At 52.8% G+C, this 56195-nt stretch carries 60 protein-coding genes, 1 tRNA gene, 1 other RNA gene and 1 pseudogene (1 of these 63 running past the window's edge); 12 read left to right on the top strand and 51 right to left on the bottom strand.

What is annotated here, in order from left to right:
- From fabF to ACO4XG_RS05905, 8 genes are all read right to left on the bottom strand, one after another.
- Window positions 1-201, bottom strand: partial view of a beta-ketoacyl-ACP synthase II gene (gene fabF / locus ACO4XG_RS05940; RefSeq protein WP_308509196.1) — the 5' end (the start) only. 1041 nt of this gene lie to the left of the window's left edge; the window shows 201 of its 1242 coding nt (coding positions 1-201); its start codon is at window positions 199-201; its stop codon lies off the left edge, out of view.
- Window positions 202-257: 56 nt separating this feature from the next.
- A complete protein-coding gene (fabG, locus tag ACO4XG_RS05935) occupies window positions 258-1004 on the bottom strand; it encodes a 3-oxoacyl-[acyl-carrier-protein] reductase (RefSeq protein ID WP_009533603.1) in 747 nt (248 codons plus the stop codon).
- Window positions 1001-1906: an ACP S-malonyltransferase gene (fabD, locus tag ACO4XG_RS05930; RefSeq protein ID WP_308509195.1), complete on the bottom strand. Its 906-nt coding sequence runs from the start codon at window positions 1904-1906 to the stop codon at window positions 1001-1003. The genes fabG and fabD overlap by 4 nt, the downstream gene beginning before the upstream one ends.
- Entirely contained in the window at window positions 1899-2837 is a 939-nt protein-coding gene (gene fabK, locus ACO4XG_RS05925; protein WP_308509194.1) for an enoyl-[acyl-carrier-protein] reductase FabK, read from the bottom strand. The genes fabD and fabK overlap by 8 nt, the downstream gene beginning before the upstream one ends.
- Window positions 2834-3067, bottom strand: coding sequence for an acyl carrier protein (gene acpP, locus ACO4XG_RS05920; RefSeq protein WP_009533600.1), 234 nt, complete (start codon window positions 3065-3067; stop codon window positions 2834-2836). The genes fabK and acpP overlap by 4 nt, the downstream gene beginning before the upstream one ends.
- 107 nt (window positions 3068-3174) lie before the next feature.
- Window positions 3175-4122, bottom strand: coding sequence for a beta-ketoacyl-ACP synthase III (locus tag ACO4XG_RS05915; RefSeq protein ID WP_308509193.1), 948 nt, complete (start codon window positions 4120-4122; stop codon window positions 3175-3177).
- An 8-nt stretch (window positions 4123-4130) separates the two neighbouring features.
- Complete coding sequence (locus tag ACO4XG_RS05910; RefSeq protein ID WP_308509192.1) at window positions 4131-4298, bottom strand: hypothetical protein; 168 nt, start codon at window positions 4296-4298, stop codon at window positions 4131-4133.
- 66 nt (window positions 4299-4364) lie between these two features.
- A complete protein-coding gene (locus ACO4XG_RS05905; protein WP_308509191.1) occupies window positions 4365-5537 on the bottom strand; it encodes an NAD(P)-dependent malic enzyme in 1173 nt (390 codons plus the stop codon).
- 303 nt (window positions 5538-5840) lie between these two features.
- Here ACO4XG_RS05905 and ACO4XG_RS05900 point away from each other — a divergent pair, with 303 nt between their 5' ends.
- The 5 genes from ACO4XG_RS05900 to ACO4XG_RS05880 all read left to right on the top strand — a co-directional run bounded on the left by ACO4XG_RS05900 (window position 5841) and on the right by ACO4XG_RS05880 (window position 8350).
- A complete protein-coding gene (locus ACO4XG_RS05900; protein WP_308509190.1) occupies window positions 5841-6284 on the top strand; it encodes a DUF3290 family protein in 444 nt (147 codons plus the stop codon).
- 39 nt (window positions 6285-6323) lie between these two features.
- The gene (locus ACO4XG_RS05895; RefSeq protein ID WP_308509189.1) at window positions 6324-6968 is read left to right on the top strand and encodes a DUF421 domain-containing protein; all 645 of its coding nucleotides are present in this window, start codon (window positions 6324-6326) and stop codon (window positions 6966-6968) included.
- Between the two features lie 43 nt (window positions 6969-7011).
- Window positions 7012-7352: a transfer-messenger RNA gene (gene ssrA / locus ACO4XG_RS05890) on the top strand.
- Window positions 7319-7702 carry a hypothetical protein gene (locus ACO4XG_RS05885; RefSeq protein WP_308509188.1) on the top strand — a complete coding sequence of 128 codons (384 nt, stop codon included), beginning with the start codon at window positions 7319-7321 and terminating at the stop codon, window positions 7700-7702. The genes ssrA and ACO4XG_RS05885 overlap by 34 nt, the downstream gene beginning before the upstream one ends.
- A gap of 12 nt (window positions 7703-7714) precedes the next feature.
- Window positions 7715-8350: a Type 1 glutamine amidotransferase-like domain-containing protein gene (locus ACO4XG_RS05880; RefSeq protein ID WP_308509187.1), complete on the top strand. Its 636-nt coding sequence runs from the start codon at window positions 7715-7717 to the stop codon at window positions 8348-8350.
- A gap of 498 nt (window positions 8351-8848) precedes the next feature.
- Here the strand turns inward: ACO4XG_RS05880 and ACO4XG_RS05875 are convergent, their stop codons facing one another.
- The 4 genes from ACO4XG_RS05875 to ACO4XG_RS05860 form a co-directional block, all read right to left on the bottom strand.
- A complete protein-coding gene (locus tag ACO4XG_RS05875; protein ID WP_308509186.1) occupies window positions 8849-9127 on the bottom strand; it encodes a DUF1294 domain-containing protein in 279 nt (92 codons plus the stop codon).
- A 112-nt stretch (window positions 9128-9239) separates the two neighbouring features.
- Window positions 9240-10004, bottom strand: a complete 765-nt coding sequence (gene yaaA / locus ACO4XG_RS05870; RefSeq protein WP_308509185.1) for a peroxide stress protein YaaA — start codon at window positions 10002-10004, stop codon at window positions 9240-9242.
- The gene (gene bcp, locus ACO4XG_RS05865) at window positions 10001-10456 is read right to left on the bottom strand and encodes a thioredoxin-dependent thiol peroxidase (protein WP_308509184.1); all 456 of its coding nucleotides are present in this window, start codon (window positions 10454-10456) and stop codon (window positions 10001-10003) included. The genes yaaA and bcp overlap by 4 nt, the downstream gene beginning before the upstream one ends.
- A 1-nt stretch (window position 10457) precedes the next feature.
- Window positions 10458-10766, bottom strand: coding sequence for a helix-turn-helix domain-containing protein (locus ACO4XG_RS05860; RefSeq protein ID WP_308509183.1), 309 nt, complete (start codon window positions 10764-10766; stop codon window positions 10458-10460).
- A gap of 156 nt (window positions 10767-10922) precedes the next feature.
- Here ACO4XG_RS05860 and ACO4XG_RS05855 point away from each other — a divergent pair, with 156 nt between their 5' ends.
- Window positions 10923-12137: an AIPR family protein gene (locus ACO4XG_RS05855; protein ID WP_308509182.1), complete on the top strand. Its 1215-nt coding sequence runs from the start codon at window positions 10923-10925 to the stop codon at window positions 12135-12137.
- A 181-nt stretch (window positions 12138-12318) separates the two neighbouring features.
- Here the strand turns inward: ACO4XG_RS05855 and ACO4XG_RS05850 are convergent, their stop codons facing one another.
- The 4 genes from ACO4XG_RS05850 to ACO4XG_RS05835 form a co-directional block, all read right to left on the bottom strand.
- Entirely contained in the window at window positions 12319-12993 is a 675-nt protein-coding gene (locus ACO4XG_RS05850; protein WP_308509181.1) for a DNA alkylation repair protein, read from the bottom strand.
- A 36-nt stretch (window positions 12994-13029) separates the two neighbouring features.
- A complete protein-coding gene (locus tag ACO4XG_RS05845) occupies window positions 13030-14028 on the bottom strand; it encodes a helix-turn-helix domain-containing protein (protein WP_308509180.1) in 999 nt (332 codons plus the stop codon).
- A gap of 200 nt (window positions 14029-14228) precedes the next feature.
- Window positions 14229-14774: a DUF1697 domain-containing protein gene (locus ACO4XG_RS05840; protein ID WP_308509179.1), complete on the bottom strand. Its 546-nt coding sequence runs from the start codon at window positions 14772-14774 to the stop codon at window positions 14229-14231.
- Between the two features lie 182 nt (window positions 14775-14956).
- A complete protein-coding gene (locus ACO4XG_RS05835; protein WP_308509178.1) occupies window positions 14957-15226 on the bottom strand; it encodes a CsbD family protein in 270 nt (89 codons plus the stop codon).
- A gap of 185 nt (window positions 15227-15411) precedes the next feature.
- On the opposite strand from ACO4XG_RS05835, the gene ACO4XG_RS05830 reads away from it, so the two are divergent.
- Window positions 15412-15687, top strand: coding sequence for a TIGR03905 family TSCPD domain-containing protein (locus ACO4XG_RS05830; protein WP_308509177.1), 276 nt, complete (start codon window positions 15412-15414; stop codon window positions 15685-15687).
- A 219-nt stretch (window positions 15688-15906) separates the two neighbouring features.
- On the opposite strand, the gene ACO4XG_RS05825 is transcribed toward ACO4XG_RS05830, so the two are convergent.
- Window positions 15907-17169, bottom strand: a complete 1263-nt coding sequence (locus ACO4XG_RS05825) for a PDDEXK-like family protein (protein ID WP_308509176.1) — start codon at window positions 17167-17169, stop codon at window positions 15907-15909.
- A 369-nt stretch (window positions 17170-17538) separates the two neighbouring features.
- On the opposite strand from ACO4XG_RS05825, the gene ACO4XG_RS05820 reads away from it, so the two are divergent.
- Both ACO4XG_RS05820 and ACO4XG_RS05815 read left to right on the top strand, forming a co-directional pair.
- Window positions 17539-18477 carry an ABC transporter ATP-binding protein gene (locus tag ACO4XG_RS05820; protein WP_308509175.1) on the top strand — a complete coding sequence of 313 codons (939 nt, stop codon included), beginning with the start codon at window positions 17539-17541 and terminating at the stop codon, window positions 18475-18477.
- A complete protein-coding gene (locus ACO4XG_RS05815; protein ID WP_308509174.1) occupies window positions 18470-19225 on the top strand; it encodes an ABC transporter permease in 756 nt (251 codons plus the stop codon). Before ACO4XG_RS05820 ends, ACO4XG_RS05815 begins: the two co-directional genes overlap by 8 nt.
- A gap of 301 nt (window positions 19226-19526) precedes the next feature.
- On the opposite strand, the gene ACO4XG_RS05810 is transcribed toward ACO4XG_RS05815, so the two are convergent.
- The 24 genes and pseudogenes from ACO4XG_RS05810 to ACO4XG_RS05695 form a co-directional block, all read right to left on the bottom strand.
- The gene (locus ACO4XG_RS05810; protein ID WP_308509173.1) at window positions 19527-19958 is read right to left on the bottom strand and encodes a hypothetical protein; all 432 of its coding nucleotides are present in this window, start codon (window positions 19956-19958) and stop codon (window positions 19527-19529) included.
- Between the two features lie 441 nt (window positions 19959-20399).
- A complete protein-coding gene (locus ACO4XG_RS05805) occupies window positions 20400-20621 on the bottom strand; it encodes a DUF3791 domain-containing protein (protein WP_308509172.1) in 222 nt (73 codons plus the stop codon).
- A 3-nt stretch (window positions 20622-20624) separates the two neighbouring features.
- Window positions 20625-20864: a hypothetical protein gene (locus tag ACO4XG_RS05800; RefSeq protein ID WP_308509171.1), complete on the bottom strand. Its 240-nt coding sequence runs from the start codon at window positions 20862-20864 to the stop codon at window positions 20625-20627.
- Window positions 20865-20932: 68 nt separating this feature from the next.
- A complete protein-coding gene (locus tag ACO4XG_RS05795; RefSeq protein ID WP_308509170.1) occupies window positions 20933-21343 on the bottom strand; it encodes a DUF3990 domain-containing protein in 411 nt (136 codons plus the stop codon).
- A gap of 325 nt (window positions 21344-21668) precedes the next feature.
- Window positions 21669-22130 (bottom strand): methionine--tRNA ligase subunit beta, encoded by a 462-nt coding sequence (locus ACO4XG_RS05790; protein ID WP_330670164.1) that lies wholly within the window; start codon window positions 22128-22130, stop codon window positions 21669-21671.
- 391 nt (window positions 22131-22521) lie between these two features.
- Window positions 22522-23367 (bottom strand): nucleotidyl transferase AbiEii/AbiGii toxin family protein, encoded by an 846-nt coding sequence (locus ACO4XG_RS05785; protein ID WP_308509169.1) that lies wholly within the window; start codon window positions 23365-23367, stop codon window positions 22522-22524.
- The gene (locus ACO4XG_RS05780; RefSeq protein ID WP_308509168.1) at window positions 23364-24026 is read right to left on the bottom strand and encodes a type IV toxin-antitoxin system AbiEi family antitoxin domain-containing protein; all 663 of its coding nucleotides are present in this window, start codon (window positions 24024-24026) and stop codon (window positions 23364-23366) included. The genes ACO4XG_RS05785 and ACO4XG_RS05780 overlap by 4 nt, the downstream gene beginning before the upstream one ends.
- Before the next feature lie 52 nt (window positions 24027-24078).
- Window positions 24079-24552 (bottom strand): JAB domain-containing protein, encoded by a 474-nt coding sequence (locus ACO4XG_RS05775; RefSeq protein ID WP_308509167.1) that lies wholly within the window; start codon window positions 24550-24552, stop codon window positions 24079-24081.
- The gene (locus tag ACO4XG_RS05770; RefSeq protein WP_308509166.1) at window positions 24545-24739 is read right to left on the bottom strand and encodes a hypothetical protein; all 195 of its coding nucleotides are present in this window, start codon (window positions 24737-24739) and stop codon (window positions 24545-24547) included. Before ACO4XG_RS05770 ends, ACO4XG_RS05775 begins: the two co-directional genes overlap by 8 nt.
- Before the next feature lie 235 nt (window positions 24740-24974).
- On the bottom strand, window positions 24975-25160 hold the full coding sequence (locus tag ACO4XG_RS05765; RefSeq protein WP_308509165.1) for a hypothetical protein: 186 nt from the start codon (window positions 25158-25160) through the stop codon (window positions 24975-24977).
- A 47-nt stretch (window positions 25161-25207) separates the two neighbouring features.
- On the bottom strand, window positions 25208-25957 hold the full coding sequence (locus ACO4XG_RS05760) for a hypothetical protein (protein ID WP_308509164.1): 750 nt from the start codon (window positions 25955-25957) through the stop codon (window positions 25208-25210).
- A 261-nt stretch (window positions 25958-26218) separates the two neighbouring features.
- Window positions 26219-26551 (bottom strand): DUF6462 family protein, encoded by a 333-nt coding sequence (locus tag ACO4XG_RS05755; protein WP_308509163.1) that lies wholly within the window; start codon window positions 26549-26551, stop codon window positions 26219-26221.
- Between the two features lie 332 nt (window positions 26552-26883).
- Entirely contained in the window at window positions 26884-28827 is a 1944-nt protein-coding gene (gene lysS / locus ACO4XG_RS05750; RefSeq protein WP_485129666.1) for a lysine--tRNA ligase, read from the bottom strand.
- 1 nt (window position 28828) lies between these two features.
- A complete protein-coding gene (gene greA, locus ACO4XG_RS05745) occupies window positions 28829-29323 on the bottom strand; it encodes a transcription elongation factor GreA (protein ID WP_009533512.1) in 495 nt (164 codons plus the stop codon).
- A 37-nt stretch (window positions 29324-29360) separates the two neighbouring features.
- A complete protein-coding gene (dusB, locus tag ACO4XG_RS05740) occupies window positions 29361-30359 on the bottom strand; it encodes a tRNA dihydrouridine synthase DusB (protein WP_308509161.1) in 999 nt (332 codons plus the stop codon).
- On the bottom strand, window positions 30356-30694 hold the full coding sequence (locus tag ACO4XG_RS05735) for a DUF6145 family protein (protein ID WP_308509160.1): 339 nt from the start codon (window positions 30692-30694) through the stop codon (window positions 30356-30358). The genes dusB and ACO4XG_RS05735 overlap by 4 nt, the downstream gene beginning before the upstream one ends.
- A gap of 8 nt (window positions 30695-30702) precedes the next feature.
- Entirely contained in the window at window positions 30703-31677 is a 975-nt protein-coding gene (gene pfkA / locus ACO4XG_RS05730; protein WP_308509159.1) for a 6-phosphofructokinase, read from the bottom strand.
- Window positions 31678-31775: 98 nt separating this feature from the next.
- Window positions 31776-35243 carry a DNA polymerase III subunit alpha gene (locus ACO4XG_RS05725; protein ID WP_485129665.1) on the bottom strand — a complete coding sequence of 1156 codons (3468 nt, stop codon included), beginning with the start codon at window positions 35241-35243 and terminating at the stop codon, window positions 31776-31778.
- Between the two features lie 81 nt (window positions 35244-35324).
- Window positions 35325-35579 carry an HPr family phosphocarrier protein gene (locus ACO4XG_RS05720; protein ID WP_009533507.1) on the bottom strand — a complete coding sequence of 85 codons (255 nt, stop codon included), beginning with the start codon at window positions 35577-35579 and terminating at the stop codon, window positions 35325-35327.
- A gap of 3 nt (window positions 35580-35582) precedes the next feature.
- A complete protein-coding gene (whiA, locus tag ACO4XG_RS05715; RefSeq protein WP_308509157.1) occupies window positions 35583-36530 on the bottom strand; it encodes a DNA-binding protein WhiA in 948 nt (315 codons plus the stop codon).
- A gap of 2 nt (window positions 36531-36532) precedes the next feature.
- On the bottom strand, window positions 36533-37402 hold the full coding sequence (murB, locus tag ACO4XG_RS05710; RefSeq protein ID WP_308509156.1) for a UDP-N-acetylmuramate dehydrogenase: 870 nt from the start codon (window positions 37400-37402) through the stop codon (window positions 36533-36535).
- 232 nt (window positions 37403-37634) lie between these two features.
- Window positions 37635-38552 (bottom strand): annotated as a pseudogene (gene hprK / locus ACO4XG_RS05705) (HPr(Ser) kinase/phosphatase); the annotation flags it as partial.
- Window positions 38506-40392: an excinuclease ABC subunit UvrC gene (gene uvrC / locus ACO4XG_RS05700; RefSeq protein ID WP_308509155.1), complete on the bottom strand. Its 1887-nt coding sequence runs from the start codon at window positions 40390-40392 to the stop codon at window positions 38506-38508. The pseudogene hprK and the gene uvrC, both read right to left, overlap by 47 nt.
- Complete coding sequence (locus ACO4XG_RS05695) at window positions 40385-40984, bottom strand: hypothetical protein (protein WP_308509154.1); 600 nt, start codon at window positions 40982-40984, stop codon at window positions 40385-40387. Before ACO4XG_RS05695 ends, uvrC begins: the two co-directional genes overlap by 8 nt.
- Window positions 40985-41086: 102 nt before the next feature.
- Here ACO4XG_RS05695 and ACO4XG_RS05690 point away from each other — a divergent pair, with 102 nt between their 5' ends.
- Complete coding sequence (locus ACO4XG_RS05690; protein ID WP_308509153.1) at window positions 41087-42559, top strand: DUF1846 domain-containing protein; 1473 nt, start codon at window positions 41087-41089, stop codon at window positions 42557-42559.
- 216 nt (window positions 42560-42775) lie between these two features.
- Here ACO4XG_RS05690 and ftsH read toward each other — a convergent pair whose 3' ends face one another.
- Window positions 42776-45052: an ATP-dependent zinc metalloprotease FtsH gene (gene ftsH / locus ACO4XG_RS05685; protein WP_308509152.1), complete on the bottom strand. Its 2277-nt coding sequence runs from the start codon at window positions 45050-45052 to the stop codon at window positions 42776-42778.
- A gap of 189 nt (window positions 45053-45241) precedes the next feature.
- Between ftsH and ACO4XG_RS05680 the strand changes: the two genes are divergently transcribed.
- Window positions 45242-46612, top strand: coding sequence for an MATE family efflux transporter (locus ACO4XG_RS05680; RefSeq protein ID WP_308509151.1), 1371 nt, complete (start codon window positions 45242-45244; stop codon window positions 46610-46612).
- A gap of 76 nt (window positions 46613-46688) precedes the next feature.
- On the opposite strand, the gene ACO4XG_RS05675 is transcribed toward ACO4XG_RS05680, so the two are convergent.
- The 3 genes from ACO4XG_RS05675 to ACO4XG_RS05665 all read right to left on the bottom strand — a co-directional run bounded on the left by ACO4XG_RS05675 (window position 46689) and on the right by ACO4XG_RS05665 (window position 47826).
- Window positions 46689-47408 carry a hypothetical protein gene (locus tag ACO4XG_RS05675; protein WP_308509150.1) on the bottom strand — a complete coding sequence of 240 codons (720 nt, stop codon included), beginning with the start codon at window positions 47406-47408 and terminating at the stop codon, window positions 46689-46691.
- Window positions 47405-47629 carry a hypothetical protein gene (locus ACO4XG_RS05670; RefSeq protein WP_308509149.1) on the bottom strand — a complete coding sequence of 75 codons (225 nt, stop codon included), beginning with the start codon at window positions 47627-47629 and terminating at the stop codon, window positions 47405-47407. The genes ACO4XG_RS05675 and ACO4XG_RS05670 overlap by 4 nt, the downstream gene beginning before the upstream one ends.
- 117 nt (window positions 47630-47746) lie before the next feature.
- Window positions 47747-47826, bottom strand: a tRNA-Leu gene (locus ACO4XG_RS05665).
- A gap of 128 nt (window positions 47827-47954) precedes the next feature.
- Here ACO4XG_RS05665 and ACO4XG_RS05660 point away from each other — a divergent pair.
- Window positions 47955-48911 (top strand): LysR family transcriptional regulator, encoded by a 957-nt coding sequence (locus ACO4XG_RS05660; protein ID WP_308509148.1) that lies wholly within the window; start codon window positions 47955-47957, stop codon window positions 48909-48911.
- 257 nt (window positions 48912-49168) lie between these two features.
- On the opposite strand, the gene ACO4XG_RS05655 is transcribed toward ACO4XG_RS05660, so the two are convergent.
- The 6 genes from ACO4XG_RS05655 to ACO4XG_RS05630 all read right to left on the bottom strand — a co-directional run bounded on the left by ACO4XG_RS05655 (window position 49169) and on the right by ACO4XG_RS05630 (window position 55913).
- Complete coding sequence (locus tag ACO4XG_RS05655; protein ID WP_308509147.1) at window positions 49169-50041, bottom strand: B12-binding domain-containing radical SAM protein; 873 nt, start codon at window positions 50039-50041, stop codon at window positions 49169-49171.
- Window positions 50042-50079: 38 nt separating this feature from the next.
- The gene (locus tag ACO4XG_RS05650; RefSeq protein WP_308509146.1) at window positions 50080-51057 is read right to left on the bottom strand and encodes an ABC transporter ATP-binding protein; all 978 of its coding nucleotides are present in this window, start codon (window positions 51055-51057) and stop codon (window positions 50080-50082) included.
- On the bottom strand, window positions 51041-52129 hold the full coding sequence (locus ACO4XG_RS05645; protein ID WP_308509145.1) for an ABC transporter ATP-binding protein: 1089 nt from the start codon (window positions 52127-52129) through the stop codon (window positions 51041-51043). The genes ACO4XG_RS05650 and ACO4XG_RS05645 overlap by 17 nt, the downstream gene beginning before the upstream one ends.
- 15 nt (window positions 52130-52144) lie before the next feature.
- Window positions 52145-53203, bottom strand: coding sequence for an ABC transporter permease (locus ACO4XG_RS05640; RefSeq protein ID WP_308509144.1), 1059 nt, complete (start codon window positions 53201-53203; stop codon window positions 52145-52147).
- Between the two features lies 1 nt (window position 53204).
- The gene (locus ACO4XG_RS05635; protein ID WP_308509143.1) at window positions 53205-54140 is read right to left on the bottom strand and encodes an ABC transporter permease; all 936 of its coding nucleotides are present in this window, start codon (window positions 54138-54140) and stop codon (window positions 53205-53207) included.
- Window positions 54141-54215: 75 nt separating this feature from the next.
- On the bottom strand, window positions 54216-55913 hold the full coding sequence (locus ACO4XG_RS05630; RefSeq protein WP_308509142.1) for a peptide ABC transporter substrate-binding protein: 1698 nt from the start codon (window positions 55911-55913) through the stop codon (window positions 54216-54218).
- Window positions 55914-56195: the final 282 nt, after the last annotated feature.

Here is a 56195-nt window from a genome sequence, read left to right as displayed (position 1 = left end):
CGATTTCACGTCCATAAAATCTGCCGCCTTGAAGTCCTTGACTTCGGCGGCAAGTTTCACTTTGAACTTCTCCGTGTCGAACTGGGTGATGCGGTCAATTCCGACCTGCCCCGCTTTCAGCGAGTTCCAAAACGCCTCCGCGCCGATGCCGATTGCCGTCACAGCGCCGAGTCCGGTCACAACCACTCTTCTCTTTTCCATGTATTGCGTTCTCCTGCAAAGCCGCGTTGCCTGGTTTCAAAGAACGGCGGAAACTCTTAAATAGAGAGTCCGCCGTCAACGGACAGAACCTGTCCGGTAATATAGGAAGCCTCGTCTCCCGCAAGGAAAGCGACGGCTGCTGCCACATCGTCCGCGCTGCCCATGCGCCCCAGCGGAACGCCCGAGAGAATTGCCTCTTTTGATTTGTCACTGAGCACCGCCGTCATGTCGGTGTCAATAAAGCCCGGTGCCACCGCATTGACGGTGATGCCTCTGCTACCGAGCTCACGCGCCGCGGTCTTGGTCATGCCGACAAGGCCTGCCTTTGCCGCCGCGTAATTCATCTGTCCCGCGTTGCCGTGAAGCCCCGAGTAGGAGGAAATGTTGACAATGCGACCGCTCTTCTGACGGAGCATCTTCTTTGCCGCCTGCTGCATACAGAAATAAGCGCCGTAGAGATTGGTCTTTAAGACCTCGTCAAACTGCGCCTCCTTCATGCCAATCAGGAGACCGTCGCGGGTGATGCCGGCATTGTTCACGAGAATGTCAATCCGGTTCTCTTTCGATAGCACTTCCTCGAACATGCGGAGCACATCCGCCTCCTCGCTCACATTCGCCTGAATCAAAAATGCCTTGCCGCCCGCCGCTTCGATTTCCGCTCGCACTTCCTCGGCCTTTGCCTCGGAGCCGTTGTAGTTTAACGCCACCACAGCGCCGAGAGAGGCGAGGCGCACGGCAATGGCTCTGCCGATGCCGCGCGACGCGCCGGTGACCAGCGCTACCTTACCACTCAAATCGCTCATACCTTCGAAAGATCCTCCATGGTCTCAATGTTCACGACCGTTGCCGCTCTGTCAATCTTCTTCACAAAGCCTGCGAGCGTCTTGCCCGGACCCAGCTCATAGAAGGTATCCACGCCCGCCGATAGCATATTGCGGATGCTCTGCTCAAAGCGCACCGAACTGTAGACCTGTTCGGTCAAAAGCGCTCTGACCTTCGCCGCATCCTCGACCTTGTCGCCGGTCACATTCGCGTAATACGGAATGCGAAGCGGATGAATCTCTGTCTCCGCAAGCACCTTGCCGAGCTCCTCGCCGGCTTCTCTCAGAAGGCCGGAGTGGAAGGGACCGCTCACATTCAGCATGAGCACGCGCTTCACGCCTCTCGCCTTGAGGGCCTCCGCCGCTGCTTCGACCGCCTCTTTCTTCCCCGAAATGACAATCTGTCCCGGGCAGTTGTAATTGGCAATCCAGACTTCCGGAATGTCCGAAAGCGTCTCCTCAATCAGCGCCGCCTCCGCGCCGAGCACCGCCGCCATTGCGCCGATACCGGCCGGGACCGCCGCTTCCATGAGTTCGCCGCGCCGCGCAACCACGCGAATGGCATCCCGCTCCGAGAGCGCGCCCGCCGCATAGAGAGCCTCGTACTCGCCGAGACTTAAGCCTGCCGCCGTGTCCGGCGTAAGACCGTGCTTTTCAACCACTTTCAGAATCGCAATGCCGGTCGTGACCATCGCAGGCTGGGTGTACTGCGTCAAATTCAGCTTCTCGTTTTCTTCAAAACAGAGCGCCTTCATATCGTAGCCGAGAATCTCCGAGGCCTCCTCGAAGACCGCGCGCGCATCGGCATCGGCCTCGTAAAAGCTCTGCCCCATGCCGATTTTCTGTGCGCCCTGTCCCGGAAACAAAAATGCCTTCTTAGACAAAGTCCGCCGCCTTTCTCGCGAGCTCATGACACTCGCGCATCATGTCCTCAATAATCTCCCGACATGGCTTGATGTCCTGAATGAGACCCGCAATCTGTCCTGCCATGACCGTGCCGCGAATCACATCGCCCTCCTGCACAGCCTTCCGAAGCGAACCCAGAGTCAGGTACTCGAGCTCTTCAAAGCTCTTGCCCTCTGCCTCAAGGCGTGTGTACTCGCGCGTCATGTCATTCCGGAGACTGCGCACCGGGTGACCGTAGGTTCTGCCCGTCACCGTGCTGTCAATATCCTTCGCCTTCACAATGCGGTTCTTATAGGCCTCGCTCACGACTGCCTCGGTGCTCGCGACAAAGCGCGTGCCGATCTGCACACCCGATGCGCCGAGCATGAAAGCCGCCATCATGCCTCTGCCGTCGGCAATGCCGCCCGCGCCGATGACCGGAATCTTCACGGCGTCCACGACCTGCGGGAGCAGGGTCATCGTAGTCGCCTCGCCGATGTGACCGCCGGACTCCGTGCCCTCCGCGACCACGGCATCCGCGCCGAGGCGTTCCATGATGCGAGCCTGCGCGACCGAAGCGACCACCGGAATGACCTTGATGCCCGCCTTTTTCCAGTCGTCCATGTATTTGCTCGGCATACCGGCACCGGTCGTCACAACCTTGACGCCCTCTTCTATCACAACGCGCGCAACATCGTCCGCGTGAGGCGACATCAACATGACATTGACGCCGACCGGTGCGTCCGTGAGGCGCTTTGCGTCGCGGAGCATATCGCGAATCACTTCTCCGGGCGCGCTCGCACCGCCGATGAGGCCGAGGCCGCCTGCCTCACTCACCGCCGCCGCGAGATGCTGCTCGGCGACCCACGCCATCCCACCCTGAATGATGGGATAGCGTATGCCGAGGAGCTCTGTCACTCTTGTGTTCATTCCTCGACGCCCTTGTCCTTCAGGTACTTCATGACATCGCCGACCGTGTTGAGCTTCTCAAGATCCTCGCTCGGAATCTCAACCTTGAACTCATCCTCCATTGCCATGACGAGCTGGAACAAATCCAGGGAATCCGCGCCGAGATCGTCCTTGAAGGAAGTCTCCTCGGTGATGCTGTTCTCGTCTGCGCTGAGCTGCTCTGCGATCATCTGCTTTACCTTTTCAAACATGTCATTCTCCTTTGCTGGGACAAGCTAATTGACACTTGTCATTGCTTTGTCAATATTGTTCACTACTTTTTTAACCGATTCTCTGCCCTACGTCAATAGCGTATCCGTCAATACCGTATCACGGTCGCACCCCAGGTGAGACCGCCGCCAAAACCGGAGAGCACCAGAATATCGCCCCGTTTTAACTTGCCCTCGCGGTTCAGGCGGTCAAACAGGGTCGGGATGCTGCCCGCCGAGGTGTTGGCCGTATCCGAGAGGTTCATCGGGAATTTTTCGAGCGGCTCGCCGAGGTGCTTCGCGACCGCCTCAATGATGCGGGAGTTCGCCTGGTGCAACACATAGGCGCTCACATCCTTTTTGTCGACGCCCGCGTTTTGCAGTGCCTCCTCAATGCAGAGCGGCACGGTGCGAACCGCAAAGCGGAACACTTCCTGCCCGTTCATGTGCAGGAAATGGTTGTCCGGGTCCGTACGACCGGTGAGGTTGTGCCCCTTCACGCCGTCCGCGCCGAGCGCGGAGCCGAGGATATCGCCCTTCGTCTCATCCTCCGTCGCTTCGAGCACCACTGCACCGACCGCGTCGCCGAAAAGCACGCAGGTGGTTCTGTCCTGCCAGTCGATATAGCGGGTCACGAGGTCGCCGCCGATTACCAGCGCCTTCTTTGCCAGTCCGGTCTTCATGAGGCCTTCCGCCGTCCGGAGCGAGTAGAGAAAGCCCGAGCAGGCCGCGTTAATATCAAAGGCGACCGCATTCACCGCGCCGATTTCCGCCTGAATCCGGCAGGCTGCGCTCGGCGTCACATTGCCGTCCGTGCAGGTGCCGACGATGATGAGGCCGATTTCCTCGGCGGGGACGCCGGCCATTTCGAGAGCCCGCTCCGCAGCCTCCTTGCCGAGGCTCTCGACGCTCTCCGTCTCATCGGCGACATGCCGCTGCCGTATGCCGGTGCGGGAATAAATCCACTCGTCGCTCGTCTCAATGATCTTTGCGAGATCATCATTCGTCACTACTTTTTTCGGCAGGGCGGAACCCGTGCCGGAAATCCAGAGCTGCATGCGTCACCTTACGCTTTCTGAAGCGACGGGTGCGCGCTCCGGTATGCTTTTTCGCAGGCGGGGCAACGTCCGCAAATTTTCAAGTAGTCGAGCTTCTCCTGCTGTTCGTATTCATTCCCCTCAACCTCTGCCGTCGCAATGTGACCGCAACCGTACAGAATGGTATGTTTTGCCATGTTACATCCTTCTTTCTATCTTGCCCTGTTTGCCTGCCTTTGCCGCGAAAAATGTTGCCATCCGCCTCAGATTCTCGCGACGCCCGTGCGTCTTGCCGCATCCGCGACAGCCTTTGCAACCACTTCCTTGACGCGCGGATCGAAGGCCTTCGGGATGATATTGTTCTCATTGACTTCATCGTCCGAAATCAGATTTGCGATTGCGACCGCCGCCGCCATCTTCATCTCCTCGTTGATGTCCTTCGCGCGGACATCGAACGCACCGCGGAACAGACCCGGGAACACGAGCACGTTGTTGATCTGGTTCGGGAAGTCCGATCTGCCGGTCGAGATGACCTTTGCGCCGCCCTTCTTCGCCTCGTCCGGGAAAATTTCCGGCGTCGGGTTTGCGCAGGCAAAGATGATAGCATCCTTGTTCATGCTCCGCACCATCTCTTCGGTGACCATGTTCGGGCCGGAGAAGCCGAGGAAGATGTCTGCGCCGACCAGTGCGTCCTTCAGGGTGCCGGTCTTATGATCCAGGTTTGTGACCTCGAGCATTTCCTTCTGCGCCCAGTTGAGATCCTTCGAGTTCTCGGTCATGATGCCCTCGCGGTTGCAGAGTGTCAGGTTCTTAAAGCCGTAGGAGAGCAAGAGCTTCGAGACCGCAATGCCGGCGCTACCCGGGCCGTTCACGACGACCTTAACCTTCTCCTTGTCCTTGCCGACCACCTTCAATGCATTGATGAGACCCGAGAGCACCACGATTGCCGTGCCGTGCTGGTCGTCGTGGAAAATCGGAATATCGCACTTCTCCTTCAGCTTCCGCTCGATTTCAAAGCAGCGCGGCGCCGCAATATCCTCGAGGTTTACACCGCCGAAGGAACCGGAGAGCAGGTAAATCGTATTGACAATCTCGTCCACGTCCTTGGACTTGATGCAGAGCGGGAATGCATCCACATCGCCGAATGCCTTGAAGAGCACACACTTGCCCTCCATGACCGGCATGCCTGCCTCCGGGCCGATGTCGCCGAGGCCCAGAACCGCCGTGCCGTCTGTCACGACCGCGCACAGATTCCAGCGTCTCGTGAGTTCATAGGACTTGTTCACGTCCTTCTGAATCTCCAGACAAGGCTCAGCAACACCCGGCGTATAAGCGAGCGATAAATCTTCCGAGGTCTTGACCGGAATGTCCGTGATAACTTTGATCTTACCCCTCCACTCGTAATGCTTTTTCAGTGATTCCTCTGCGTAGTTCATGTTATCCTCCTGTCTCTGCAATGCCGGGCAACGACACAAACCCGTATGGGGAAATCATACACAAAATAACAAGTCTTTTCAAGAATAAGCGCCCTCCCCGCACTGCGATTCCGTCCGCTCCGCGCAGGGCTTCAATGTCTTTATTAAGCTTCCCTTAATTTTAGCCGGTGCTTCCATATCGTAATGAACATCTACCGGCTTCCGTCAAAAAAGACTTGCTAATTTAAGCCTGTCCTGTGGTAGAATCGGCCTGTCACTCACTGTAACTGTCTCGGGGCGCACAGCGCCCTTTCGGAGTGTTCTATGAAATTTTATTCCTATGAGTTCCTGCTCCGTCGCAATGTCGGCATGAACCGCGTTCAGCTGGTCATTGCAGCCGTTCTGTTTCTGGTGCTGCTCTTCAACGGCATACGCTACTTTAAGAACAAGCAGATTTCCCGTTACCGGGAACTCGCGCTGATTGCCCTGCTCCTCTTAATTACCATGGGACTCCTGCAGATTAACCGCTACCGGGAAATGCAGGCGAGTGGCCAGCGGGCGGAACTCGCAATCCACTCGGTGGAACGCATCGCAAAAGAACTGAATGTCCCCGCGGAAGAGGTTTTCCTCAACGCGACGGAATTTTCCGGAAATCCCATCATTTTTGCGGAAGGCAAGTACTACCGTGTGCTCTTCATTAATGACACAAGCTGCAATCTGGAACCCATAGAACTGCTCGGCACGGAACCGGAATTCATCCGGGAATAAAGTGCCCGCTCTCACGCATCGCCTGCGAGGATTTTGATTATGTTTTCTTTTTTCAGTAACTTTTATTTTCTCGTCGCAATCAAGCTCTTGATCGGTCTTCTCTCCCTCTCCTTTGTCATCAACATCAGCGGAAAGGGAAACCTTGCGCCCTCGAACGCCTCCGACCAGATTCAGAATTATGTACTCGGTGGTATCATCGGCGGCACCATCTACAACAGCGCCATCACCGTGCTGCAGTACATTCTGATTTTGCTCCTCTGGTGCATTGTGATCCTGAGTCTCAAGTGGGTCAAGACCAACAACCGCTTCATAGGCCGGCTACTGGACGGCCAGCCCCTGGTGCTTGTGAACCACGGCAAACTGAACATCGCGAATTGCCGCCGCGCCGGCCTCTCCGCGCACGACCTCTCCTTCAAGCTCCGCGCAGCGGGCTACTATTACTGGGAGGATTTGCAGCGCGTTGTCGTTGAGCAGGACGGCAAGCTCTTAATCATCCCTTACGGCGAAGAAAATCCGAAATATCCGCTGGTCACCGACGGGCAGATTCAGACGGATATTCTGGAAATCATCGGCAAGGACGATGCCTGGCTCACGGAGGCCCTTGCCAATATGGGCTACCGCGATCTGAGCCGCATCTTTCTCGTCGAATACCGCGACGGAAAACTCCTGGTTTCCGCATTCTAAGCTTGTGCTATGGGCCCGAATATGGTACAATTTATGCCTATTCGGGGATGTACCGGTTTCGACAGGGACCGTGCAGCCGGTGAAGCTATCCGCATGCGGTGCGTTAAACGGCAAACTTAAATACAAACGCTAACGAAAATTTAGCATACGCAGCCTAAGGGCTTGCCGTCCGACCTGAAGCACTCACACTCCGGGACCCGGGCGTCGACATTGTGAGAAACGACTTGCGTTAAGCTTTGCGCGCAAGGGCGTAACATGAAGCTACTGAAACCGCGAGGGCGTCCGCTCCCGCGCGGCAGAGGGAATGTCAAAGAGCTGACTATGATAGTAGAAGAACGGGGAATCGGTTTTTGGACACGGGTTCGACTCCCGTCATCTCCAGTCAAGTATTCACATCCGAACTCGGTGTTTTTCGTGAAGCACTGTTTCGGATTCGTGTTCACAACAAAGAGCGCGGATCTACGCCGGAAACGGTGCGGATGCGCGCTCTTTTTATAACAGACTCGAGAAAGGAGCGCTTTATGCCCGAGAAGCTAAATCTGTCTTTCGATTTTGACGCGGGTGCAAATAAGAACACCGAAAAAATCTGTGAAGATCTGTTCTACACCGAGCGCAATATGGCACACTTGCGCCGCGGCATCACTGCCCTAAATGCAGGGAAAGGTAAAGAGCACGAAGTGTTAGCGGCTGAGGACAACGGCGCTATTCCGAATGAAGACCGCCCCCGGCGATAAGGAGGATTTAAAATGGAACTGCTGCTTGTATCCTATCTTGCCGGAACAAAAACAATCACGGCGAACTATCTTTCCAAACTGTCTTCCAAGACAATTACGTTTATTCCCACAGCCGGAAATGTGGAGCCCTATACCGGTTTTATTGACGAGGGGATTGCGATGCTGGAGGACTTAGGCTATCAGCTGCAGATGCTCGATATCTCCAAATTCGAAGAACCTGTGCTGATACAGGAACTGGAGAGCGCAGCCTGTGTCTGCATATCCGGCGGCAATACCTTTTATCTCTTGCAGGAGTTAAAAAAGAAGCATCTCACAGAGCTTCTCGCGCGCCGCATCCGGGAGGGCATGTTCTATATCGGCGAATCCGCAGGCGCAATCATCGCCGCACCCAATATTGAATACAATCAAATTATGGACGACAAAACCCTTGCGCCCGACCTCACGGATTATTCGGCCCTGTCTGTATTTGACCACTCCGTTCTTCCGCATTTGGGAGAATTTCCCTTCGAGACAAGCTCCCGTGAAACCCTGGAACGCTACCGAAATTCATTGAAGCTGATTCCGCTCAACAATCACGAGGCAGTCTTGGTAAACGATCGGGGGTATACCATACTGCGCGAAACAAGCCCTGAAGGGAAAGCTCTATGACGCCGTTAGAACTCATGCAATCTATGCAGCCCTATCACAACAGCTACGAAGGCACACCTGCTCATCTGCAGGACAAGGCAAAACAGCTTTGCTGGGAATACAATCAGACTTCGCCCCGGGCGTGTGAAAAGTCCTCTTCTTACCAACGGCATCTGGTAAAAAGGGGACTTTTTAAGCACGATTCTTTACAGATTATGGCGAATCGTCTCATGGCTTCCGGAGAAAGTCTACACAAGGTCGAAAACACGCCAACTCTTCCGCAGTTAGCTCCCGACACGTTTCATCCGGCGTCAACGGCCGCTCTTCTAGTGCTTTCAACATATCCTTCTGCTTTTTGGTCAGAGGTTTCTTTATGTCAATCTCTCTTTGAATCATGGTAGGCTCTCCTTTCTTCATTTGTCGCTTTTCTCACCTATTATACTTCCCTGTAGTTTACCCTTAAATTCTAGCCGGCGCAAATTACAAAGAAGAGGACAGCCCCTGTGCTGTCCTCTTCTTTCACTGAAATACTCGATACGCAAGCCAAGCCCAGAGTAAGAGGGCAAGCGGCACAAGTATGCGAAACTTCCACTTTTGCGTCTTGTGACGAAAGAAATTCATGCCAAAGAACGCCCCCGGCGCGCCGCCGAGAAAGGCGCTGAGTAAGAGCGTGCGCTCCGAAATGCGCCAGGTATGACGGCGGGACTTTTCTTTGTCAAAACCGAAGAGCAAAAAGCTCATGAGACTCAGTGCAGCCACCCAGAGCAGAAAAATGCTCTGTTCCGTGTTCAAGTGCATGCCTCTCTCCTCCTGTCCTCTGCTTCTCTCCTGTTATACCGACTTCCTGCGTCTTCTATCTCCCGGCTCTATTCTTTCCCGTTCGTCAGAGCCCTGCGTATGCTGTCCGGAATCAAACTTCCTCGTAAGTCCCGGGTTCCCGGGCAAAGAAATAGTTTGTCTCGGTAGAAAGTTCGTCCCGGAAGGCATAGCCGCTACGCGAAAAGTGCTTCAACTGCTCCGGTCCCTCCGCGCCTATCTCCGCGAGATAGCGAACCATCTCCCCGCGCGCCATCTTGGCATAGACACCCTTCTGGACTACTTTGCCGCCCAGAAGTTCTCCGAACACGCAGGTAATAAAGCGATCCTCCGGCTGTAAATACGCCTCGATTGCCTTCGAATACTCCTTCGAGGCGAGGTTGATGATGACACCGCTCTCATCCCGCACGGCGCGGTACAGCTTATCGCCCCAGAAGGCGTAGAGGTTCTTGTGACCTGCGACGGCGGCCTTTGCCTGCATTTCCAGGCGATAGGGCAGCACGGCGTCCATCGGCCGCAACACGCCGTAAAAGCCGGACAGAATGCAGAGTCTCTCCTCCAGATAGGTGAGTGCCGCGTCTTCGAGCACTTCCGGCGCCATGTATTGGTACTGAATGCCCTCGTAGGCAAGAAGCGCGGGTGTGTCCGCCTCCCGAAGCATCATCTCCGCGAGGCGGGCAACATTTTCCGCGGTCAGCTTGTCATTGCAACCCCAGAGCGCCTTCAACTCCGGATACGAGCGCGCCCTGAGCCAGGTGAGCAATTCCTCGGTCTCCGAAAGATATTGCGGCAGATGTCGGGGCGCTATACTGTCTCGCTGCACGCGCATCTTTTTCGCCGGGGAGATGAGTATCTTCATGCGAGTTCTCCGAGCATATCCGCCGGATTTTCGGCGGGTTTCACCTTTTCAAAGCCTTTCACGATGATGCCCTGCTCGTCAATCAGATAGGTAGTCCGGACAACACCCATCGAGACCTTGCCGTACATCTTCTTTTCTTTCCAGACATCGTAGGCCTGAATTACCGTCTTTTCGGGATCCGAGAGCAACACAAACGGCAGTCCGTACTTTTCCTCAAACTTCTTGTGCGAGGCAACGCTGTCCTTGCTGATGCCGAGCACTGCTGCACCCTTCTCGCGAAACTGCGGGTAGAGCTGCGCAAACGCGCAGGCCTGCTTCGTGCAGCCGGCCGTCATATCCTTCGGGTAAAAATAGAGGATGACCTTCTGTCCCCTGTAGTCCGAGAGCTTGCGCAGCTCTCCGTTCTGATCCGGCAGTGTAAAATCGGGTGCTTTGGTTCCGTTTGCTAACATTTCATTCTCCTTTCCATGCCTCCACAATTTCAGCAAACAGTTCTTTAGGTTCTACTTCCAGTGCCGTTGCGAATTTAAATAGTAACTCAATACTTATCAAGTTTTTTCCATTTTCGATATTGATTAAATGGCGTTCTGAAATCCAATCTTCACCTCCAAAGTAATTGATCGAGATCCATTCAATGAACCGCTGACGATTTTTTCCAACATTATTACTTAAACCTTCTCTCTTCCTCCTTAACAGCTCTCCTACTCGGATTAGTCGCTCATCATATTTCTCTCTCCGTGTCTTATCTCTTCTAGTTGTCATACACACCCTAAAAATATGAACCATGGTTCATTGTTTTAACTCAGCTGCGATGCTATGGTATAACTACCAGCTGGTAACCACTTAAACGGCAACAAAACTGCCATGATTATGTTATCGATTTCCTAAGAAGAGATCAAGATCCAGAAAGGAGAAAAAATGGATCCAAAACAGAACAAATTTCAGTTTTCAGTTGAAGCAATTAGAACGCTGTCATCCCCCTACTCTACAGACAACGATAGCGAGACTATATACTACTTACTCGTCGATATGGCTAAGTTACCTGGAAATCTTCCGTGTGACGTTAATCCACGTGAGCCCAAAATGACTACCAATGTCGCGAAACGCTTGCTTAAAGCGGTTACAGAGCCGGAAACCGACTTCTATATCAACAATCGTGGTATTGTAATTGCCGCCAAGTCTCTTAAGTTTAACAGCAATGATTCCACAGTTACTATTGACCTCGGAAATCAAAGCGACGAAAACGATCGCTATAGCTATGGAATACTGGACGGCGGACATACCTATCGCGCAATAATAACTCAACGCGAACAGATTCCTTCCAACATCAAGAAGTTTGTACGTTTGGAAGTCATAACTAATGTACAGAATATTACACGGCTCTCAGATGCGCGTAACACCTCTGTACAAGTCTCCGATATTGCCCTCTTCAATCTTGATGACAACTTTGCGGATGTACAAGCTGCAATCGCAAAAGAACCTTATCATGATAAAATTGCATACAAGGACAATGCTCCGGAACCCATTCACATTTCTGAATTGATTCGGCTCATGTATGCCTTCGATATTGACAAATATCCTGATGACAAGGCCGCTCCCATTCAGAGTTATTCCGGAGTCGCACAGGTATTCAAGCATTATCAGTCTGCGTACGATAGTCCGTTTTATAAAGCCTTGACTAAGGAGCTTCCTACGTTAGTCCGCCTTTATGACACAATTGAGGCTACTCTCCCGGAGAAATATACGACTTACAAAAAGCAGTCGTCAGGCGTCCAAAACCCTCGTTTTGGTAGTGTCCGCGGCATTATCCCTAAGGACAATAGTTCCACCAAGTTCTTATCTACCAAAACCAACTATTTAATCTCCAACGGTTATATCTTCCCAATTTTCGGTGCATTTCGTAGTCTGCTTCGTTATTATGAGGAGACCAATGAGAAGACCGGTGAGAAGACCGGTAGAGTCAGCTGGATTTTTGATCCCATCAGTATTTGGAATACCGTCGGGGATTCTCTTGCACAAAACACCTTTGAGACTAATGCAAATCCGCAACTGGCCGGAAAGGACAGACAACTCTGGCTTACCAACTACCGTATTGTAGAAACTCAGAGTCTACGCCAGCAGCTCGGAAGATAATAATTTTGCTTTTTTGTTCCCTGCAAAAAGAAAGAGGCAGCCCTCGGGCTGCCTCTTCCTTGCTTTCCGGCTAAGCGGACAAAATTCCTTCCTTGCTCATCGGAATACCTCCGTTTTGCCTGGTAAACTTGTCAACCGCCTTTTCCCTATTCCGGTCAAATCCGGCAAGCGTTTTCCTCTGTCAGCACTTCAAGCTTTTCAGGTACTCCTTCTCCGCTGCCGTAATGCGGTAACTCTCCCGCGCCTTCTGTATCGCCTTATTGTGTGTCCACCGCGCAAGCCGCTTGTTTTCCAGATAGGGGATTGTTGCCTCCCACTGCTTGGCGAGCGCCGTCGCAAAGAACCAGGCGAGCATCATGTTTACATAATATTCCTCGGATTGCACCGCCGCCGGAATTTCCAAATATGCCGCATCAAAATCCGCATCCAGAAAATGCTGCATCAGCATCTCGATTCCGAAGCGGCAGGTATAGGTCTTTTCCGATTTTACCCAGATACGGATGCGCTGTAACAGCTCCTCTTTGTGCTTTGCAAAGACCTTGGGCGAAAAAATATCGCAGACCGCCCAGTTGTCTATGAGGGGCAGAAAGGCTTCTGTCTCCTCGAGGCAGCGCGCAAAGTCCTTCTCCTCTGCAATAAGGAGGGCGTGGAGCAGGTCTTCGTCATAATAGCCGTGCGGCAAAGCCCGCAAAAACTGCCGGTGTTCCGGGTCTTTATAATACCGTTTCGCAAGCTTTCTGAGTTCCGGCACCCGGACGCCGATGACGCGCTCCGCGGGAACGCCCGGTATTAACTTTTGTTGAAATGCCGCATATTCCTCGTCCCGAAGCGCAAAGAGTTCTTCTCGGATATTCATAGCTTTCCCTCCATAGGTATGCCTCTCTCACTCCCGTCACTTCTCATCCGCCTTAAGCACCATACGCACAATTCCGTAAACACCCGCATAGAGGATGCCCGCCACCGCCCAAATAATCCAGGACTCCTCCCAGTCCTGCCTCCAAGTGCTCCAGCCGATATAGATTGCGGTTGTGAGGCACCAGTACGCGGCGACAAAGGCTCCCATCTTTGCCTGTATGCGCTTTTTATTCTTGGCGTAATCCCCCGCCTGGAGTATGGTGTCGTAACTCTCTTTGACCGTGCTCACGCGAACAATCAGGTTTGCCCCCAGCGCAACCAGCGCGAGCAAGAGATCCACACAGAGAATCAAAACCAAGTCGCTTGACTCCATAACGCCCGCAACGAGGAGCGGAATCACCGCCACAATGCAGATTACGGTGCCGCTGGCAACTCCCAGCGAATAGCGACTCTCGTAATCCCGCTTCTTCTCCTTCACCATGCCGCTCACACCGTATTCGGTTTCAAATGACTCCCGCTCCAAGTACTCAAAACGGCTCAATTTATTCCGATCTATGATCTGAATGAATACGCCTACCGCCGTGAGGAGCAGCAGAACCGCCAAACCGACTGCCATCGCCGGACCTTCCGCCAAGTTGTAGTCCGGACTTTCGGTGATTCCGACAAGCAGAAGCAATGCGACCGGACTTAAGATGAACAAGCTGACCGTATTCGCGAGTCGGGGCGCTGTCTCCCGCTTTGCGTCCAAAAACGCATTGGCCTCCTCCATGCTCACCCGACGCAGCGGACTGTCTGCCTCGCTCCCGAATGTTTCGACCACGTCCCGGTTTTCCTTCTCCAGCTCATCCTTCAGAAGGTAATCCGTGCTCACGCCGAAGAGCTCGGCCATCTGAATGACCTTTTTGAGATCCGGCACCGAACCCGCGCTCTCCCATTTGGAGACCGACTGCCTCGACACACCGAGCTGTTCGGCCAGTTCCTCCTGGGACCACCCGTTCTTCTTTCTCTCGTCTATAATCTTATCCGCCAAAATCATGTCTGTTCTCCTTCCGTTTTTGATAGCTCAAGCATGCCATTTTGCGCGCTTGCAGGCTACCAAAGCGGCTTGTCAATTTGTCAAACGGGGGTTGCGTTTCGCTTGCAGCGTGAGTTGACGTCACACCTTCTTCCCGATTCTCTGTTCCGCCGAATGAAGCTGCGATAAAACGACAGACGACGGCTCATGGGAGCGGTCGCTCACTTTTCGTTTTCGAGGAGTTCCGCAATTTTCTCATACGTATTTCCGTTTCGTATGGTGATTTCCCTGTAGAACGCTTGCTTCATCAGCTTTTTATGATAAATCGTTTTCAGGTACTCCGCCTCATCGTATTTGCCCCAGAATACCGCGTGCCGCCCCAGGTGCACAACTTCGTTGTACAGAGCGGCTTCTTCGACAAAGTTCCGTATCTTATCCGCGTCCGTACCGCAGGAGTAGAACAAAACATCTCTTCTCGCCATCTCCCCGTGCCACCATGCGGGCAAGGCTTCCCGCTCTTCCAAGTATTCCTCTTTTGTGAGCAGGGCAAAGGGGATAGAAAAATCATAGTTTGTTTCCAACAGCGCTCTGATTTTCGAGATGCAACTCTCTTTCGCTTCCTCACTGCCGAAAAAGAGATTCCCGCTGTTAATGTAAGAGCCCACCTCTTCAAACCCGGCGTCCGTGAGCAAGGTGCTTAATTCACGCATCACCACTTTGTTCTTGCCGCCTACATTGACACCGCGCAGTAAAAGAATGTATCGCAAGGAAAGACCCTCCCGGAAATCGGCTTCTGTTTTCGCTGACTTAATACGGTTATAGCATACTTTGATTTCGCTTGATACCTTTCGTCAGCGCTCCATCTCCTGCGGCTCCTTCCACTTCTTAGCCCAAAAAGGAAAAAGCCCCTTTTACCGCGCTCGGTAAAGGGGACTTTTTCCTATCAAACTTATTCTTTGTCCTTGTTCAGAATGTTCTTGACACCGTCAAGCGTTCCTTCCACTGCATCCTTCACATTTCCGGCAACTTCCTTTGCCTTGGCGGATGCCTTCTCCGCCGCTTCTTCCGCTGCCTTCTTGGCATCTTCCGCGACTTCCTTTGCCTTCGCGGTCGCCTGCTCCGCAGCGCCTTCCTTCTCTGCCTTTACATCGCCGGAAATCTTACCGACGCCTTCTTTGACAGCACCCTTCAGCTGATCGATCTTATCTTCAAGAGACATAGAAATTCCTCCTTTCGTGTTGCCTTCGGTTTCTCGTTTATTTCTACAGGGCCCCAGCCTACCTGCATTGTACCCCGACTCAGCAAAATAAGCAATCGAACGCTCGTCTTGCATTTGCTATGTACTTGATATGTTTTTTCCGGCGTGTACAATAATGGTATCAAAACATGAGGAGGTTTTCGGAAATGAAACGCTATTCGTATCAAACACGCGGTGTCTGCGCAAAACAAATCAGCTTCGAACTCAAAGACAAGCGACTGCACAACGTCGTCTTCCACGGCGGATGTCCCGGCAATACCTCTGCCATCAGCAGACTGCTTGAGGGCAGGGATGCGGCCGAGGCGGTGTCTCTCCTCAGAGGAAATGATTGCGACGGCCGCGGGACCTCTTGCGCCGATCAGTTGGCAATCGCCGTGGAAGATGCCTTAAAGCAAGCGGACTCGATTGCTCCTTCGATGTAAGCCGCGCTTACTGTCTCTTATATCCGGTAATCATCGTCATGACAAAACAGAATACCGTTGCCCATGCGAAAAACTTGTGTGACTTCATATAGCCATACCTTCCTTTCTCTTTGTGCTTTACGACTGTATAAGTCAATCTTACCTTGAATCGATAGGAAATGCCAGTGCCGAAAGAGCACCGGCATTTTTTTCAGGTTCTTTTCAGTAGTCCTGTACCATTTATGCCTTCATCAATACCACAATCGTATCCGCAATTTCAGCCAACACTCTCCCGATTGTTTCTTGAAAAGCCTGCCTGTCATACAGCTCTTTGTATGCGTTATTGCAACTCCTGAAATCAATATCCTCCGCCATAAATCTCTGCCAATACCAGTATTTACTTTTGCTGCCATCACACGCAACCGGCATTAGATGGTCACGCACATACTTTTCTATAACGCCATCGCGACTCTCCGGATTCGAGTTCTTTTTTATGATTGGATTCCAGGGGGCAATACCAAAATAAAGCTGGCTTCCAATTTCAAAGCGTAGTACGATTTTAGCCCCTATCTCGGGACTGGCTGAAGGCACATTATAATTCAGACTTGGCCAGGTAAATGAATTCTTTTCGTAATAACGGATTGCCTCATCCCTGTATTCTTCATGAACAAGGTGCTTTGAATAGCCAAGTTTATCCATATGATTCTTGATGGCATCAAAGATTTCAATCATTTTTTCTGCCTTTACAGCCGCAAGAACATTCGCGATTTTTTCCGCTGCTTCGAAATTACCTCTTGAGGATGAAACTTGATTCATAACTTCCATCTCCACTTTCCCCTCCTCCTTTCCTGCCAGCTGTTTCAATATCTCCCGAAACTGCCTCAAAATCTCTCTGACAGGATAGATCTGTTCCAACGCATCCGCCTTGATACAGGTCGTCAGCCAATCAATTATTTCTTCAGCAAACGAAATGCACTGAATCTGCGTGTCTTTCAATCCGTTTTTACTGCTGTACGAAGGCTCATGTCCATCCAGGGTAAGGTAATAGATGACAACATCCGGATCATACCTGACAGCGAAGTTATAATAATCAAAGCATTGACGTTCCTGGTCTGCCGCATAAACTTTTGCCTCAATCGGAAGCATATATTTTCCTATCCTGATTAAAAGATCGATGCGCCGATCATTCTTGATGAGTACCTCTCCCGAAACCGTAGCCTTGTCATAGTCCTCGGATGTAATTTGCCGAGTCTTTGCCCATCCTAAAGTCTCCAAAAACAGCCGGAGAAAAACACTGCCTTGCCCATGGCTTCCCTTGGGATCCAACAATTCGCGAATCAAACGGCATATTTTCACTTCATCACTCAGAATTCGCTGTACTCGGAAAATATTGAATTCTCTCCCCTGTTGAAACCGCTTCGCCCTATCAGAAGCAATCAATCTACGGACATCATTCAACAGCTGATCGATGTGTTTGTCCTCATTTTGTTCCGTAGCTTCCATATTCACTCACTCCTTGTGCTTCTGATATTATGCCTGCGACTATCTTTGCAAACTTGTTTCTCTGGCTCTCCGCCTCCGACGGCTCCACACAGGGGCCGTATCATAGTGCCGGGTAAAACATGACGCTTGCATTCATTGTCCGCCAAACGGTTCTCCATTTGTCCTACTCACCATAAAATTTTATCGTTAGCTTCTGAAAGTCGCAATGCGCAGTATGATAATTCCGTCTCGAAATTGTTAGTTTGAAAAGTTATCACATGTAAATCATAGATGAAAAAGCCAATTTGTGTTACATTTACGGTAGTCTTTTTGAATACATCTCATATCATCGAATCGGTTACAGCCCTTGGCACGACCGGGAGGACGCGAATGATTTACTGTGTTGATCAACTGACAAAGTCATTTGGGAATCATACCGCACTCAGGAATCTGTGTGTTGAGATAAGCGAACCCGGAATTTACGGGATTTTGGGGCCGAACGGTGCCGGAAAAAGCACTTTTATCAAACTGATGTTAAAGATATTAACGCCAAGCTCTGGGAACATCTACTATAATGGCAAAAACATCGAGCACGCCGGAAACGATTACTTTAGGACTATCGGTGCCGTCCTTGAAGGAAATCGAAATTTGTATTGGTATATGTCTGCCAAGGAGAATTTGCGTTATTACGGACGCTTAATGGGGCTGGACGACACTGTCATTCGAAACCGGACAGAGGAATTGCTCTCTGTTATGGATTTACAGGGGCACGAGAATAAAAAAGTGGGCTATTGCTCTAGAGGAATGCAACAAAAAGTCGCCTTGATGACGGCGCTCATTCATTCTCCTAAAATTCTGTTTCTGGATGAGCCCACCTTAGGCCTGGATTTAACAACGAAGTTGAGTGTTATTTCCGAAATCCGAAGGATGTCAGAACAGGGCACGACTGTATTTCTGACGACTCACCAGATTGATGTATTGGAGCGCCTTACAAATAAACTCCTCATCTTAGAAAACGGCGTTGCCACGTATCAGGGTAGCATCGATGCTCTCGTAAATGCGCACAAGGGGCAAGAACGTACGGAATACACCCTGGCCTATACGAAAGAAGCCGTTGAGGTGCTCGCATCTCTTATTCCCTCGGAAGCAATCCGTATCCATGAAGAAAAAGGGCAAATTCACTTGAACCTTTCCGAGTCCGAGGAGGCTTTTGCGTACTCTCTTGTACAACTATGCGCAGAGAACCATATAAGAATCCTAGCTGTCACACCTGAAACGCCGACCTTGGAAGAAGTTCTCATTGCTTTTTGGAGGAATCATCATGGCTAAGATAAGGCGTTGCTTTACCGCTGAGTTGCGAAAGTACTATCTGGAAGCGAAATGCTATTATCCGGATCACATCGTCAACTTATTCGTGCTGTTTATCATGTTCATCGGTTTCTTCAAACTGTTCTCAAACTCTGCCGAACGCCCCAACTCTACATATTACATAGGCTTCGTGTATTGGTTTTACGCCAACGGCATCATCGGTGAATCTTCCATGGCCATTTCCTCCGAAAAGCAGAGCGGAACGTTTGAACAGTTGCTGATAAAGCCCACCGGTCTCTCCGGTATTTTATTTTGCAGAGCAGTCTGCTGGTTGCTGTTTCAGTCCGTCGAAATCATTTTGGTCATGTCAGCGATTCATGTGATATTTTCTATCCCCATGTCTTTTTCATGGATGGTTCTCCCCGTGTTCGCGATTACCATGTTGGGGCTCATAGGAATATCCTATTTCCTTTCGGCCTTGACACTGATTTTTACCAAAACCGCTTCGTTCATAGCCATTGCAGGCTATTTACTCTTGTTCTTTTCGGGAGTGGTCGATGGGCGCAACATTCAAAGCTTTGCCCATTATGTTATGCCGCTTTCACAGGGCATTTATATTTCACGCAGCATCATCGAAGGGAACATGGTTTCTGTTTTTGATGTCGGGCTACTCGTACTTAATTCGCTCGCCTATCTTTTCACCGGGCTATCGGCATTTCACTTTGTGATGAGACACGGCAGAAAAAAAGGTATCAGCATGGAATACTAAAAAAGAGAGCTATGCCGCTACAGCTAACACTGCCCGGCATAGCTCATTCTGTTTTTGGAGCCGAATTGCCCCTTCACAAATCAATCTCCAGCTTCTGCGATCTCGAGATTTCAACGACAAGGTTACTCCCAACAATCAGCATAGTTCCGGCCTCACATTGTACATGCAGACACTGCCGATACTGATAAAATTGTGCCGCTGCAAAGCGCTCAGGGTACACCTGTCAATTTTCCGTTTTTATGTCGGACGACTTAAAATAATCCTCTCGCCTATCTTTTCACCGATGTATCCGACAGACAGACTACAAAACTATTTTCCGAAATCGTCTGTCATTTCTCGCTCTTATGACCCGAACAATTTGCTCATATAGCAGTTCCGTGGGCCACCGATGTGCGAGGTCATGAATAACATTCATGCGTAAGCGAATCATCGGTATATGAGAGTCTGATATACCGGTAAACATCCTCCATGACTCGTCCAGATAGCCAACTTCGTCATGCATATCTTCGCGATCCCGATACGGCTCAAACAATTCGGCTCTGAGAAACGGGAGTAAGGACTGCATTTCTGTCTCATCTAAAACAAGTCCGATGCTGTGCTTCAGTTCCTGCTTTTCACCAAAGGCCTGATAGGATAGTTCTCTTTGCGGCACATTCAATAAAATCCGTGCGCTTACTCGACCGTAGAACCGACCCATATCAACTTGTACTTTAGAAAAAATAGGCATGTCCATCATCAGCATCCTTTCAGGGTAAAGGCCTTCCGTAAGGTCTTTTTGCTCTCTTCTTTTTTTCTCCTTGAAAAGTCGACCGATACTACTACTTCTGTGCTTTCTCCTTCCGGAAAATGCATTCGAATTCGGGTTCCTTATGCATTGAAATCAACCAACTTCTAAAGAATCATTTTTCTGCAAACAATACAATAATACTCTATATCAAAAATGATAAATTCTGAGTCCTCCGACTTATAGCAGCAAAAATCCGAAATCCAATCTATTTCCGGTTCTATGTTTATTTTTATCCAGAAAATATTTTCAAACTGGAAAATTGCAAGAAGATTATTATACTGAAGTTTCAGTATGGTTGTAGTGGTACAGTGATTTTGAATACCTCTGTCTGATAGATTATAAAGTCGGCAGAGGAGAAAATACATAACTTGAATATCAGACGGTCAATTACGCCTCAATCCGTTTGTCGCCTGTGATACTGCTTATATAATCGTCAATATCCTGCACGATGCAATAATCTCCCATTGTATGCAGTGATTCAAAATATTTTTTGATATACCCATAGATGCCGTACTCTTCAAAGGTCTTTGCCACCTCCGCACCGGAAAGCCCTTTGAAATGACGGTACCGTTCCATGCAATAAATCAAAAACTTGGATTCTTTGCTCATCTCTCACGCCTCCTCCGGGTAATCATAGGAGCCTGTCAGAAGTTCATCTTGATACATGGTGTACAGCGTCATCGGGCTGTAATGCCACAATTTTGATGTTTCATCCGCAAGCTCCTGATAGAGCTTGGACTGATAAAAGCGGGAAATCACTTTCTCATCGTCCACATTGCTGTTTTTTGTAATCTGTTCAATAATGGGCGGCACAATGATTGCAAGCAATGCACTGAACTGATCTTCGTTCATACAAGCTCTCTCCCTTCAAAATGCAGGTATTGCAGAGACTTCTCAGTTGCAAACACCAGCTGGTTGAATCATTTCCGAACCTTGAGCGCCGCCAGTGTTTGTTCCTTATCCAACACTCCGGTCATATACAGAGTAATGGTGCGGTACACATCATCATTTGCCACAGCACCATAAATCAGATCATGCTGCTTTCCCTGATAGCTTCCCTGACGGTTCTCAGCTACAAAATCCAGCCATGCTGCATCAGGGCTCTCAAAGCGCAGCAAACTGCACTCATCGAAAGCCACTGCTTCCTCTACAAAATAAATATTCAGCGTAGCAACTCCTGTTTTGCGACGGTCAGTAACCTTTTGAGCGAAGTTCACTGCCTGATCACGGTTGGTAGTGGTATAGAATCCAAAACCGAAGTCCAGATAGCGATTTTGCCGGATAAGTTTCGGCTGTTCTACGATAACATTGCTTCCGTAGTACAAAATCATTGCAAACGTCTCCTGTTCCTCTTAGTTCTGTTCCTTCACCAGCTTGTCTGCCGCCTCGATGTCGGAGCTCATCAAGGCGTGATGCGCACAAGCACAATCACGCATTTTTCTCCTCTGCTGACATTATAATCTATCAGGCAGAGATATTACAAATTCACTGTGCCACAACAAACTTCGATCTTGCTTACGCACCTTCTTTACAAGCCAAAAAGCGTGCCCGATTCTCCCCTCCTCGTTACCGCCATTCTCCCGCACAAAAAGAGAGATATGCTTCCTCAGATTGCTCTGAATCGGCATACCTCTCTCTATATTCATTCTCGATTGTTTAGTACAGCTTCGCGCCCGCCGGGATGTGGTTGTCCACCATGAGAAGATGAAGCTCTTCCTCCCCGTTGCGCTCGTTGACGGCAGAGAGCAACATGCCGCAGGACTCAATGCCCATCATGGGGCGCGGCGGCAGGTTCGTGATTGCAATCAGGGTCTTTCCGATTAGTTCTTCCGGCTCGTAGTAGGCGTGAATTCCGCTTAAAATCGTGCGATCTGTGCCCGTTCCGTCGTCTAAGGTAAACTGCAGGAGCTTCTTCGACTTCGGCACAGCCTTGCAGTCCTTTACCTTGACCGCGCGGAAATCGCTCTTCGAGAAGGTTTCGAAATCCACCTGATCTTCGAACAGGGGCTCAATCTTAACCCCGCTGAAATCAATCTTCTCATTCGGGGTAAAGAAGCCGCCTGCCTCTTCCGCCTTGCCTTCGCTCTCTCCATGTGCTTCTCTATTCTCGGCCTTCATGGTCGGGAGTCCATTTCAAATAATTTTTTGATGATCTGTTTCCACTTGTTATCGCAGGTTTCGTCCCAGTGCTGCCTGAAATCGCCTGTCTGTCACCATGGTTTATCGTTTACTTCATGCCATGTGCCTGTTGTGAAAATGTTGTACATCGAGTCAATTGTTACAGAGTGTTATGCTTCCCAGTTCTGCCTCCTGCCAGAATCAATCACCACATCTGCGGGCAAATCATCTGGCGGAATCGTCCTGGCGCGGCATTCTGCCAAAGACACATTCCTATTCCGTATTGCGCCTTGTGACGATTTGCTCTCCTTCATTTCTGATTATACGAGGCTGAACGGGAAATACCGAATACTTTCGTGTCAGAATTCCTGACATTGAAGGATTCCTTGATCTACTGCCTGGAAACAAGTTCATCCATCATTGCAACGACGGCATCACAAGTCTCTTCAAATTCAATCCCTGCGGCGTAGTCAAAATCCTTTCTGTAATTGTCCCACTGTCGTTTCATAACATCACTACTCTTCACAGTCCTCATGATTTCTGCATATTGCATCATAAGCTCTGAAGATCCCCTCTTGGCTGTTGTTGCTGACAAGGCTGCTTTAAGACTATCTACGTCAATATTCTCCGCCTGCAATTTGCTTAGAATATAAATGTCGTAATAATCTCTCGGTCTGGTATTCTGATTGCCTCTTGACACAACCGTTTCCAGCTTTTCAGCCAGAATTGTCGACAAATTATATGCCAGAACACGAATGCTGCGATCTTCCATCATCAGCTTATAGGAATACTCTATCTCCCGCGGTGTAATCTTATCTCCAGTCGTAATATCCAGTTTCAGCGGAACCGCCATCTTCTCATAATCAGCAGTCAATGCAACACGATAACCAGTGTACTCATCGCCTTCCCGGATTTCTCTAACACTTTTCAAGCAAAAATGAATAGCATCTTCTACAGGGACAGCAATAATGTCTTCCACCATTTTTCGTATTGCTTCTTCATTTACCGGATACCCTTTTATTGTCGCATCCATGTCCATCGTTGCTCTTGAATCAAGTCCGACCATAGACGCAATCAAAAATCCTCCTTTGATGATATAGTTGTCATGATATCTGGATAAGGAAACTCTTTCCAAAAAACGTTCCAACATATAGTTCTGAAGAACAAGTGCCGCAGAAATATTTTTATTCTTCGCAATGTTTTTTATGATTGCCTTCAACTGCATAGCGCTTTTCACAGCAACACCTCCAGATAAGATCTTAGTTTTTCTTCTACATGCAATATCGCAGCATATTCGGACAAAAGAGGAATATTTTTCTCCTTGCCTGACATATACCGCTTGTAAGCATCTGTTATCACCTGGACATCAGTATGATTTTTAGGATTTAAAACATCACACAATGTCCGCTCAGCTGAATAGGCTTTCACCTTATGGCCACTTGGTGTGAATAGATCTGTTACTCCTAAACCATATAGCGACTCCTTCATACCTTTGCATAGGATACCTTCCCGTTTTGGATTTGTCAGATTGTAAGTGGACGGAAAAAACATATGAAAATTCGCAGGAGTCCTGTCTGTGAGATCACATAAAAACAATGCTGTATCAAGAGAATAAATACCTCTCTTGTAGCGGCACTGAATATTTACAAACTCATCCTCCCAAACTTCCGGTAAAGTATAGACGCCACGTGCGACACGTTCAAGGATTCCTCTATCAGACAAATATTTAAGACTTCCTCTTGGAAGTCCGGCATTGGCAATCATGGCAGTAGTGATCACACCATTATTGTCTTTCGCAAGTTTCAGAATCTGTTGTGAAGGGATCATGTAGCCACCGCCTTTATTTATTTTCTTGCTTGTAATTGTACCAGTTGTAAGCAAGAATGTAAATTTCATTTTTACATTTTGACCTAAATAAAGAAATCCATCGAACGGACGAGGACACCTATCATCGAAGCAACCATACATTCATATCCATGAGTTTTGCCGCCTCGACCAGGCGCTTTGTGAGCTGTATGTCCTCCCGGCTCGGCTCGTTATCGCCGGAGGGATGATTGTGCATCAGCATGATGTTGCTGCAGTTCGAGAGGATACCGCTCTTCAAAATGTTCTGGATCGGCGCAAGTGACTGATTGATGCTGCCTATGGAGACGATGTTAAAGTTCACGGGCTTTAAGTGATTGTCCATATTGACAACGCATACCCACTCCCGGTCAAGCTCCTTCAGCACATCCCGCATAACTGCCGCTGCGCCTTCCGGGCTTGTAAGCGGTATCTGGCTGTCTCCTTCTTCCGCGGCAGCAGGTGCCCTCCTTTCCCCTTCTACCTCAATTTCCATGTGGATCTGTACATCCTCTCCGCATTCGCCAAGATATCGGATCAGATCCTCAATTGTCGTAAAAACAAGTTCTTCCTTATCCATTGCTGCCTCCCTTTGGGTCTGCTTTTCCCGCATTCTTATGTGGCTCCGCTGCTCCCAACATTTTCAGTTTCTCTATCACGGATCCGCGGGTGTGGTTCCTGTCCGCCGGAATCTGCGAAAGATTGCCGCGTTCCATCAGCACAGTCATTTGTTCGTCATAGTGCAGATATCTTAATCGCCTTGCCATTTGTTCTCCTCCTCGTGGCATAAAAAATGACCGATGCCTTTCCTATCGAAAAGCAATCGGTTGACTAACAACTGGTGGCTGGAAATGAATTTTGCAAAAATTATTGACACTATCCAATCGGTCTGTGGACGTTGGCTTCTGTTCTGCCAACTACTTCTGTTGTGGTTCCTTGTCGGAATTTCGGCAAAAAAATACCGGAAACGCTGTAAGAGCGAATCCGGTGAATGGTGGATATTTAATTGCATACAAAGCTGGGATTTCTCTTTACCTTATCCTTTATTTGGTTTCCGTTTTCATCAATTTCTCCTTCAATCCATACCATAATACCAAATTTACAAAAAGGGCATACAGTCGCTTCTTTGTAAACCTCTTGTTTGCAACGTGGGCAAATAACATATCCTTCATTCTTTACTTTATCCACTTACTTCTCTCCTCCGCCAAATTTAAAAATTTGCAACTCTTTGCTATTCATTTTCTGGTCCGCTCTTCTTTGATATGCCCATATCGTGTATCAAGTTGTTTCCTATCGACTGATCCATCAAACTTTAAAACATAAAGTACATCATCTTGTTCAGTTCCAGAAATAACGACTTCCACAGAAATATCTTTCCAGTCTACATTCCAGCTATTGATACTAGCATTAGCTCCATCATCTGCAATATCAAATGTTTGCTTAATTATGACGCGTTTTCCATTCTTCAAAACAAGTCTTGCATGTGTATATCCAAAAGGCCAGTCCGGATCACCAACCTGCTGGAATGAAAGCTCATAGGTTCCATCTGGTGCTATTGATTTATCAACCGGATTAATTTTAAAACGTGTGGCATAGATAAGGTCTCCAAGAAGGCAAGCAAAGACGAATGCAATAGCAGCCATGATGCCCAAAATAACTCGTAACACAGATTTCCTTTTATGAATCAACCTATTTGCCTCCTCCACTATTCTTTGAACATTAAATTCTGATTTATCTTCGGATAAACCGGTCATCCGATTCAATTGTCTCCGTGCTGACATAACGCTCCACAGCCATATGAAGATCATCCAACAGTCAATGAGCAGAACCGTCTCTAGAAAGTCGAGGGATTGATAATACTCGTATCGCAGGTTTCCATCCTCCGCACGAATTTTAGCAACTGTTCCGCTTTTCATCATTTCATTTGCAAATGCGATTGCACTTCCATTAGCACCCATATATCTTAAATTTATCGTTATCGCCATGTACTGTACTTTTTAATCAGGTGAAATCGATTCAATTCAGAACCGCGCCCCTGAGACTAAAGTGACACACCTCATAGGGCAGTCGTTGAAAGATATCAAATTTCGGGTTTTAACTTGAGGTCGTAATTTGCGGCCTCAACCGATCATGCGCACAAATCGAACATAGCATAAAATGTCAAGGAGAACAATGAATACTTCTCCCTATGCCAGCATCCTCTATGGATAGGGAAAGGTCCTTTCTCAGACATCTGAACCATTGTCCTAGCTTCCAACGGCTTCTTCCGGTTTGCCTTCATCCTCCTCAAGATCTTTCAGATAATCTTCCTCTTCGCCCTCCTGATAATCTGCGTCCGAATCTGGTCGATCATCCCTCTTATAATTCTCGAGATAGGTATCGAAAATATCGCGGTTGATCGGCACCGTCCCTTCCATCCTGTACAGCGCTCCCACCCGATCCGCGAGCTCGATGAGCTTGCGGTGCGAGATGCTGTACACGACCTCCGCTTCCTGATAGCGAAGAAACTTTTTACGCAGCTTCTTCACCTCTTCCCGGACTTCTCTTGGTCTTGTGATGTCCTGATACTCCTGTTCCATACGTTTCCTCCTCGTGGATTTGTGGGCAGATGCCCGGATAACAGGCATCTGCGTCATCTGGCTGCTATTCAAACAGGGATGAAAGGCTTTTCAGCCTCTTTTCCTGCTGTCTGCACGCAAAAAGGCACCCCCTCTCAGATTGATTCTGAAAAGGAGTGCCTTGAAGGTTTTTGGAACTGGGATGTGCGTCAGACTTTATGCTGTCATCTGTTACGATGTACCGTCATTTGACTTTTTGTTGCACAAATGTTGTAAATCCGGTGTCACTGCAAAAAATCGGCTTGAATCTGTTGTAAAAATCCGCAGGTTTTCCGCCCGTGATTTTCCCCGGATCAATACAGCTTCGCCCCCGCCGGGATATGGTTGTCCACCATGAGAAGATGAAGCTCTTCCTCCCCGTTGCGCTCGTTGACCGCAGAGAGCAACATGCCGCAGGACTCAATGCCCATCATGGGGCGCGGCGGCAGGTTCGTGATTGCAATCAGGGTCTTTCCGATTAGTTCTTCCGGCTCGTAGTAGGCGTGAATTCCGCTTAAAATCGTGCGATCTGTGCCCGTTCCGTCGTCTAAGGTAAACTGCAGGAGCTTCTTCGACTTCGGCACAGCCTTGCAGTCCTTTACCTTGACCGCGCGGAAATCGCTCTTCGAGAAGGTTTCGAAATCCACCTGATCTTCGAACAGGGGCTCAATCTTAACCCCGCTGAAATCAATCTTCTCATTCGGCGTAAAGAAGCCGCTTGCCTCATTTGGCTTCCCTTCGCTCTCGCCATGTGCTTCTTTGTTCTCGGCCTTCACGGTCTTCATGGTCGGGAACAGCAGTACATCGCGGATGGCCGGACTGTCGGTCAGGAGCATCACCAGACGGTCGATGCCGTAGCCGATACCGCCGGTCGGGGGCATACCGACATTCAGCGCGTTTAAGAAGTCCTCGTCCGTGTGGTTCGCCTCTTCATCGCCCGCCGCTGCCAGTGCGTCCTGCGCCTTGAAGCGCTCGCGCTGGTCAATCGGGTCGTTCAGCTCGGAGTAGGCGTTGCACATCTCTCTGCCGTAGATGAAGAGCTCAAAGCGCTCCACATAGTCCGGGTTGTTCGGCTTCTTCTTCGTGAGCGGCGAAATCTCGATCGGGTGATCGGTCACGAAGGTCGGCTGAATCATGTGCTCCTCGCAGAAAGTCTCAAAGAAGAGGTTCAGAATATCGCCTCTCTTGTGTCTCTCCTCAAATGCGACGCCCTTCTCCTTTGCGATGGCTCTCGCCTCTTCGAGGGTCTCGATGGTTGCGAAATCGACACCGCTGTACTCCTTGACCGCCTCGGTCATCGTAATGCGACGGAAGGGCTTCTCGAGGTCAATCTCGGTGCCGCTGTACATAATCTTCGCGCTGCCGTTTACCTCGCGCGCCACGTGGCGGAACATATCCTCGGTGAGGTTCATCATGCCCTCGTAGTCCGTGTACGCCTGATAGAGCTCCATCAGTGTGAACTCCGGGTTGTGACGGGCATCCAGGCCTTCGTTCCGGAACACGCGCCCTATCTCGTAGACACGCTCCAGACCGCCGACAATGAGGCGCTTTAAGTAGAGCTCCAGGGAGATACGGAGCTTCACATCCTCGCTCAGCGCATTGTAGTGGGTCTCAAAGGGGCGCGCCGCCGCGCCGCCCGCATTCGATACGAGCATCGGGGTTTCGACTTCCATGAAGCCTCTCTGATCCAGGTATCTCCGAATCGAGGAGATAATCTTGGAGCGCTTCACAAAGGTCTCGCGCACCTCCGGATTCATGACGAGGTCAATGTAGCGCTGGCGGTAGCGCTGGTCGGTGTCGGTGAGACCGTGGAACTTCTCCGGAAGCGGCTGCATGCTCTTCGTGAGCAGGGTCAGCTCCTCCGCGTGAATCGAAATCTCGCCGGTCTTGGTCTCAAAGACCTTGCCGCGAACGCCGATGATGTCGCCGATATCGTACTTCTTAAAGAAGGCATAAGCCTCTTCGCCGACCGCATCGCGCGCCACATAAATCTGAATGTCGCCACTCAGATCGCGCACCGCGCAGAAAGACGCCTTCCCCATGATGCGCTTGCTCATCATGCGACCTGCGACCGAGACTTCCGTGTCCTTCAGCTCCTCAAAATGTGCCTTGATTTCCGCGGCGTGGTGGCTCTGCTCGTAGGTCGTAATCTCAAACGGATCCTTACCGGCAGCCTTTAATTCGTTCAGCTTGTCAAGGCGCACCTGCATCAGGCGGTGCACATCCTGCTGCTCCTGCGCTTCGCTGTTCTTCTTCATCTCACTCATCGCTGCTCTCCTTTGTAATACTGAGTACCCGATAAGAAAGATCTCCGGCCGGAAGTTCGACCGTGACCTGCTCTCCGACTTCCTTGCCGAGCAACGCCGCGCCGAGCGGCGACTCGTTGGAAATGCGGCCCTCCATCGAGTCCGCCTCCTCGTTGCCGACAATCTTAAATGTGAGCTCTTCGTCCTCGTCGATGTCAAGCACCTTCACGAGGCTGCCGATGCCGACCTTGTCGATCGGCGTCTCCTCGGTCACATAGACCTCTGCGTGCTTTAAGAGCTCCTCGAGCTCGCCGATTCTCGCCTCGATGTCGCGCTGCTCGTCCTTCGCCGCATCATACTCTGCATTCTCCGAGAGGTCGCCCTGCTCTCTTGCCTCTTTGATTTTATCTGCAATTTCCTTGCGCTTATTGACGCGCAGATCCTGCAACTCTTCCTCATAGCGCTTTAACCCTTCCTGGGTCAAAACATTCTTTTTGATTTCCGCCATGGCGAACCTCCTTGGTTAAATAAAAACAGTCATACTATTATAAAGAAGTGCTTTCCATCGTGTCAAGGCGATTCGCCGCCTGAAAGGCACTCTCCAGAATTTCGAGGAGTACTTCCTGAGACTCCGCTGTGTTAATCGCATGTCTCCACTTCGCCGCATTCGGAAAACCATGCAGGTACCAGGCAAAGTGGCTTCTGAGTTTCCGCACCGCCATGCGCTCGCCGTCCGCTTCTACCTCCAGCGCGAGGTGACGCCGCATGACGGCAAAGCGCTCTTCAAGATCCGGCGGCGGCAGAGTTTCACCCGTCTCCAGATAGTGGCGGATTTCCCGGAAAATCCAGGGATTGCCCTCGGCTGCCCTGCCGATTGCAATGCCGTCGCAGCCGGTCTCCCGCAGCATGCGCGCCGCGCTCTCACCGCTCACAATGTCGCCGTTTCCGATGACCGGAATCGAGACTGCCTCCTTGACCTGCCGTATGATGTCCCAGTCCGCAGTTCCCGCGTAGTACTGCTCCCGCGTGCGGCCGTGTACGGTGAGCATCGCGGCACCGGCTGCCTCCAGGCGCTTTGCGAGTTCCGGTGCGTTCTTCTCTCCCTCAGTAAAGCCGGCGCGCATTTTCACGCACACCGGCTTTTTGCTTTTTTTTGCCATTGCGGCAATGATTTCCGCCGCGAGCGGCGGGTTGGTCATGAGCTTTGAACCGTCGCCGTTATTCACAATCTTCGGCATCGGGCAGCCCATGTTAAAGTCGATCAGGGCAAATTCTGGGCGCTCCGAGAGTGCCTCCGCAGCTTCCGCGCAGATTTCCGGCTCCGAGCCGAAGAGCTGCACCGCGAGCGGCCTGTCGCCCTCACAGCTCTTTAAGAGCTCCTCGGTCGCCTTATTTTTATAATGCAGCGCCTTCGCGCTTACCATCTCGGTGACCGCAAGTTCCGCGCCCTGCTCGCGGCAGAGCAGGCGAAACGGAAGGTCGCTGACACCTGCCATCGGCGCGAGCATGAGCCCGTAGCACAGTTCAAGTTCTCCGATTCTCAAATCTTCTCTCCCAGAAAGACAACGCGGTAGTAGAGCTCCAGCTCCTCGAGGAGCTCCTGGTGATCAAAGCGCGCTCTGCCTATTTTCATGCCGCTCGCAATGTCATCGAAGAGATAGTCGCCGTCCTCGGCGCTCGCCTTAAATAAGAGGTTCCCCGCCTCGTCGAATTCGAGCGTCAGTACGCCGCCTGCCTCCTCCGTAATGCTCACGCAGAGAATCTTAAGCTCGCGTTTGATGCTCTCGGGGAGCTTCTGAAACGCCGGATTCAAATAAAACTTCTGCACATAAGAATTCGCGCCGCAGAGAACAGTATTTTCCGCTGTGTGTTCCGCCATAAGCTTCCTCAACGCGTCAGCTTTGCGGAGAGTTCCAGCTGGTACGCCGGAATTTCCTTCTGCATGCGAAGCGCCTCTTCAATGTCAAAATCACAGAACTCGCCGTTCCGGTAAGCGACCAGGCGGTTTGACTTGCCCTCGGCGAGCAGATCCACTGCCTTGGAGCCCATGATCGAAGCGTAGAAGCGATCCTTACAGGAGGGCGAGCCGCCGCGCTGCATATAGCCAAGAATCGTCGCGCGGGTCTCAATGCCAGTTGCCGCCTCAATGCGCTTTGCCATGGAGCTCGAGTGCCCAATGCCCTCGGCATTGATGATGATGAAGTGCTTCTTGCCGCGCTTCCGGCTCGCAATGATGTGATTTATGATTTCCTGCTCGTTGCCGTCATAGTGCTCGGGAATCAGAATCGCGTCGCTGCCGGTCGCAATGCCGCTCCAGAGCGCGATATAGCCTGCATGCCGTCCCATGACCTCGATGATCGAGCAGCGCTCGTGCGAGGTACTGGTGTCGCGCACCTTATCGATGGCGTCGATTGCGGTGTTGACCGCCGTGTCAAAGCCTATCGTGTACTCGGTGCAGGCAATATCGAGGTCAATGGTCCCCGGCACACCGATCGTATTGATGCCGAGCTTCGAGAGCTTGCCCGCACCCTTGAACGAGCCGTCGCCGCCGATGACCACCACACCGTCGATGCCGTGCTTTTTGCAGATCTCCGCCGCCTGGCGCTGGCCTTCTTCCGTCACCATCTCCATGCAGCGCGCCGTGTAGAGGATGGTACCGCCGCGGTTGATGATGTCCGCGACGCTGCGCGCATTCATATCGATAAACTCCTCGTCAAGCAGACCGGAGTAACCTCTCATAATGCCCTTTACCTTCATGCCGTAGTGCAGCGCGGTGCGAACCACCGCGCGGATTGCCGCATTCATACCGGGGGCATCGCCGCCACTCGTCAAAACACCAATGGTCTCAATTTTCTTTGCCATAACAGGAACCTCCTCACTGTTCCCCACGCGCGCTGCGCCTCACAGTGCGCCCTTGTTTCTCGTGAAAACTATAACACAGCGTCCCTGCTTTTACAATTTCAGAGGCTCTGCTTCACGGTCGTCTTCACATTTTCCGCGCCGAACGCCGCGCGAAGCACTTGCAGCAGCTCTTCTTCGGCCGCGACGCGCCAGTCCCGCCCGAGCTGTATGATTTTTTTCTCCGCCCTGCAGTAAATCTTGACCGTATCCTGCCCCTCGCTGTTGCCGAGCGCAAGTAAGAGGTCGCCGCGCTTCTCGCGGAACTCGTTCTCATCCGCAAACTGAAGCCAGAGCGTGCGCTGTCCCGCCCCGAAGACGGACAGTCGCTCACAGATCAGTTTTCCCGCCACCTCATCGCCGCTCAGCGTGACCCGGCCGGAGAGAAAGAGCTTCGCGTCCGGCGTCAGGAGCTCCCGGTAGCGCTCGTAGGCTTTCGGGAAGAGCAGCACCTCGACCGTGCCGACCAGATCTTCTATGGTGAGAAAGGCCATTGTGTCGTTGTTCCGCGTAATCTTGGTCGTGACATTCGTGAGCACGCCGCCGATTACGACTTTCTCGTGATCTCTGAGCGAAGCGCTGCCGCTCTCATCGTCCACGAGAAAGTCTATGGTCTTTGCGGTCACAGTCTTCTCCCAGAGCTCCCTAACATCGTCGAGCGGGTGCCCGCTCAGATAGACGCCGACTGTCTCCTTCTCAAAAGCAAGCAGATCCTCTTTCCGGAATTCCTCGACCTCCGGAAGGGCGGATTCGAGGCTCTGTCGCGCCTCCTCGCCGAGAAAGTCAAAGAGCGAGACCTGCCCCGCAATCGCATTCTTCTGCTTTGCCTTCTTGTCGAGCAGTTCGGGAATCAGTAAGAGTTTCTGCCTCCGGTTTCCCGGCATCGAATCCAGCGCCCCGGCCTTCACAAAGCTCTCGAGCGTGCGCCGGTTCGCCTCCTTGTTCGAGAGACGCTCTATGAAGTCTTCGAGCGAGCGGAAGGCCCCGCCCGTCTCGCGCTCCCGCACAATCTCTTCGCTCACGCCGGTGCCGACCGCGCGTATCGCCGAGAGGCCGAAGCGTATGACGTCTCCCGAGACCGAGAACACGGCCTTGCCGTCATTGACATCCGGCGGCAGAATCGGAATGCCCATCTGGCGGCAGACCAGAATGTACTCGGCAATCTTACTGCTGTTGTCGATGACCGAGGTCATGAGTGCCGCCATAAACTCCTTCGGATAGTAGTGCTTCAACCAGGCGGTCTGGAAGGAGACATAGGCATAGCAGGCCGCGTGGCTCTTGTTGAACGCATAGTTTGCAAAGTCCATCATCTCGTCGAAGAGGTGGTTTGCGACTTCCTCGCTGATGCCGTTGTTCACACAGCCGCGTATGCCCTCGGCCTCGTTGCCGTAAACAAAGTTTTTCCGCTCCTCGCGCATCACGGACTCTTTCTTTTTGCTCATCGCGCGGCGCACCAGATCCGAGCGTCCCCAGGTGTAGCCCGCGAGGTCTCGCACAATCTGCATGACCTGCTCTTGGTAAACCATGCAGCCGTAGGTCGGCTTGAGTATCGCCTCAAGTTGCGGGCTCTCGTAGCACACCGTTTCCGGGTGGTTCTTGCCCTCTAAGTAGCGCGGGATAAAGTCCATGGGACCCGGGCGGTACAGGGAGATGCCGGCGATGATGTCCTCGAGAGTCGTGGGCTTTAACTCCTTCATGAAGCTCTTCATGCCCGCGCTCTCGAGCTGGAATATGCCCTCGGTGTTGCCGCTCCCGATGAGCGCCATGACCTCCGGATCGTTAAAATCAATGCCGAGCATGTCGATCGGTTTTCCGCTCCGCTTCTCCGCCTCCGCGGCGGCATTCTGAATCACGGTCAGGGTTCTGAGCCCCAAAAAGTCCATCTTTAGGAGCCCCAGCTCCTCTAGGGTGTTCATGCCGAACTGGGTCGTAATCGAGCCGTCCGCGCCCCGTGCGAGCGGCACGTACTCTTCCGCCGCCTTCTTCGAGATGACCACGCCTGCCGCGTGAATCGACGCGTGGCGCGGCAGCCCCTCGAGGCGCTTTGACATGTCAATCAAGTGGCGCACGCTCTCATCGCTCTCATAGAGCGCGCGAAGCTCCTTCGACTGCACCAAGGCCTTGTCGAGTGTCATCTTTAAGTCGTTCGGAATCAGCTTTGCAATCTGGTCGCAGCGCGCATAGGGAAGGTCCAAAACGCGCCCCACATCGCGCACTACGCCCTTCGCCGCGAGCGTGCCGAAGGTGATAATCTGCACGACCCGCTCTTTTCCGTACTTTCTGCCGACATAGTCTATGACTTCCTGCCGTCTCTCGTAGGCGAAGTCCACGTCGATATCCGGCATGGAGACGCGCTCCGGGTTCAGGAAACGCTCAAAGACCAGCTGGTATTTTTCGGGGTCGATGTCGGTGATGCCAAGGCAGTACGAGACCACCGAGCCCGCCGCCGAGCCGCGCCCCGGCCCTACACCGATGCCGTGCTCCTTCGCATAGTGAATGTAGTCCCAGACAATGAGGAAGTAGTCCACATAGCCCATGCGGCTTATGACACCAAGTTCCTCTTCCAGTCTCTCCCGGAGAGCCTCGGGCTCTTCCGGGTAGCGCGTGCGGAAGCCCTCCTCCGAGAGGGCGCGCAGATAGCTCTCGGCGTCCGGGTAGCCCGCGGGGACATCGTAGGCGGGAAGCTTTAATTCATGGAAGCGTATCTCGACCTCGCAGCGCGCGGCGATTTTCGCCGTGTTCTCCAAGGCCTCCGGCACCGCCGCAAAGAGAGAACGCATCTCCTCCTCCGACTTTAAGTAATACTGTCCGCCCTCGTAGCGCATGCGGTCCGTATCGCTCGCCTTCTTGCCGGTCTGGAGGCAGAGCAGCAGGTCGTGCGCCTCCCAGTCCTCCGGGTTCGTGTAGTGAATGTCGTTGGTCGCAATCAGCGGGATTCCCGTCTCGCGGGACAGGCGAATCAGCTGCTGATTCACGGCCTTCTGGATGCTGAGACCGTGGTCCTGGAGCTCGAGGAAAAAATTCCCCTCACCGAAGATATCGCGGTAGCGGAGCGCTGCCTCTCTGGCGTCCTCGTAGCGGTTCACCGCGAGATGACGCGCCACCTCGCCCGCAAGGCAGGCGGAACTCGCAATGATGCCCTTTGAGAACTCGCGCAGGGTCTCAAAATCGACGCGCGGCTTATAGTAAAAGCCGTCCACAAAGCCCCGCGAGACAATCTTCGTGAGGTTCTCATAGCCCTCGTTGTTCTCCGCAAGCAGGATCAAATGGTAATAGCGCGCCTCGCCCTTTTTGTTGTCCCGGTCAAAGCGGGACCCCGGCGTCACATAAATCTCACAGCCGAGTATCGGCTTAATGCCGGCCGCCTTTGCCGCCTTGTAAAAATCGATCACGCCGTACATGACGCCATGATCGGTCACCGCGAGCGCTGTCTGTCCCAGCTCCTTTGCGCGCTGAATGAGCTCCGGAATTTTTCCCGAGCCGTCGAGCAGAGAATACTCCGTGTGTACGTGCAAGTGTGTAAATGCCACTGAAAACCTCCGAATCTCTTTCTGCGGCAACAAGAAAAACCGGGCGAATCCGCCCGGCTCAAAAGTTTGTCCTATCCGCGTTTACTGGCAGAGATATTCCTCAATACCGGTAATCGCTGCGTCTTCGTCTTTGCCGTCTGCCGTCACGACAATCTCCAAGCCGTTTGCAAGTCCAAGGGTCATCATGCCCATGATACTCTTCGCGTTGACGCGCTTGTCCGCGTCGTCCACATAAATACTGCTCTCATACTGGCTCGCAACCTGTACCAGCATCGCTGCCGGCATGGCGTCCGCTTTCTTCCCGTTCAACTTCACTACCATAGACTTTTTAATCATTGTTCACCCCTCTTTTCTCTTGCCTCGCAACTCGTCCGCATATTCCGAGAGTTTCCGCAATCTGTGATTCACGCCGCTCTTGCCGACCGGCGGATTCAACTGCGCTCCCAACTCTTTGAGAGACATATCCGGATACTCCAGGCGGATTTCCGCCATCTCGGCGAGTGCCGACGGCAGGTCATCGAAGCCCTCCGCATCGCGAATGTACTCAATATCCTTCCGCTGTTTCAGGGCTGCCGCCACCGTCTTCTGCAAATTTGCCGTCTCACAATTGACCGTGCGATTCACACGGTTTCGCATGTCCTTCAAGACACGGATTTCTTCCAAAGCCAGCAGCGCGCGGGAAGCTCCCATCATGCCGAGTAAAGTCACAATGTCGTCGCTGTCCTTGACATACACAACATAATGCCCCTTCCGTTGCACGACGCCAGCCGTTGCGTCGAGTGCGGAAAGGAGTAACTTCAAATACCAGGCCTTGGTCTCATCCGGGCAGACAAACTCCAAGTGATAGAAACGCGCAGGATCAGAAATAGATCCAGCCGCAAGAAAGACTCCCCGCAGAAAAGCGCGCCGCGCCTCTTCCCCGGAAAGCTTCTGTTCTGACTTTCTGCCGATCTGTAACGCTCCGTCTTCATAGCCGAGCCCAGCACTCGCAAGGAGTATGGCCGCGTCTTCCCGGGACAGAACAGCACTGTAACTTTTGTTTTTCCCGTTCGGATGCCGTATCGTGATGGCAAAATCTGTTTTGATTCTATCTGTTTTTTTTATGAATGTAAAGTATTTCTTCGCACTTTCCTCGCCTTCACTGAGAACGCGAAGCTCTACACCATCGTCTGTTTCTGTCAGTTTTGCGCCGTAGAGCAATAAACCTTGCAACTCCGCCGAAAAGAGCTCGTTGTCTTCCGGTATCATCTCCGCGAGTTCGCGCTTCACCGTCACCGAGAACGACATGCTCAGAACTCCCCGAGGAAGCGGATTTCCGGCTCGAGCCGGATGCCGAACTGTGTCTCGACCCGATCGGCCGCCTCTTTCAGCACCGCGCGCACATCGGCCGCACTCGCGTGATCGAGGTTCACGAGAAACCCGGCGTGCTTTTCCGAAATCGCCGCGCCGCCGATCCGGAGTCCCTTGCAGCCCGCCGCGTCGAGGAGACGCGCCGCTATGTCGCCCGCCGGTCGCTTAAAAGCCGATCCCGCGCTCGGAAATTCGAGCGGCTGCTTTTCGCGGCGCGACGCCGCATAGCGCTTCATTTCCGCAAGTATCTCTTCTTTGTTCCCGGGCCGTAAGACAAAGCTTGCGGAGAGCACAATCGCCCCCAGTTCCGGAATGTTGCTGTGCCTGTAGCTGAGTTCGAGTTCCGCACCGGTGAAGTGCCTCACACTACCGTCCGGCAGGAGGAGTTCCGCGCTCTCTAAAACATCCTTCATCTCGCCGCCGTACGCGCCTGCGTTCATGACCAACGCGCCGCCGACTGTGCCCGGGATACCCGCCGCAAAGGCGAGGCCGCTAAGCCCCGCATTCGCAGCCGTCCGCGCCAGTTTTGCAAGCAACGCCCCCGCCTCGGCTGTCAATCGGTTTCCGTTCACTTCGATTGCGCCGAAGCCCTCGCCGAGGCGTATGACTGCGCCGCGAAAGCCCTTGTCGCCGACCAGGAGATTGGAGCCATTGCCTATCACTGCCGTTCGGATTCCCTCTTCCTTGCAGTGCCGAAGGATGTCCCGGATTTCCTCTCCGGTCTCCGGCTCATAATAGAACGCCGCCGGTCCGCCGATACGGAAACTTGTGTGGTTCGAGAGCGGTTCTTCTCTCAGCTGTCTTCGCAACTTGCCTTCCTCCTCAATTTTAATTCAGTTCTCCGACATCCGCGCTGTCGGACTCAATCCGGTAGCCGCTCCGCTCAAACTCGCCGTAGTGCGGCGGAAGATCGCTCTGGTCTATCGTGTCGAGGTGGCCGAGCATCTTACTCTTGACCTCCTGATTCAACGCTTCGCCGATGCGCTTCCGCTCGGCAATCAGCTCCTCTTCACGGCGCTCTTTCTCGTGCTTCTCGGCACTCTTTGCCATATTGTCGCTCACGCGGCGGTAGAGTTCCTTCGCCGCATTGTATCCCATCTTCTTCTGGCGGCGGTTCACGGCCGCGGTCTCACAAATAATCGCGAGATTCCGTCCCGGCCGAATCGGGAGCGTATTGCAGACCACGCGCACGCCGAGAATCTCTGTGTACTGATCCTCCATGCCGAGGCGGTCGTAGTCCTTGGTCTTATCCCAGTCCTCAAGCTTAATCACGAGGTCCACGGTCTGCACATCTTTCACACACTCTGCGCCGAACAGTGCGCGCACGTCGATGATGCCGATGCCGCGGAGCTCAATAAAGTGCTCGGTAATCGCCGGTGCGCGTCCGACCAGGGCGACCTCCGAGACTCTCCGGAGCTCGACCACATCGTCCGCGACCAGACGGTGACCGCGCCGGATGAGTTCCAGTGCCGCTTCACTTTTTCCGACACCCGAGTCGCCCATAATCAGAACACCCTCGCCGTAGACATCGACCAGAACGCCGTGAATCGAGAGCTGGGGCGCGAGTTTTGCCTTGAGCCAGCGAATCAGCTCCGAAGTCAGATCGCCCGTGGTCTGCGAGGTCACCATGCAGGGGATGCCGTACTCGCGGCACTTCTTTAACAAGGTCTCGTGCGGCTGCAAATTCCGCGAGAAGATAAAGCCCGGCACGCGGAAGCGGCACATGCAGTCAAACACTTCTTCCCGCCGCGCTTCATCCATGAGGCCTATATACTCCGCCTCGACATTGCCGATGACCTGTAGTCTCGCGTTGTCAAAGTGCGCGAAAAAGCCGGTCAGCGGGAGCGCCGGGCGGTTGATATCCGATGCCGAGATGATGATTTCGTCTGTGTTAATCTCCGGTGTCAGATTTTTAAAGTGGTTTCTCTGAATCAGTTCCGTCACTGTCACGCCGTGCATCTTCCTGACTCCTTTCCCGATGAAAATACCGATAGACTTCCTCCGCCACGCGGAGATTGAAACTGGGCAGGGTGCTGAGTTCCTCGACGCTCGCGGCGCGGACCCCTTCGACGCCGCCGTACTGCCGGAGCAAGGTCTTTCGCCGCACCGCACCGATGCCCGGAATATCGTCGAGCACCGAGTGCACCTCCGCCTTCGAGCGGAGACTCCGGTGGTATTCAATCGCAAAGCGATGCGCCTCATCCTGAATCCGGGTCACGAGTTTAAAGCCCTCGCTCCGCTCGGAAATCGGCAGCTCCGCGCCCCGGTACCAGAGTCCGCGCGTCCTGTGCTGATCATCCTTTACCATGCCGCAGACCGGAATTTGCAGATCGAAACGCTGTAACACTTCAAGGGCGATGTTGACCTGCCCTCTGCCGCCGTCCATTAAAATCAGATCCGGCAGCTTCACAAAATTGCCGTCCTCGGCCGCGAGACTCCGCTGAAAGCGGCGCGTCAAGACCTCGCGGAGCGACGCATAGTCGTTCGGCCCGATGACGGTCTGAATGCGGAACTTCCGGTAATCGCTCTTCTTCGGCTTGCCGTCCTCGTAGACAACCATGGAACCGACCGAGAGCGTTCCGCTGATGTTGGAAATATCATAGGCTTCCATGCGGTGCAGGTTCCGAAGCCCTGTCAATTCTTCGAGCTCGTGCACGGCGCCCTTGCTGCGCGCCTCGTCCATTTGGAGCCGCTGTCTGTCCTTTTCGAGAACCATATCGGCGTTTCGCGCCGCGAGCTCCATGAGCTTTTCCTTCTCCCCCTTCTTCGGCACCACGAGCCGGACGCGCGCGCCGCGCTTCGCGGAGAGCCAGTCTGTGAGGAGGGCGCTGTCCGTGAGTTCCTCCTGGAGCCAGATTTCCTGCGGGATGAAGGGCGTCCCGGCGTAGAACTGTTTCACGAAGCTCTCGAGCAATTCCCGGCTCTCATCTTCCATTGCAATGTGGAGGTAATGGTGCTCGCGTCCCACAATTCTGCCCTCGCGGACAAAGAAGACCTGCACTACAGCCTCCCGCTCATCTCTGCCGAGCGCGATGATGTCTCTGTCCTCCATGCCCTCCGAGGTCACTTTTTGCCGCTGCTCAATGTGCTCGATGCTGCGGAGCAGATCCCGGAGTTCACCCGCGCGCTCAAATTCCATGCGCGCTGCCGCATCCGCCATCTCATCTTTCAGTTTTCTGACCGTCGGCTCGAACTTTCCGTTCAGAAAGTCGAGCGCGGCATCCACGTTCGCGCGGTAGGCCTTCTCACCCATATAACCCGCGCACGGCGCGCCGCACTGGTGAATGTGATAGTTGAGGCAGGGCCTCTCCTTGCCGATGTCCCGCGGCAGCGCGCGCTTGCAATCCCTGAGCTGAAACGCGCGGTACATAAAGTCCAGCGTCTTCCGCACCGCCTGCGAAGAACTGAACGGCCCGAAGTATTTTGCCTTGTCTTTCTTCATCTGCCGCGTCATGAAGATGCGCGGAAACGGCTCCCGGACCGTCACCTTGATATAAGGATAGGTCTTGTCATCCCGGAGCATCGTGTTGTAGCGCGGACGATTTTCCTTGATTAAATTATTCTCGAGCACCAGCGCCTCGAGCTCCGAGTCCGTCACAATATACTCGAAGCGGGCTATGCGGCTCACCATCTGCAGGATTTTAGGACTCTTGCCCCGCGAGGACTGAAAGTACTGCCGCACGCGGTTTCGGAGTGAAATCGCCTTGCCCACATAAATAATCTCGTCCCGTTTGTCATGCATGATGTAGACGCCCGGGCTCGGCGGGAGCTTTTTCAACTCCTCGGCGATGTCAAACATGGCGATTGCCGCGCTCTTTTTCGTAGCGCTCCTGCAGGCGCAGTGCCGCAAAAGCATTCCGGAGCTGGTCTTCGGGCTCGCCGCTGTCCTCAATTTCGAGTGTTGTCGCAATCCGTGCAATGTCACGCACGCTCAGATTGTCCCTCTCCTCTTCGAGGAAGATGCGGCGCTCGCTCGGGCTCTTAAGCTCAAGGAAGTGCAGGAAAAGGCGATCCCGCTCTTCCGGCGCGGGCTCCGGGATGGGGTGCCGTGTTTCTTTCTTCGCTTCGCACGCCTGTCCCGCGGCCTCGCTCTCCTGTCCCTGTTCCGCAGACTGCGTTTGCTCTTCGGAAACGCCCCCGGGTGTGTCACCCGTGCACGCAGTCGTCTCCGGCGCCGCTGTCTCTGTTTCCTCTGTCGGTGTCACCTCCGAAAACCGCGCCGTAAACTGTGACAGGCGGTAAGCCAGAATACCGAAATCAGCGGACAATTTCTGGCAAATCACCAGTGCTTCGCCACCCGCGGCATCGGCCGCAACACAGCGCACCTGATACAGACTTCCTTCTTCCTGCCGGTAAAAGGCCCCCGGCAACGGGCTCTCTTTTTTATTCATGGCAAAAAGTATACCACATTTTTGCAAAGCTATGATACAATCTCGTGCGTGTCAAATGCACCCGGCACAGGGTCGGGCGGAATTCGGCGCAAAGGAGTGGATATGAAAATTGGGTTTGACAACGACAAATACCTCCGCATGCAGTCTGAGCACATCCGCGAGCGCATCTCCAAGTTCGGCGACAAGCTCTACCTCGAATTCGGCGGCAAGCTCTTCGACGACTATCACGCCTCCCGCGTGCTCCCGGGCTTTCAGCCGGACAGCAAACTCCGCATGTTGCTGCAGCTGGCAGATCAGGCAGAAATTGTCATTGCGATTTCCGCGGCGGATATCGAGAAGAATAAAATCCGCGGCGATCTCGGTATCACCTACGATGTCGATGTGCTGCGCCTGATTCAGGCGTTTCGCGATGCCGGTCTCTATGTCGGCTCCGTCGTCATCACCCGCTACACCAATGCGGCCGACCAGTTTAAGAGCAAGCTCGAGGCCATGGGCATCAAGGTCTATCGCCACTACTCGATTGACGGCTATCCCGCAAATGTCCCGCTCATTGTGAGCGAGGAGGGCTACGGCAAAAACGAGTACATCGAGACCACGAGACCGCTCGTCATTGTGACCGCACCGGGACCGGGCAGCGGCAAGATGGCAACCTGTCTCTCCCAGCTCTACCACGAAAACCGCCGCGGCGTGAAGGCCGGCTACGCGAAGTTCGAGACCTTCCCGATTTGGAACCTCCCCTTAAACCACCCTGTGAACCTCGCTTACGAGGCTGCAACTGCCGACTTAAACGATGTCAATATGATTGACCCCTTCCATCTCGAAGCCTACGGTAAGACAACCGTCAACTATAACCGCGACGTGGAGATTTTCCCTGTGCTCTCTGCCATGTTCGAGGGTATCTACGGCAGCTGCCCCTACAAGTCTCCGACCGACATGGGCGTCAACATGGCAGGTAACTGCATCGTCGACGATGAAGTGTGTCGCGAGGCGGGCCGTCAGGAAATTATCCGCCGCTGGTACACCACCATGGATCGCCTCGTAAAGGGCGAATCCCGGAAGTCCGAGGTCACGAAGATTGAGTTCCTGATGAAGCAGGCCGGCGTGACCACGGCAAACCGTCCGGTGGTGCACGCGGCGCTTCTCAAGGCGGAAGTGACCGGCGGACCGGCCGCTGCGATCGAGCTGCCGGACGGCCGCATCGTGACCGGTAAAACCTCCGAACTGCTCGGCGCAAGCGCAGCCGTACTCTTAAATGCCGTCAAGACGCTCGGCGGCATTCCGGACGAAATCAAACTGATTTCCCCGACTGTCATTGAGCCCGTACAGGCGCTGAAGATTAACTACCTCGGCTCCAAGAATCCGCGCCTCCACACCGACGAGATTCTGATTGCGCTCTCGATGAATGCCGCGAGTGACCCGAATGCCGCAAAGGCACTGGAGCAGCTGAAAAAGCTCCGCGGTTGCCAGGCGCACACCTCTGTTATGCTCTCCGAGGTGGATATCCGCATTTTGAATAAGCTCGGTCTCCAGCTGACGAGTGAGCCGCGCTACGAGAACAAGAAAATCTATCACTGAGAACTTCTTCTCATACAGAAGGGGGACACCCGTTGGGTGTCCCCTCGTTTTTATCGCAAGCCGACCGAGCAGAAGTCCGGTAAAACAGACAAAAGAAGCGGCGCCGGTTTCGCACGCTTCCTTCAAACCGAAGCCCCCGCGCAAAAAAAGAAAAAAAGCCCGGAACCGCCTGCCGTGAGAGCAGGGGATCGGGCTTTTTCGTGTTTTTGATCAAACTCAGATCAGGATGGGCTCCCGTTCGGAGAGCGGTGTCGGCAGATTTTTCACCTTGCGGAGAATCTGCATGAACTCCTTGCCGGTGATGGTCTCGCGGTTAATCAGGAAGTCCGCGATCTGATCCAGCACCATGCGGTTCTCGCGGAGCAACGCGAGTGCGGTTTGATATGCCGCCTTTAGAATGCGCTCCACTTCCTTGTCTACCTGCGCCGCCGTCTGATCGGAACAATCCATCACGGTGCGGCCGGAGAGGTACTGGTTCTCAATCTTTGCGAGCCCCATGAGGCCGAAGCTCTCGCTCATGCCGTACATCGTAACCATCGACTTTGCGATGTTGGTCGCCTGCTCAATGTCGTTCTGCGCGCCGGTCGTGACATCGCCGAAGACCAGCTCCTCCGCCGCTCTGCCGCCGAGGGTCGAGACCAGTCGCTCCTCGAGCTCTTTCTTCGACATGAGATAGGTCTCCTCCTCCGGCACATACATGACATAGCCGAGCGCGCCCATGGTGCGCGGCACAATCGTGATCTTCTGCACCGGCTCCGTATTCTTCTGGAGCGCGGAAATCAAGGCGTGTCCGACCTCGTGATACGAGACAATGCGTCTCTCCTTCTGGTTCATCACGCGGTCTTTCTTCTCCTTGCCGACCAGAACCACCTCGACCGACTCAAAGAGATCCTTCTGGCTCACGGCCTTCCGTCCGTTCTTGACCGCGAGAATCGCAGCCTCGTTGACCATATTCGCGAGCTCCGAGCCGACTGCCCCGCTCGTCGCGAGACCGATTGCATCAAAGTCCACGGTGTCATCGAGCATGACATCCTTTGCGTGCACCTTCAGAATTTCGATTCTGCCCTTTAAGTCCGGCCGCTCCACAATAACGCGGCGATCAAAGCGCCCCGGGCGCAGGAGCGCGGGATCCAGAATCTCCGGCCGGTTGGTCGCACCGAGCACGAGGAGCCCCTTCGAGGAGTCAAATCCGTCCATCTCCGAGAGCAGCTGATTCAGGGTCTGCTCCCGCTCGTCGTTGCCGCCGCCGTAACGCGAATCGCGACTCTTTCCGATCGCATCGATCTCATCGATAAAGATGATGCAGGGCGCAGCCTCCTGCGCCTGGCGGAAGAGGTCGCGCACACGGGATGCGCCGACGCCGACGTACATCTCGACAAAGTCGGAACCCGAGAGCGAGAAGAAGGGCACATTGGCCTCACCTGCGACTGCCTTCGCGAGCAGCGTCTTACCGGTTCCGGGCGGCCCCACGAGGAGCGCGCCCTTCGGCAATTTTGCACCGATTTCCCGGAAGCGCTCGGGGTTATGCAGGAAGTCGACAATCTCGGTCAGACTCTCCTTCGCCTCGTCCTCACCGGCGACATCGGCAAAGGTCACGCCTGTCTCCTTCTGCACATAGACCTTCGCATTGCTCTTGGTGACACCACCCATGAAGCCGCCGCCGCCCCCGCCGACCCCCATGCGCCGAATCAGGAAGTTCATCGCGACAAAAATCAGAATGACAGGTAAAAAGAGCGCCGCTCCCGAGAGCAGCAGACCGCCGATGTCAAAGCGCTCCCGCGTCACGACCGCGCCTGCCTGATAGAGCTTCTCGGGCAGATCTCGATCGCTGTCCATGCGCGTTGTCACATAGTGCAAGGTGTATTTCTGGCCCTCCGGTTTCACATCAAAGCGAATCACCGAATTGCCGATTTTCGCCGAGACAATCGACTTTTCATCGATGCGGCGCAAGAACTCCGTGTACGAGACCTCTTTGACCTGGGCACTGTTTCGCTTGCCGCCGAGGGGCAACAGTAAATTGAAAAACAGCATGACGACCGCAAGCAACATGAGCAGCGGGAACAACAGATTGCCAAAGCCACGTCCGCCGCGATTGCCGTCATCGCCCGGATCGCTGTCCTCCGGATTCTCGTCCTCCTCGTCGTCCTCTCCGTCGTCACCGCGCATCCAACGCGGTACCAAACTCTCGGACACATGTCCGCCCAGCGATTGCATCCGACTTTTCAAGCTGCCGGTCAGCGGCTCTTCCCGAAAGGTGTAATCTTCTGTTTCCGGATCAAAGGAAATTTCAACGTGATACTTAGCCTCTAATTCTTTTCGTTTGCTCTCCCGTTCCTCCGGCGGGCAAGCCTTCAGCTCATCATAAATTTTCCTGTACTTCTGCTGGAGCTCTTCCGGCAACACAAAATCGTCTGTGTCCGCATCATCGCCGCCGAGCATCAAATCTCGCAGGCGCTGATAGAGCCCCCTTTTATCCTTCTTTCGTTTGCTCATAAACTCGTATTCTTTTCTCCTTTAAAATCAGACGGATTTCCCGTCCTCCCGGCTGAGATAATCCCGTTTTCTCACAATATCTGTGCTACTTAGTATAGCACTTCTTTTCTTTTTCGTGGGGAATCTTTTCATTGTCAACCGCCTGTGCTATGCTTCTTAGACCTATTCTTTTTTTCAGAGGAGCGCTCCATGAAAGCCAAAACACAGGCCCCGTCGATCACGACGGGGCCCATCACCGGACAACTGTTACTGTTTTTCTTTCCGATTCTGCTCGGCACCTTTTTCCAACAGCTCTACAACACCGTAGATACCGTGATTGTCGGCAGCTTTGTCGGCACCAATACCGCCCTCGCTGCGGTCGGAGGTGCGACCGGACAGCTTGTGAATCTGTTTGTCGGCTTCTTCATCGGTCTCTCCTCGGGCTGCGGCGTCATCATCTCGCAATACTACGGCGCGCGCGACCGGAACGCGGTCTCAAAGAGTGTCCACACGGCTCTGGCCTTTTCGCTGGTTTCCGGCGTCGTGATCATGGGGCTCGGCCTCTCGCTGACCAAATTCTCGCTCCGCGCAATGTCTCTGCCGGATGAAATCATGCCGGAGGCCTCTGCCTATCTCCGCATCTACTTCCTCGGCATGATTCCGAATCTCTTTTACAACATGGGAGCGGCCGTGCTCAGAGCGATCGGCGACTCCAGACGCCCGCTCTACTTTCTGATTCTAAGCTGTCTCAGCAACATTGTGCTCGACCTGGTCTTCGTGGTCTGTCTCCATCTGGGCGTCGCGGGCGCTGCGCTCGCAACCATATTCTCGCAGGCGGCTTCTGCGATTATGGTCCTCTATGTCCTGCTCCACACGGACAGTGAAGTGCGCCTCAACCCGCGAGAACTCCGCATGGACTTCGGCTGGCTCAAAAAAATGATCTATGTCGGCCTCCCGGCCGGTCTGCAGAGCACCATGTACACCATTTCGAATATCATTGTGCAGGCGACCGTCAACAGCTTCGGCACCAACACCATTGCCGCTGTCACGGCCTATGGCAAGATGGACGTGCTGTTCTGGATGGTCATCAATGCCTTCGGCATTGCGATTACGACCTTCGTGGGGCAAAACTACGGCGCAGGACAGGTAAAACGCGCCTTTCAGGGCTTCCGCATCTCCTTCGCGCTCTCCGCATTCGCGACCCTCTTTCTCTCGGCCGTCATATGGTTCTTCGGCATGGACTTCCTGCACTTTTTCACGAAAGATCCCGATGTCCTCGCGATTTGCCGGCGTCTGATTCACTATGTGGTGCCTTTCTTTATCACCTACATTCCGATTGAGCTCTGTTCCGGCACGCTGCGCGGCATGGGCAACAGCTGGATACCCATGATTATGACCATGATAGGCGTCTGTGTGCTCCGCCTGTTCTGGATTTTCCTCGCCGTGCCGCTGCACCGCGATATTCTGACCCTGATGACGGCTTATCCAATCAGCTGGATTACGACCTCCGTCGCGCTGAGCCTCTACCTCTTCCTGACCAGACACCGCTATCACCCGAAAAATCTGGTGAAGCAGAACTAAAAGAATGCCACGGTTCGAAAAAATCCCCGGCAGCATCTTTTGGATACTGCCGGGGATTTTTTCTGTCCGCACGCAATCAGCGCTCCGAAAGCGAAAAGTCGTCGTAACTCGCGGCGACCGCTCTGCCGTTTTGAAACAGAATCATCACGACCTGGTTGGAGTAAATGTCCTCGCCGAACTGATAAACCATATTGGACATGTGCTTTTCGTTGTCAAAGGTCTTCGAGAAGGGCTCGCCGTAGACATCCGCAATCTGTTGTCTCGTCGCCCCCATCGGAATCCCGTAAAGAGTGAGTTCCGGATCCGGTTCGGAACTGCCGATCTCGATTCCCTTGATCGTACAGTCCTTGACCGGCAAATCCTCATCCTGATTGTTCCGCACATTGATTCGAATGTGTCCGAAAGAGCCCCGATACTGCACGCGGCAACTTCCGGTTGCCCCGGCCTTCACAATTTCATTCTCGCCGCTGAATACCGCGCCTTCTTTCTGCAGACCCTCAAACGAAGTCGGCACCGAGATGGTCTGCGCACCGGCGCGCACCATATGCCTGCCCTCCTGCTTGTGTTTTTCGATTTTCAGGTCTACGGTCACCGTCTTCGCGGCGGCCTCGCTCTCTGCCGCCTCGGCAGCCTCTGCCTTGATGTCCGGAATGCTGCTCTCCGCCTGAATGGTCAGTGTCTCGGCGGATGTCTGTGCCGCAGTGTTCTTTTGACGCCCGCAGCCGGTGAGCAGACTCACGCTTAAGATTCCGATTGTCACCGCGCCGCAAACCGCGCTCCGCTTACTGCCTTTCACCTTGTCTCCTCCTCTGTTGCCCCGGGTTCGCAACCGACCTGAACCGGCTCCGCCGTGAGATCTCGAAAACGGCAGGCACTGGCCGGCGCCTCGCTGCCTATTTCTTCCTCGGTGGAGGGCAGTGCTTTCGTTTTCCCGTCGAGACTTCCGCAGGCAGCCATCCAACAGCTGAAAAATCCGATTGTCAGGGCAAACACGAAGCCCCTGATTCGCCGTCTCATCCGCACACCTCCCCCGCTTTTTCTCCATTGTACCATGCCCCCAAGTTCCTGTCCCGCAATGACAAAAAGCGGCTCACACCGCTCTCGTGTGAACCGCTTTTGTGACAGGACTCCTGCTGCGCCCGACAGGACTTGAACCTGCACGGTCTCCCACTGGAACCTAAATCCAGCGCGTCTGCCAATTCCGCCACGGGCGCCGACTCTTGCTATTTTACGCAAGCTCTCCGAAACTGTCAATTGACCTTTGGGACAAGGCAGGTTTTATGTTATGATAGGAACAGCATAAGGGTGGCGTTGCCGCCGCAAAGACAGTTCGGAGGCTTGCTTGGATACTAAAAATTTGAAATATTTTGTCGGTGTCGCGCGTTACGGTTCCATCAATCAGGCTGCGAAAGCCATGTATATCTCCCAGCCTCAGCTCTCGCATATCATCAAGAGCATCGAAGAGGAAGTCGGCTTTGACCTCTTTCAGCGCACCAACCAGGGCGTGCGGCTCACCAGAAACGGCGAGAGTTTTCTCTCGCATTGTCAGGTGATTCTCGACGAGATGGACAGCCTGGACCGCTTCATCAACCAGACGCACCAGCAGGGAAGTCGTCTTGTGGTCTCGATGACCCGCTTCTCCCACACGGCGGTATGCTTTAACGAGGTTGCCTGCCGCCACCAGAACCAAGAAAGCCTGTTTCTCCGCCTCCGGGAGACCGATGCGATGGATGTCGTGGACGATGTGGCCAGCGGCTATTCGGAAATCGGGGTCTTACACTTCTCCGTCTCCGAGAGCGAGAGCATGCTCCGGAACTTTGAAAACAAGCGACTTCGCTTTCAGAGCATTGCCCGCTTTAAGCCCTATGTATTTCTCTCAATGGATCATGAGTTGCTCCGCGGCAAGGAAGTCCGTGAACTGGATATCCGCGACCTATTAAACTACGGCTTTGTGCGCTACATCGGGCAGTATGAAGACTTTTTTTACCACATTGCGACCGAGAACGGCATTGTGGATCTCAACGACTCCGCAAAAATCGCCTATGTCAACGATCGCATGGAGCAGATTAGGCTCCTTGCGCGCTCCAATTTTTACACGATAGGTATTCCGAAATATCCCGACGAGGGCATGCACTACAATGTCGTGAACATTCCGCTCCGCGCGACCAACGAGCATCTGCGCTTCGGCATTCTCACGAAAGAGAGTAAGCGTCTGACCGACATCGAGGACGAGTTTATCGCAGAACTCAAGTCGCGCTACGGTGCGCTCTCGGACGAGGCCGAGGCAGCTGCTCAGTGAGTCGTCCCGTTCGGATCTCCGTACCGTTCGCTTTCTGCCGCCCGGCACATTCTTTCGCCGCTTCGGGACATAAAAAGAGAGAAACCGCTTTCTGCTGCGGTTTCTCTCTTTTTATGTTTCCGTACTCTGCTCCGGCTTTTAGCGTTCCGTCTCGCTCCGCTGTATCTCCCCGGCCATCGGCGACTCCGGCAAGCGCTGCAAGGTCAGAATCGAGGCATACTTTCGCACGGCAGGTTTACCGTACGCCTGACACTTGCTCAGAGCCTTCTGCGCCAGCTCTCCATGCGGTAGCGGCTGTGCTCGCGCGCCTCTCGCACTTCGCGGAGGAGACGCGGCAGGTCCTCGTTAAAGGTACCCGCAAGCGCCAGATAGTTCGAGGCGTGGTTCGTGCGGAACACGGTCCCCGGCGAATCAATGTGCGTTAAGAAGAGTTCTGTCTCATCCATAATCTGATCCGGCTTTAAGAGCTCCATCTCGCCCCGCTGTATCTCCTTGGCCATCGGCGACTCCGGCGAGAGGTGCAGGGTCAGAATCGAGGCATACTCCGGATTCATTGCGTTGATGAGCTCTGCGGACTTCACGGCGTGTGCCTCCATGCCCGCACTGCCGCCGAGGCCGGAAATCAGCGTGACCGAGGTCTGAATGCCGCAGCGCTTTAACTTTTGACCTGCCGCAATGATTTCTGCCGCCGTCTCGCCTTTTTGAATATGCACGAGGACCTCATCGTCCCCCGACTCAGCGCCGAGGTAAATCATCACGAGACCGGCTTTCCGAAGCGCTACCAGCTCTTCCTCCGACTTTCTGAGCACATCCTTCGCCGTGCCGTAGGAGGTAATGCGCTCGGCATAGGGGAAATTTTTCTTCACATAATTCAAAAGTTCCAAAAGGAGCTCGGTTTTCACGACCAGCGCATCGCCGTCCGCAAAGAAGACGCGCTGCACATAGGGGCCGTAGGTATCCCGGCATTCGTCGAGATCCGCAAGAATCTCCTCTCGCTTTCGCACGCGGAACTGCTTGCCCGTGTACATGTGGCAAAAGGTGCACTTGTTGTGCGAGCATCCTATGGTTACCTGAATAATTAAACTGCGCGCCTCGCTCGGCGGGCGGTAGACATCACCTTCATATTGCATCTGCTTCCCTTACTCCTTCATCTCCGGACACATTTGTCTCAGTATAGCTGATTTGTGTCAAAAAGGCGAGTGTGGGAAGCAGCACTGACCCATTTTTCAAACTCCTGATCCGTGCACCGCACATAGTGTGTGCCCTCGACAAGATGGTTCGTCCCCTTATTGTAGTCGATGCCGGAAGTCTTATAGTCGTAAATTTCAGCAACCCTCTGTTTTTCCACAATCGGATTCGGCACAGGAATGGCAGACAGAAGACTTCTCGTGTATGGATGAATCGGGCGTGAGAAGATTTCATCCTTGGATCCGGTCTCCAACAAATGCCCGAGATGCAGAACACCGATTCGATCGGAGATATATTTAACCATCGCGAGATCGTGCGCGATGAAGAGATACGCCGTCCCCGTCTCCTCTTGAATATCCTTCATGAGATTTACAACCTGAGCCTGAATTGAGACATCCAGTGCAGAAATGCACTCGTCCGCAATAATGAGTTTCGGATTCATCATGAGCGCCCGCGCAATGCCGACGCGCTGCCTCTGTCCGCCGGAAAACTGATGCGGATAGCGCGAGTGGTGCTCTGGATCCAGACCGACTTTCCGGAGCATTTCCTTAATGCGCGCCTCCCTCTCTCCGGCATTTTGACAGCTGTGGTGGATGTCGAGCCCTTCGCCTATAATATCCCCTATCGTCTTTCTCGGATTCAACGACGCCATCGGATCCTGAAAGATCATCTGCATCTGCCTGCGGAGGTTTTTCTCGGTCTGACGACTCATTTTCCCGGAGATATCCATGCCGTTGAATTGAACCGTTCCGGCCGTCGGATGATAGAGGCGAATGACTGCTCTGCCGATTGTCGACTTTCCCGAACCGGATTCGCCGACCAGACTGTAAGTCTCGCCGGGCCAAATCTGAAAGCTGACATCGTCCACCGCTCTGACCGCATACGTTCTGCTGACCGGAAAATACTGCTTGAGTCCGTTCACTTCGAGAAGAGGCTCCGCATTATAATTCGCCACCATACTGTTCCGCCTCCTTCTTCATCCGCTCAATTTTTCGTTTTAGCTCTGTCGGCATCTCCACCCGCGGTGCCCTCGGATCGAGAAGCCAGGTCGCCGCACAGTGGCTGTCGGTAATTTGAAACATGGGCGGATCGAGTTTATCATCAATCGCGAGCGCATACACATTTCTCGGCGCAAACGCATCTCCCGCCTTCTCATGCAACAGATTCGGCGGAGAGCCGGGAATCGTACACAACCTGTCATCATCTGTGTCGAGATCCGGCATTGCGGAGAGCAGCCCCCATGTGTAAGGATGTCTCGGATCGTAGAAAATTTCGTTGCTCTTGCCCTTCTCGACAATTTTCCCGGCGTACATGACATTCACATAGTCAGCAACTTTTGCGACAACGCCCAAGTCGTGGGTGATGTAAACGACAGAGAGTCCTCTCTCTTTTTGAACTCTGCGGATCAGCTCTATAATCTTCGCCTGAATCGTGACGTCAAGTGCCGTCGTGGGCTCATCGCAAATCAGAAGATCGGGGTTACAGGCTAGCGCAATCGCAATGACAACCCGCTGCCGCATGCCGCCGGAGAGCTGATGCGGATATGCCTTCATGCACTTCTCGGCATTCTCAATTCCAACCTCATCCAACAGTTGAACAGCCTTCCGGTAGGCCTCCTTCTTCGGCGTACGATAGTGCCAGATCATTCCCTCCATAATCTGTCTGCCGATTTGCATTGTGGGATCCAGCGATGTCATCGGATCCTGGAAAACCATTGCAATCCGCTTGCCATTGATATGCCGTCGAATCCATTTCTTGTCTTTCGTGAGAATATCCACTTTCTCTGCCGTGCCATCGTCGTGACAATAGCGGAACTCTATGTTTCCGTGATTGATCACTGCATTTTTCGCGAGTATGCCCATTGCCGCGCGCATTGTGACAGACTTTCCGGATCCCGACTCGCCGACAATGGCGACCGTCTCCCCTCTGTAGAGATCAATGTTGACATCGCGGATTGCATGCACGGCACCCGCCGTCGTCTGAAATGTTATATCGAGATCGCGGATATCAAGTATTTTTTCTTCGCTCATGGACTTACCTCCCTCTTACATCTCCTTCAACTTCGGATCCAGCGCCTCGCGCAACCCATCGCCGACCAGATTGAAACTCAGCATCAAAAGTGCCATGACGGTGATCGGCGGAAGAATCTGGAACGAGTGCGTCGTAAAAGAGTTGAAGCCATCACTGATCAGAGAGCCCAAAGAACACTCCGGAACCGGAATTCCCAGTCCCACAAAAGAGAGAAAAGCCTCTGTGAAGATGGCCGTGGGAATGGAAAACATGACCTGTGTGATAATCGGACCAATGATATTGGGCAGAATTTCCTTGAAAATGATGAAGAAAGGACCTGCCCCGAGTGTCCGGGAGGCAAGTACAAATTCCTGTTCCTTTAATTTCAGCATCTCTGCCCGCGCAATGCGACTCATACCGATCCACTCTGTCAGCATCAGCGCAAAGATAATGGTCAACATCCCCGGCTTCAATATCAACAGAAGAAGCGTTACGATCACAAGCCGCGGAATTCCGTTTGAGATTTCCAGAATGCGCTGCATGATGATATCGACTTTGCCCCCAAAATATCCGGAGATCAAACCGTAACTCATGCCGATGAGCATATCAATCACTGCTGCCGCAATCGCAATCATCAGAGACACGCGTGCGCCGGACCAGGTTCTGGTCCAGAGGTCCCGCCCGAAATTATCCGACCCGAACCAGTAATAGACGTTATCAAGTTTTTTCTCCCGATAACTGTTTACTTTCTTAGATCCGCTTGTCGTCAAAATAGTCTCACTGCCATCCAGAATTCCAAACCGCTCGAGTCCGGGAACACGGGGTGCAAAGTTTTTCTGCGCAATGTTCTGCGCACTGTAAGAGTACGCATTCATTTTCGGGCCGACAGCCGCCAGTGCCACAATCAGAGCAATCAGAATCAGCCCGACCATTGCGCTCCTCTTCCGGACAAAGCGGATGAACGCCTCTTTCCAGAAACTCTGCGCAGCAAAATTTGAGTCAATTGCGATCTCTTTCGCATTGTTTTTTAAGCAAAAGTCCTTTGCTGTGGGGACATATGCCGCAGCATCCGCGTTCACTGCTGTTTCTCTCATCTCAGCCTCCCTCCTTTGCCAGCCTGATTCTCGGATCAATAATACCGTAGAGAATATCGACAGCGAGCATAATTGCGATGTACATCGCAGAGTAGATAAAGCTCAGAGAAATTACGACATTGTAGTCATTGCTCTGGATCGCATTGACAAGCAGTGAACCGACGCCGGGAATTGCAAAAATTTTCTCTACGACGAGGGAACCGGTCATCAAATCGACAATCAGAGGCGCCAGAACTGTGATGATGGGAATCAGGGCGTTGCGAAGTGCATGGCGGAACAGCAGAGCTCTTCCGGACAACCCTTTCGATTCTGCGAGAAGCATATATTCGCTGCCGAGAACTTCTATCATCTCTGATCGTGTGAATCGCGCAATCGAAGCCAATGTAAACATTGAAAGCGCGATGCTTGGCAACACACTTGCGTTCAGCGCTGCCTGCGTGCTGTACAGCATTGGAAACCAGTGAAGCTTAAACCCAAACTGAAAACTGAGCGCCAGTGCAAACACATAAGAAGGAACTGAGACGCCAATGACCGAAATGACAGTCGCAAGAGAATCCCAGATGGTATCTCTGTTCAGCGCTGCAACCAATCCGAGCAGCAGACCAACCAGCGCCCCGATTGCGACTGCCATGCCGCCGATTCCAATCGAAATGGGAAGACGCTGTGCAATCAGCTGCGCAATCGGCGTATTTTTGGAGATGTTATAGCTGACGCCAAAGTCCCCGCGGAGCATATTGAATACGTACCTGAAAAATTGAAGGACAACGGGCTGATCCAAGCCATACTTCGCATATAACAGAGCTCTCTGTTCAGCATTCAGCTTTTCATCATTGAAGGGTGAACCTGGCATGAGCTGCATCAAAATGAACAGAACCAGCAGAATGACCAACAGCGTGAAAACAGCAGTCAGAACCCGTTTGAGAACATATTTTTTCAATGTAATTGCCTGCTTTCAGAAATTGAAAAAGAGGCCGCGCCACATACATGACGCGGCCTCTTCGCACTGTGAGGATTAATTAGATTTTACAGTGTCTTTGTAAACACGGTTCAGAGCGACCGGATGATAGTCGATACCTGTTACTTTGGAAGAAATCATCTGTGCATTGGACTGTGTGTACAGCGGAAAAATAACCGCATTGTCCATGACAATCTTCTCCCCATCCAGCAGTTTTGCCCAGCGACCTGCTGCGTCCATTGCCAGATCGCCTGTTGTGCATGCCGCCAGTATCGCATCATAGTCTGCATTGCTCCACTCGCCGTAGTTATTGGAATTACCCGTGCCCCACATGCCAAGGTAGGTCATCGGATCCGCGTAGTCAGGCCCCCATCTTGTGAGTCCCACTTCAAAGTTGCCGTCCTGCATATCCTGAACTCTCTGCTTCTTTGGTTCCACAACAAGGTTGACTGTGAGCCCCGGAAGGGTGGTCTCCCACTGTTCCTTCAAAACCTGTGCAACTTTCTGCGGCGCATCGTCAGCGTCCACTATCATATTGAGGCTGATGCTGCTGACGCCGAGCTCTGCAAGCCCCTTCTTCCAATAGTCCGCAGCTGCAGCTGCGTCAAACCTGCAGACATTCTCAAACTTCTTCTGGTCTCCGGCAAAGTCAGAGCCATCTGGTCCTGTCGCGAAGTCGATTGGAACCGCTGTGTAAGTCGGAATAGAACCGTCTTTCAAAACATCGGTCGTAATACTCTCGCGATTGATTGCCATGGTCATTGCGAGACGAACATTCAGATTGCTGAGCTCCTTGGCCTTGCTGATATTCGGCACCACATACCAGAGATAGCCCGCCGCAATCGCATGGAACGTTGGGTCGTCCTTCACCTGATCAACCTGCTCGCCGTTCACAAGCGTAGTGTCAACAGCGCCTGTCTGATAACTCATCAGCGCCTGCTGCGAATCCTGAATTACTTGGTAGTTGATGCCGGTGAGTTTAACCCGTTCGACATCATAGTAATTCGGATTCTTTTTGAGATGCAAGGTTGTCGCCGCAGGCTCATAGCTGTCCAGAATAAACGCTCCGTTCGACAGCGTTGTCTCCGGACTCGTGGCAAAAGTATCGCCGCAGGACTCGAAAAACTTCTGGTTGACCGGATAAAATGTCGGGAAATACATAAGTCCCAGGAAATAGGGAACTTGAACATTCAGTTCCACTTTCAGAGTTTTGTCATCCACCGCTGTCACACCGAGTTCGCTCTTGTCCTTTTTTCCGGCAATGATATCCGCTGCATTTTTAATCTGCCCGACATCGCTGAGCATATACGCATACTCTGATGCGACCTTCGGATCGACAGCTCTCTGCCAAGCAAAGACAAAATCCTGCGCCGTAACCGGATCTCCGTTGCTCCACTTTGCATCATCTCTGATTTTGAACGTATAGCTCAGTCCATCTTCAGAAATTTGCGTATCGGCTGCGAGCGCCGGAACTGCCTCTCCGTTTTTATCCATCTGATAGAGACCATCGGTATAATCCGCGATTACCTCAAACGATGTTCCATCGACTGCTTGCTGTGGGTCCAGCGCCTCCACAGGCGTCTCCAACATGACATTCAGGTCGGATGTCCCGGAAGCCGCGCTCCCGTTTGCTACAGCCGTTGTCCCCCCTTCGGATGCAGCCTTGTCTTTGGAGGAAGCACCACAGGCAGCCAGACCAATCGTCATGGCAGAGACCAGCAGCAATGAAACAGCTTGTTTCCATTGTTTCCTCATCACTCATTCCCTCCTTCTGTTTTGTTTGAGATGTCTGTGTGGAATATATATTCTGATATATCTATTCTTCGCCCTGTCGCTTCACCGCTTTACCTTGGTAAACATCTCTTGCCAGATAACTTATCACTTTTCTTTATTCTCGTCAATGCATTTTTATGCAATTCACTTCACCGGAAAAAATCAGAACAAAAAAAGAGTGCTCTGCTTTCGCAGAACACTCTTCTCTTGAGAGCGATAGACGGGACTCGAACCCGCGGTCTCGACCTTGGCAAGGTCGCGCGT

This window comes from Stomatobaculum sp., from assembly GCF_057248925.1.
Note: the sequence above shows the minus strand (reverse complement) of the source record. Positions and strands in the feature narration are given on the sequence as shown.

Coding starts and splice junctions, on each gene's coding strand:
- fabG (WP_009533603.1), bottom strand. CDS start 1,004: ATGAGCGATTTGAGTGGTAAGGTAGCGCTGGTCACCGGCGCGTCGCGC.
- fabK (WP_308509194.1), bottom strand. CDS start 2,837: ATGAACACAAGAGTGACAGAGCTCCTCGGCATACGCTATCCCATCATT.
- acpP (WP_009533600.1), bottom strand. CDS start 3,067: ATGTTTGAAAAGGTAAAGCAGATGATCGCAGAGCAGCTCAGCGCAGAC.
- ACO4XG_RS05915 (WP_308509193.1), bottom strand. CDS start 4,122: ATGCAGCTCTGGATTTCCGGCACGGGTTCCGCCCTGCCGAAAAAAGTA.
- ACO4XG_RS05910 (WP_308509192.1), bottom strand. CDS start 4,298: ATGGCAAAACATACCATTCTGTACGGTTGCGGTCACATTGCGACGGCA.
- ACO4XG_RS05905 (WP_308509191.1), bottom strand. CDS start 5,537: ATGAACTACGCAGAGGAATCACTGAAAAAGCATTACGAGTGGAGGGGT.
- ACO4XG_RS05900 (WP_308509190.1), top strand. CDS start 5,841: ATGAAATTTTATTCCTATGAGTTCCTGCTCCGTCGCAATGTCGGCATG.
- ACO4XG_RS05895 (WP_308509189.1), top strand. CDS start 6,324: ATGTTTTCTTTTTTCAGTAACTTTTATTTTCTCGTCGCAATCAAGCTC.
- ACO4XG_RS05880 (WP_308509187.1), top strand. CDS start 7,715: ATGGAACTGCTGCTTGTATCCTATCTTGCCGGAACAAAAACAATCACG.
- ACO4XG_RS05875 (WP_308509186.1), bottom strand. CDS start 9,127: ATGCACTTGAACACGGAACAGAGCATTTTTCTGCTCTGGGTGGCTGCA.
- yaaA (WP_308509185.1), bottom strand. CDS start 10,004: ATGAAGATACTCATCTCCCCGGCGAAAAAGATGCGCGTGCAGCGAGAC.
- bcp (WP_308509184.1), bottom strand. CDS start 10,456: ATGTTAGCAAACGGAACCAAAGCACCCGATTTTACACTGCCGGATCAG.
- ACO4XG_RS05860 (WP_308509183.1), bottom strand. CDS start 10,766: ATGACAACTAGAAGAGATAAGACACGGAGAGAGAAATATGATGAGCGA.
- ACO4XG_RS05855 (WP_308509182.1), top strand. CDS start 10,923: ATGGATCCAAAACAGAACAAATTTCAGTTTTCAGTTGAAGCAATTAGA.
- ACO4XG_RS05850 (WP_308509181.1), bottom strand. CDS start 12,993: ATGAATATCCGAGAAGAACTCTTTGCGCTTCGGGACGAGGAATATGCG.
- ACO4XG_RS05845 (WP_308509180.1), bottom strand. CDS start 14,028: ATGATTTTGGCGGATAAGATTATAGACGAGAGAAAGAAGAACGGGTGG.
- ACO4XG_RS05835 (WP_308509178.1), bottom strand. CDS start 15,226: ATGTCTCTTGAAGATAAGATCGATCAGCTGAAGGGTGCTGTCAAAGAA.
- ACO4XG_RS05830 (WP_308509177.1), top strand. CDS start 15,412: ATGAAACGCTATTCGTATCAAACACGCGGTGTCTGCGCAAAACAAATC.
- ACO4XG_RS05825 (WP_308509176.1), bottom strand. CDS start 17,169: ATGGAAGCTACGGAACAAAATGAGGACAAACACATCGATCAGCTGTTG.
- ACO4XG_RS05820 (WP_308509175.1), top strand. CDS start 17,539: ATGATTTACTGTGTTGATCAACTGACAAAGTCATTTGGGAATCATACC.
- ACO4XG_RS05815 (WP_308509174.1), top strand. CDS start 18,470: ATGGCTAAGATAAGGCGTTGCTTTACCGCTGAGTTGCGAAAGTACTAT.
- ACO4XG_RS05810 (WP_308509173.1), bottom strand. CDS start 19,958: ATGGACATGCCTATTTTTTCTAAAGTACAAGTTGATATGGGTCGGTTC.
- ACO4XG_RS05805 (WP_308509172.1), bottom strand. CDS start 20,621: ATGAGCAAAGAATCCAAGTTTTTGATTTATTGCATGGAACGGTACCGT.
- ACO4XG_RS05800 (WP_308509171.1), bottom strand. CDS start 20,864: ATGAACGAAGATCAGTTCAGTGCATTGCTTGCAATCATTGTGCCGCCC.
- ACO4XG_RS05795 (WP_308509170.1), bottom strand. CDS start 21,343: ATGATTTTGTACTACGGAAGCAATGTTATCGTAGAACAGCCGAAACTT.
- ACO4XG_RS05790 (WP_330670164.1), bottom strand. CDS start 22,130: ATGAAGGCCGAGAATAGAGAAGCACATGGAGAGAGCGAAGGCAAGGCG.
- ACO4XG_RS05780 (WP_308509168.1), bottom strand. CDS start 24,026: ATGAAATTTACATTCTTGCTTACAACTGGTACAATTACAAGCAAGAAA.
- ACO4XG_RS05775 (WP_308509167.1), bottom strand. CDS start 24,552: ATGGATAAGGAAGAACTTGTTTTTACGACAATTGAGGATCTGATCCGA.
- ACO4XG_RS05770 (WP_308509166.1), bottom strand. CDS start 24,739: ATGGCAAGGCGATTAAGATATCTGCACTATGACGAACAAATGACTGTG.
- ACO4XG_RS05760 (WP_308509164.1), bottom strand. CDS start 25,957: ATGGCGATAACGATAAATTTAAGATATATGGGTGCTAATGGAAGTGCA.
- ACO4XG_RS05755 (WP_308509163.1), bottom strand. CDS start 26,551: ATGGAACAGGAGTATCAGGACATCACAAGACCAAGAGAAGTCCGGGAA.
- lysS (WP_485129666.1), bottom strand. CDS start 28,827: ATGAAGAAGAACAGCGAAGCGCAGGAGCAGCAGGATGTGCACCGCCTG.
- greA (WP_009533512.1), bottom strand. CDS start 29,323: ATGGCGGAAATCAAAAAGAATGTTTTGACCCAGGAAGGGTTAAAGCGC.
- ACO4XG_RS05735 (WP_308509160.1), bottom strand. CDS start 30,694: ATGGCGGAACACACAGCGGAAAATACTGTTCTCTGCGGCGCGAATTCT.
- pfkA (WP_308509159.1), bottom strand. CDS start 31,677: ATGGCAAAGAAAATTGAGACCATTGGTGTTTTGACGAGTGGCGGCGAT.
- ACO4XG_RS05720 (WP_009533507.1), bottom strand. CDS start 35,579: ATGATTAAAAAGTCTATGGTAGTGAAGTTGAACGGGAAGAAAGCGGAC.
- whiA (WP_308509157.1), bottom strand. CDS start 36,530: ATGTCGTTCTCGGTGACGGTGAAGCGCGAACTCGCGGAGATGATACCG.
- uvrC (WP_308509155.1), bottom strand. CDS start 40,392: ATGTTTGACATCGCCGAGGAGTTGAAAAAGCTCCCGCCGAGCCCGGGC.
- ACO4XG_RS05695 (WP_308509154.1), bottom strand. CDS start 40,984: ATGAATAAAAAAGAGAGCCCGTTGCCGGGGGCCTTTTACCGGCAGGAA.
- ACO4XG_RS05690 (WP_308509153.1), top strand. CDS start 41,087: ATGAAAATTGGGTTTGACAACGACAAATACCTCCGCATGCAGTCTGAG.
- ftsH (WP_308509152.1), bottom strand. CDS start 45,052: ATGAGCAAACGAAAGAAGGATAAAAGGGGGCTCTATCAGCGCCTGCGA.
- ACO4XG_RS05680 (WP_308509151.1), top strand. CDS start 45,242: ATGAAAGCCAAAACACAGGCCCCGTCGATCACGACGGGGCCCATCACC.
- ACO4XG_RS05670 (WP_308509149.1), bottom strand. CDS start 47,629: ATGAGACGGCGAATCAGGGGCTTCGTGTTTGCCCTGACAATCGGATTT.
- ACO4XG_RS05655 (WP_308509147.1), bottom strand. CDS start 50,041: ATGCAATATGAAGGTGATGTCTACCGCCCGCCGAGCGAGGCGCGCAGT.
- ACO4XG_RS05650 (WP_308509146.1), bottom strand. CDS start 51,057: ATGGTGGCGAATTATAATGCGGAGCCTCTTCTCGAAGTGAACGGACTC.
- ACO4XG_RS05645 (WP_308509145.1), bottom strand. CDS start 52,129: ATGAGCGAAGAAAAAATACTTGATATCCGCGATCTCGATATAACATTT.
- ACO4XG_RS05640 (WP_308509144.1), bottom strand. CDS start 53,203: ATGAGAGAAACAGCAGTGAACGCGGATGCTGCGGCATATGTCCCCACA.
- ACO4XG_RS05630 (WP_308509142.1), bottom strand. CDS start 55,913: ATGAGGAAACAATGGAAACAAGCTGTTTCATTGCTGCTGGTCTCTGCC.